This window comes from Streptococcus sp. SK140, assembly GCF_000259525.1.
Taxonomy (GTDB): domain Bacteria; phylum Bacillota; class Bacilli; order Lactobacillales; family Streptococcaceae; genus Streptococcus.
The window spans coordinates 1-52,597 of record NZ_AJML01000038.1; the positions used below are offsets into that span (position 1 = coordinate 1).

Genomic DNA, 52,597 nt, shown 5'->3' on the forward strand with positions numbered 1-52,597 from the left:
GCCATTGAACCTGAGTCTTTTAGGTAATACCAAGAGCCATTATCATATAACCAATCAGCTGAAATCATAGCTCCTGATGATTTAAAGGCATACCAGCTACCACCTTGGTATAGCCATGTTTGATTAAACATAACCCCTTCATCATCCATAAAGTACCATGTTCCCTGATCATTGATCCAAGCATCTTTAACTAGTTGACCTTGTTTTTGATAGTACCAGGTTTCACCGTGATTATTTTTTACCTTTAGCCAGCTTTCTGCTTTTACAATCGGATAAAGTTCTCGGAAAGCTCCCTCACCCTTATAGGAATGACTGATAGAACCTGGTTTTACAAGTTTCATACCACCATATTCGTCTGCCCAAGCATAGACTTTTTGACCATTGACAGTTTCTGGTAAGGTAGCAGTGTAAGTCTTGGTTTGATAGTCCCATTTGGTATCAAGATAGGTGTATTGATCATTTGATTCTTTAATATGGTAGTAGCCTCTCTTTCCACCGTCATGATATACATCATCAACCACTTTAGTGGACCAGGTCTTTACTTCATTTCCGCTCTTGGCCTCTACCTTGATATCTCCTCTATAGCCATATGGAACATAGAAATTCAGATAACGTCCTTCTTCACCAATATTGGATCTATCCACTTCTTGAGCTAGGAAATTGACAGTCTGGTCTTGACCATCTAAAGTAACTTTCCACTCGATTTTCTCAGTTGTTGGCAAATCCAATGCTTTGATATCTATGTCATGTCCATTGTCAAATCGAAGAATTTTGCCATCTTGATATTGAACACCACCCTTAATACGCCATACCTCTTGTAGTTCAAAAGCTTTGGCAGATTGAGGGAGAGCCAGCATAGCTAAACCTGCTAAAGACAAACTAAATAGTGTGATTTTTTGTGATATTTTCATTTTATGAACTCCTTATTTTTTGAATAAAACAAATTGACTGTTTTCTGGATAAACTGATACATGTTGCTCTTCGTGAATTTGTGATGCAGCTTGAAGGACTAGAGGATAAGAGTATTGATACAGTTCCTCTAAAGTGATTTTTCCGTTAGTATTCGTGTCTGCCATAGGCGAAATAATTCTATTTTGAAGTGGATCCCAACCTGTACCCATTGCCCAGTATCTGGTGGCAAGACTACCTACTCCGACTAAACTATACGATTCTTCACCCATACAAGAGGCACATAGTACGAGGAATTTAGTATCAAGCATTTCGCCATTCTTGCTTGCTATATCTCCTGTTGAAAATCCTGCCAAAAATGCTTGTTCATCAAATCTTTTTTCAGACTTGGAGGCAACCTTTTTGTTTGGCTTATCTGCATCTATAATTGTTCCTGAATAGCAACAATCCAACATAACAACAAACTTACCTTTGTATTGTTTTAGTATAGATGCCAATTCCCAACCTGAAAATGATGTTTTACCGCTACCAATGGATATCGTCCCATCTTCTCCTCCATGACAGGTAAAGTAAAGATAGTTCACATCACTTTCGCGAGAAGATTCAAACAGTTCTTGCATTTTTGCAATAATCTCGGACTTGGTTCTATCTGGAAAACGAACAACTTCACTAAAGTTTTGGTTACTAAATACCTTTTCCATAGCATTAACATCTTCGATAGGTACTGCTCTCGTTGATGTTTCACCAAGAACTAAAGCCCGACGATTGATATTTTGATTTTCCCCACTATTAGCAAAGAAATAGGTATCATCTCCGATATTGTGCCAACCAACTTGCATATCACCACTACTAGATAAGTAATATTGTTTACCTTCGATAGTCTGTAGACCTGTTTGCATGACACCACTAGTATTTAAATAATACCAGCTACCAGAAACCCAACACCATCCAGTTTTCATAGCACCACTATCATCTAGATAATACCAGTTTCCAGATTCATTAATCCAGTCTGTCTTCATCCAACCTTCACTATCAAAATAGTACCAGGTGCCACCTATTTTTTCCCATCCATTTTTAGTATATGAACCATCAGAATGCTTATACCACCAACGGCTATCAGATTTTATCCAATTTCCACTTGACTTACTATAAGTCGTTTGAGAGGAGGATTCTTGAGCAGAAACTTGATTATTTGCTGGCAAGGAGGCTGCTAAGCTTAGTAAAGCAACTGTTGACAATAAAATTTTTTTCATAATATTATTGTCCTTTCATTTTTAATTTTGTATAATAATATCAAAAATGAAAAAAAGTGTTTTATTTTTTGCAAAAATGGAAGAGGATGAATATGGAAAATTTTGGAGCAGTTTTAAAGGATATTCGTATTTCAAAAAACTTTCGTCTTAAAGATTTATCATGTAATGAAATTAGTGAATCAACTATTTCTCGTTTCGAAAATGGTGTTACAAAATTATCCATTAACCATTTTTATATTCTGTTAAATCGTCTTGGAATATCATTTTCAGAATTTGAAGAATTGGTTCATTGTTATTATTCCAAAAAAGAATGTCTTTTTGATGAATTAGAACATGCTGTAGAGTCTTCAGATATATTTTTACTTCAAGAATTAGTGGAGAAAATAGAGTTAAAAGAAAAGCATGAAAAAAGCATATGCAATTATCACATAAAATTGATTGCTGAGCAACAGATCAACCGTCTTGCAAGCCTTCCTTATAATTCATCTAAATGCAATGAATTAATAAAATATCTTCTTTCTGTAGATACTTGGATGGAGTATGAACTTAAGATTTTCTATAATTCGGTGTTTTTTATGAATACAAAGACCATAAGCTTACTATATAGAATAGTAATCAAGAAAACACGACATTTTTTAAAAACGGATACCGGAACACATAAAGTAATTCCTCTATATTTATTTAACTTAGAAATGTTATTAAAAAATAATTTGTTAGATAGCGCTCAATTTTTTATAGATGATTTAGAAAATTTACTTACTAGACAAAGATATTATTTTGAAAAGAATTATTTGCTCTTTCTAAGAGGTATTTATCTTATAAAAACTAATCAAATAGAGTTAGGTAAAAAAGAATGTTCTAAAGCTATGAGAATATTTAAGGAATATAATGATAGTGACACAATAAATAAATTAAACCAGAGATTTAAGCTCGATCTAACAATTTAATTGTTAAATGATATCGTTTAGAGATATAATTCCTAAAAAATTAGACAAATAATTTATCCATAAGATTTGGTTCTGCATTTCAATGAGCTAAGTCTTTTTTTAATACATTTGTCATTATATAGGTTTTTGTTGATTATTTTTTGTTTTTATTCAGAGGAATAGTAACGATTCTTCCCTTTTTTAACGCTCTCTGTTCCATAACGATCAATTCACCTTGTCACATACCTTAGCCAGAAATATCCATACCAAATCTTTTTGAAAGCTGATTAAAGCTTTGTGCTTGTTTTCTTAATTCATAGAACTAAACTTTAACCTCATTTGTCAATTCCATAATAAAAATAAGGACATTCCAATAAAGGAAGTCCTTTTTAACACTACTATAAACAAAGACATTTTCATGATCCATTTTATTCTATAATCATTGACCAAAATATAATTTTTGGTCAAAATTTGGTCAAAATTTGGTCAAAAAAACAAAAAATACTAATTTATTTTTAAAAATGAATTTGTGATGATTGCCTTTAAATAAACACTTTGAATTTTCTTTGTCTTTCTTTACATTACAAAAAATGCCCCCTGCAGGAATCGAACCTGCAACTACTCCTTAGGAGGGAGTTGTTATATCCATTGAACTAAGGGAGCTAGAGAAAAACTCTGCCGAATGAGCAGAGTTTTTTGGTCGAATTAACGACGGATTTCTTTGATACGAGCTGCTTTACCTTGAAGAGCACGCAAATAGTACAATTTCGCACGACGTACTTTACCGTAACGAACAACTTCGATTTTTTCAACACGTGGAGTGTGGATTGGGAAGATACGTTCAACACCTACACCGTTAGAGATTTTACGAACTGTGTAGTTTTCTGAGATGCCAGCACCTTTACGTGCAATAACGACACCTTCAAAGATCTGAACACGTTCACGGTTACCTTCGACAACTTTCGCGTGTACACGAACAGTGTCACCAGGACGGAATGATGGGATATCAGTACGAAGTTGACCTTCTGTCAAGCTTTGGATTAATGGATTCATTTTATTCTCCTATCTTTGTCAATCTTGAGGAAACTTCCTCAGCGGATAAACTGTATTTTTGTGCGTCCATTACACACAAGATACAGTTTACCAAATTTCCTAGAAAAAGTAAAGAAATTTACAGTAAAATTCCTAAAAAAATAGCAAGCAAACCACCTAAGTAGGTCAAGAGAAAATAACTGTAAAAGACCTTCTTATCAGCCAAGAGTTTTTGGAGTTCATCATTCAAGGTTGAAAAAGTGGTTAGACCTCCACAAAATCCTGTGGCAAGGATAAGATAGACTTCTTTAGACTCCACATGATTGTAAAATAAGCCAATCAAAAAACAGCCTAGTAGATTAGCTATGAGAGTTCCTAGTGGCAGTACTGAACCCTGATTATAACGTGAAAGGAAATAACGAACAAGCGCTCCAACGCCACAAGCAAGTGCTAAATACATGATTACCATTTCTTCCTCCCTAAACAATAAGCCAATAAAAGCCCTCCACCAATGCTCAGAACTAGATAAATTATCAGACTTGGATAAGAACCTGTATCCAGCAATTTTACGGCATCTAACACGAGGCTAGAAAAAGTGGTCAAACCGCCACAAAAGCCAGTACCAAGTGCTAAAATCAGACCCTTACTGCTCCCCTTATAAACCAAATAACCTTTGACTAGATAGACTAAACAGAAAATTCCTAGATAGTTGACGACTAGTGTTCCCCATGGAAAAGCTGGACTGGTTGGCAACCATTTGGAAATCAAATAACGGACAAGACCTCCTAGCATGGCAGCTAGAAAGATTCCTAGTGGGTAAAATTGTTCTTTTTTCATTTGATGTTTTTATCCTGATAATCGCGCGAACGTTTGAGAATGTCTGAAAAAGTCTCAACGATTGTCTCTTCGTATTTTTTATTGCTTACGTGATTTCTGACTTTTTCAAAGATAACTTCTTCTCTTTTAATATCTAGAATAGCTTTTCCTGAAGCTTTTTTATAAGCCACTACACCCTCAACTAGATGCATTCTTTCTTCTAAGAGTTTTACAATTTGGTCATCAATTTGATCGATTTCTTGTCTAATAATATCTAAATCCATAGAGTCTCCTTTTATATTTGAATGATTTTAGCAAAAATCTTCTAGATGGAATGGTACATTTTTAGGAACAACTAACAAAAACTGCACTGACAACTTTCATCAGTGCAACTTCATGCTTATCCTACTTTAGCAGCCAATTCTTCTGCAAATTGTTCCAAGCGTTCGATATCTTCTTCTTCTGCAGAGAGATCCACTTTGACGCACTCTGATCCCTTTTCAGCTCCTGTTGCCACAAATACACGATCAAAGTCATCAACAGCTTTACAGAACTCATCGTAGAAAGTATCGCCTGATCCTACCACACCGTAGATCTTGCCACTCAAATTAAGATCTGCTAGGTCTTCGTAGAAGTCCATCATCTCATCTGGTAACTCTCCATCACCATATGTGTAGGTCGCAACGATTGCGATATCTGCTTCAAGAAAGTCAGATGCGTCAACAGTTGTACATTCATCAACATCTACCTCTAAGCCCAACTCACGCAATTTATCTGCTACAATATCTGCAATTTCTTCGGTATTACCGGTCATACTGGCAAATACAATTTTTGCTAATGCCATATCGTCCTCCTCAATTTATCTTCCTCCATTATATCACATCTTTTTCATTTTAAAAATAAAAACTCTTGTGCTACAATGAAATAAGAAAGAATTGAGGTTACTTATGGAAATTTGCCATCAAATTTTAGAAAAAATTAAAGCATACGATACCATTATCATTCACCGTCATATGAAACCAGACCCTGATGCCTTGGGAAGTCAGGTCGGACTAAAGGCTCTCTTGGAACATCACTTCCCAGAAAAGACCATCAAAGTAGTTGGCTATGATGAACCAACACTAACATGGCTTGCAAAGATGGATCAGGTTGCAGATAGTGACTACCACGGTGCTCTTGCAATTATCTGTGATACAGCCAATACAGCTCGTATTGATGATAAGCGTTACCAACAGGCTGAAACTGTTATCAAGATTGATCACCATCCAAATGATGAAGTTTATGGGGACTTGGTCTGGGTAGACACCAACTCTAGTAGTGCTAGTGAGATGATTGCCCTCTTTGCAGAAGAAACAAAGCTTGAGCTTTCGGATTATGCTGCTAAACTATTGTGTGCGGGTATTATTGGTGATACAGGTCGCTTCTTATATCCTTCTACTTCTAGTCGTACTCTTCGTATCGCAAGCCATCTACGCGAACATAATTTTGACTATACAGAATTAACTCGTAAGATGGACACGATTAGTTTCAAAATTGCCAAACTCCAAGGTTATGTCTATGATCACCTAGAAGTTGATGAAAACGGTGTTGCGCGTGTCATTCTGACTCAAGAAATTCTAAAAACATATCAAGTAACAGACGCAGAAACAGCAGCCATTGTTGGTGCTCCAGGTCGTATTGATACTGTTAACCTTTGGGGAATATTTGTGGAACAAGCAGATGGCCACTATCGCGTTCGACTTCGCAGTAAATTCGTTCCAATCAATGGTGTTGCAAAAGAACATGATGGTGGAGGTCACCCACTTGCAAGTGGTGCTAACTCCTATAGCCTAGAGGAAAATGAAGTCATCTACCAAAAATTAAAAAACTTACTGAAAAAATAGATAAAAAGCTTGCCAAACTTAGCATAATCTGTTAGACTAGTATGGTAACAATCTATGGCTCGCAAAGAGACCATGGCAGAAAGGAAATATTGCAAAATGAAAAAAGATATCCATCCAGAATATCGCCCAGTTGTCTTCATGGACACAACTACTGGTTACCAATTCCTTAGCGGTTCAACAAAACGCTCTAACGAAACTGTTGAGTTCGAAGGCGAAACTTACCCATTGATCCGTGTGGAAATTTCATCAGACTCACACCCATTCTACACTGGACGTCAAAAGTTCACTCAAGCAGATGGACGCGTGGATCGTTTCAACAAAAAGTACGGTCTCAAATAATCATAAAAAGAACAGCTCTAGCTGTTCTTTTTTTGTTTCTTCAAATCAGGAGTCAACGACTACTGCTGTTCCACTACAAGTGACCATCAGCATACCATTTTCAGCACCTAAAGTTTCATAGTCCATTTTTATACCTATAATAGCATTTGCTCCACGTTCACTTGCACGCTCCATCATTTCTGCTATAGCTTCTTCTCTTGCTTGAGTCAATTCACCTTCATAACTACTCGCTCGACCTCCAAAAACATTACGGAAGCCAGCAGCCATATCTTTGAACATATTAACTCCAGCAACTACTTCACCAAAGACAATTCCTTTGTAGGCTAGGATTTTTTTCCCTTCAATTCCCGTAGTTGAAATAATCATCTTCCTTTCCTCCTAACTTCTTTTATATAATTGTAAACCCTTTCACTAACTCTGTCAAGAAATACTATAAGGGGCTCAATACTTGAAAGGAAACTCTTCTCACCATCCTTGTTTGCTATCCATTTAGTGCCAATTGTACTGATAAATGTTTGAATGTATCCTTTGCGAACCCTAGCTTGGGATATATTTTTCAACCTCACCTATTTTACCAACTTGTTGAATTTTCCTCCAAAATGACAAATAGAGGCTGTTGTACCCTGCCCAAAAAATGCCCCCTATACACAAAAAAAAGCCTATCGACCAAGCTAAAAAGCTTGATACAATAGGCTTTTTCTAAATTCATTATTTAACAGCGTCTTTAAGAGCTTTACCAGCTTTGAATGCTGGAACTTTTGATGCTGCGATAGTGATTTCTTTACCAGTTTGTGGGTTACGACCTTTACGTGCTGCACGCTCACGAACTTCGAAATTACCAAAACCGATCAATTGAACTTTTTCACCAGCTGCAAGGTAATCAGCTACTGCTGCAAATACAGCATCAACTGCTGCTGCTGAGTCTTTCTTTGTCAATTCTGTAGCTTCTGCTACTTTAGCGATCAAATCTTGTTTGTTTGCCATGTTAATAATTCCTCCAAATAATTTCTAATTAACAATTACAATCATATCCTAAATTCTCTTGTAGGTCAAGTCAAAAACGCTATTTCTTGCTATTTTCTTTATTTTTTTAGAGCTCATATCTGATCAAAATAGCCCAAGCATTTTCACCTGTATGGGTCTGAATAATCGACCCTGTTTCTAAGACAGAGATTGGTTTTTCTACGAATGGTTGTAGGATTTCTTTCATCTCTTCTGCCCAATCTCTAGTTCCAGAATAGGAAATACCAATTTCGGCAACAGAACGTTCTGACAATTTTGAAACTAGTTCATCCAACCATTTCTTAAAGGTCTTAGCTCCACGTCCTTTAACAATTGGTTGCAATTCGTCATCCTTCATCTCCATAACTACACGGATATTTAATAGAGAGCTTAGAAGACCTGTCACACGGCCAATACGTCCACCTTTAACAAGATTTTCCAAGGTAGAAACACCGATGTAGAGTTCTGTGTTCTTCTTCACCTCTTCAACATGAGCCACAATTGTTTCTATGTCTTGCCCTTCTTGAGCCAATTTAGCTGCTTCAACCACTTGAAATTTCAGGGCTTGGTCTGTAAAAGAACTATCTACTACAGTTACTTTAGCAGTCGATAGGCTGGCACCCTGACGAGCTGCTTCGACAGTTCCTGATAAGGCATGAGACATATGAATAGCTAAAATTTGACTACCGTCTTTACTCAACTCATCAAAGATTTCAGCAAAGAGTCCAACAGGAGGTTGACTTGTTTTAGGCAGATTTTTACTCCCTTGCATCAAGCGAAGAAATTCCCCTTCTTCAAGATCAGCATCCGAATAAAGAACACTATCAATCATTACAGAGAGCGGAACGACGGTAATATTTAATTCTTTGACCACTTCTGGTTCAATGGTAACAGAAGAATCTGTTACGATTTTTACTTGTGTCATAATTCAAATCTTTCTATGTTTCACTTTTTAAGTGAATTTTTCAATTTAACTATAACAATTATATCAAAAAATAACTAAAAATTCATACTGTATCTATTCATTTTTATGTTGGAATTTATAAATTTTTAATTATATAAAAATAGTCGCCTGCTAAGACGACTATTTTAGTATCATAATAAACGTTCATACAAATCTTGCATCTGTATGTCATCGGGAACCAACTTGAGATAGTGTTGAATCTGCTCTTTTGCTTCTTCAAATTTTCCAAGCTCGCGTAGTAGATGAATGTATTGTTCTAAAAACTCTGGGTTTTCCTTGAGTTCTGGAACCAACACCTGATAAGATTCATAGGCAGAATCCAAATCTTCAGTTTCTTGGTAACTCCGTGCAATCATCCACTTAGTTAAGAGATTTTCTGGCTCATAAACTTCTAGGTCTAAAATATCCTCATACCGTTCTTGCTCCTGATACAGGGTTGCTAGTCGCAAGAGGATTTCCTCTTGGTCCTCTGCATCTTCTTGAGCTTGAAGAAGATAAGATTCCGCCTGCTCAGGTTGATGCAATTCGTAAGATAATTGTGAAGCCAGGAGTAGCAAACGTGTTTCGAAAGGATTTTTTTCCAAACCTTGTTGAGCTATCTGTAAAGCTTGCTCAGTTTGATGTTCCTTATGTAGAGCCTGGCTATAGCCATATTCATAACCTTCAAAATCTGGAGAAATAGTATCTAACTGTTTAAAATATAAAACTGCCTTTTGATATTCCTCTTGGTCAAAGTAGAGACTCGCTAATTCAAAAGCAGTTTGATCTTCATACTCTAACTCTAAAGCTTTTTCTAAAAACTCTATGGCTGATTCAAACTTTCCAAGTCGAGCATAGGCAGTTCCAATCCGCTGATAAGTCGAAATCCCTGTCTGCTCATATATGTCACGGTTATCCAGTTGAGCATAGCCTTTAATCGCTTCTAAATCGTTTCCTAGTTCACTATCTAGCTCTGCTAACCCGAACGTCAGTAGCGGATCATCAGAGTAATGAAGAGCTTCTAAGAGCTTCTCTCGAGCGACATCCGTCAAGCCTTCCATTTGATAGAAATCAGCCTTTAAAACAAGCGCAGATACATAAGAATCGCTATTGGGTTGAATTTCTTCTAGATAGGCAAACGCTTCTTCAATTTGTCCGTCTTCGCTTGCGATACTAGCTAGATTGAGATTTACTTCTGGAAATATTGGAGCTAGTTTTTCATAGATTTGACGAGCTTGTGGATAAAAACCAATACCTTCTAGATAATAAGCCAGTTCCAGAAGAAGATCATCCGAGTCTTCTACCAATGCTTTTTGAAAATAATGATCAGCTCTTATTAAATCTTGCTGATCCAAAGCTTCAAGCATTTCTTGACTATTGCTCACCTTCGACCTCCTCTTCTAACTCATACAGACCACTAACTTTTTTATACCATTCAAAAATCGCTGAAATAACAACTTTTGCTGAAGCATAAACAGGAATTCCTAATAGGACTCCCCAAACACCAAACATAGAACCAGAAGTCAACAGAACAAATAGAATCGTGATTGGATGAATATTGAGTTGACTACCTAAAATCAATGGAGATACAAATCGACCTTCAATTGTCTGCTCTACGATAAAAACAATAATAACTTTCAAGAGCATAACTGGTCCAGCAATTAAGCCTAGTACCAGAGCTGGTATCATGGCAAGGAAACTTCCAAGATAAGGGATAAGATTTAAAACCCCAGCAGTAATACCAAGGGTCACCGCATATCTCAAACCAATAATTTTAAAGAAGATGATAAACATAATCGCCACGATAACAGCAACAGTAATTTGTCCTCTAACGTAGTTAGCTAGTTGTTGGTTTACTTCTGATAGAACCTTACCTACTGGTTCTCTCAATTTATTTGGTAAGAATTGAGTGACATGATCTCTTAAACCTTTTCCGTCTCTAAGGAGATAAAAGAGCATAAACGGCATAATAATTAGAGCGACAATGACTTGTGACGTTCCACTAATAAGAGCACTAACCCAGTTCACAGCTTTTGAAGAAATATTACTTGCCCAAGCAGTTGCTTGTGTTGAGAATTGAGCTAGAACCTGTTCCAGTTGAGGTCTAAAGTCATCTGGTAGACGTTTGGTTACAAGATCATCAATAACTCTGTCAGCATCTTCGAGATAATTTGGTACATTTTGCGCAAAAATAACCACTTGACGTTGAAGATTTGGAATCGCAACGGCCAGACCAATAATCAAGAGTATGCCAATAATGACAAAGATAATACTAATGGATAAGACACGATTTATCTTGTACTTCTCCATCAAATCTACCAGTGGATTTAACAAATAAAAAAGCAATCCTGATAAAATAACAGGCAACATGACCACTGATAAAAAATCAACGACAGGGATAAATAAAAAACTAATCTTACTTAAAATAAAAATATTCAGACCTAGTAATAAGGTTACCAAAAAAACTGTAACAGCCTTATTATCTAAAAACCATTTAAAAAACCAGGATAAATTAAAATGTTTCTCTTTTTGTTCCATATCTACTTCCTTTCCTTTGTCTTTTCATTATACCATTTTTACAAGGAATAAACTGTTTTAAAAGTGTGGAGTAACGATTGAAAACTATAAAAAATCCATCTTGTATTTTACTGATTTCATACTTAGAAGTTTCATACTTTTTTATCTATTTTCTTCAGGTCTCCTAATTTATGATATAATAGAAACATCTTTATTTAGAGGTATAGATATGATTGAAACAATTTATTTTGGAACCTACACACGTCGTTTATCCCAAGGGATTTATCAAGCTGATTTTGATACAGAAACTGGGCAATTATCCAATCTTAAACTCTTTGCTGCTGAACCAAGTCCTACCTATCTTGCATTTGATCAAGAAAATCACCTCTACACTGTCGGTAGCAAAGAGGGACAAGGGGGAATTGCTGCCTATCAAACTGATGGTACTTTACTAAACCATGTTGTAGCTGAAGGTGCACCTCACTGTTATGTGGCTGTCGATGAGAAACGTGGTCTAGTATATGGTGCTAACTATCACAAGGGACAAGTTCTGGTTTATAAACGTAAAGAAGATGGCAGTCTTGAATTAACTGACGTTGTTCAACATAGCGGTCATGGTCCTCATGAAAATCAAGCTTCTCCACATGTACACTTTACAGATTTAACCCCAGACCAATATTTAGTCACATGTGACTTAGGTACTGATGAAGTTACTACCTATGATGTTAATCCAGAAGGTAAGCTAAATAAGCTAGCTACCTACAACTGCAGTCCTGGTGCAGGGGCACGTCACCTTGTTTTTCATAATCACTACAAAATTGCTTATCTCATCTGTGAGCTCAATAGTACGATTGAAGTATTGATTTATGATGGCGTCGGTGCATTTGAAAAAATGCAAGTTGTTTCCACACTCCCAGATGGATTTAATGACTTTAATGGAACTGCAGCTATTCGTCTTTCAAAAGACGGAAAATATCTGTACGCATCAAACCGAGGTCATGATTCTATTGTAGTTTACACTATTCTCGCTGATGGTAGTTTAGAATTATTGGAATTCGTTCCTACAAACGGGAAAACTCCTCGAGACTTTATTATCTCACCTGACCAAGAATTCCTTATCGCTGTTCATCAGGATTCTGATAACGCGACTGTCTTTAAACGCAATTCTGAAACTGGTCGTCTTGCAGAACTTTCCAATGATTTCCACGTTCCCGAAGCGGTTTGCGTCACATTTTAAACATAAAAAATGAACTTGATTCTCAAATCAAGTTCATTTTTTTATAATTTATTTCCGACATTGATTCGGTTAATAGCACGTTGTAATGCAATCTTAGCACGTCGCTCTTGGTCAATCAAGTGTTTGTCTTGTGCTTCTTCGATTTCACGTTCTGCACGAAGTTTGGCACGTTCTGCACGGCTAATATCGATATCACGAGCACGCTCAGCTGAGTCTGCAATAATGGTAATGACATCATTAGCAATCTCAATGATTCCTCCGTTTACTGCTATCCAGTTGACATGAGAATCATCATCAACTCGTTTAACTTTAACTTCATCAACTGCTAATACCGCAATCATATTTTGATGTCGTGGCAAGATCCCCATCTCACCATCCAGAGTTCGAACCGATACAAAGCTGGCATGATGATCATAGACGAGGCCATCTGGTGTCACGATCTGGACAGTTAACTGAGCCATAGATCACCTCTTAAAATCCCATTTTTTCAGCCTTAGCAATAACATCTTCGATTGAACCTACTCCACGGAAGGCATCTTCTGGGAGATGATCGTGTTTTCCGTCAAGAATTTCCTTAAATCCACGAACTGTTTCAGCTACTGGAACATAAGAACCTGGTTGACCAGTAAATTGTTCCGCAACGTTGAAGTTTTGTGAAAGGAAGAACTGGATACGACGGGCACGAGCAACCAAAGTCTTTTCTTCATCAGAAAGTTCATCCATACCAAGGATGGCGATGATATCTTGCAACTCATGGTAACGTTGAAGAACACGTTTAACCTCAGCCGCAACTGCGTAGTGCTCTTCTCCAACAATTTCAGGTGCCAAAGCACGAGAGCTTGAAGCAAGTGGATCAACGGCTGGGTAGATACCCAATTGAACCAATTTACGTTCCAAGTTGGTAGTTGAATCCAAGTGAGCGAAGGCTGTTGCTGGCGCTGGGTCAGTATAGTCATCCGCTGGCACGTAGATAGCCTGGATAGAGGTTACAGAACCTTTCTTAGTTGAAGTGATACGTTCTTGCAATTGACCCATTTCTGTTGCGAGTGTTGGTTGGTAACCAACGGCTGATGGCATACGACCCAAAAGGGCAGATACTTCTGAACCAGCTTGTGTGAAACGGAAAATGTTGTCAATAAAGAGAAGAACGTCTTGACCTTCTACATCACGGAAGTATTCAGCGATTGTCAAACCAGTAAGAGCAACACGCATACGTGCTCCTGGTGGCTCATTCATCTGACCAAATACCATGGCTGTTTTCTCGATAACGCCTGATTCTTTCATTTCCCAGTAGAGGTCATTCCCTTCACGAGTACGTTCCCCAACACCTGTAAATACTGAGATACCACCGTGTTCTTGGGCAATATTGTGAATCAATTCTTGGATCAAGACAGTTTTACCGACTCCGGCACCACCGAAGAGTCCGACTTTACCACCTTTAAGATAAGGGGCAAGAAGGTCGATAACCTTAATCCCTGTTTCGAGGATTTCTGAAGAGGTAGACAACTCATCAAAAGTAGGTGCTTTTTTATGAATTGGCTGGCGTTCTGCGTCTTCTCCAAAAGGAGCTTCCAAGTCAATGGTATCTCCCAAAACGTTGAAGACACGTCCCAAGGTTTCTTTACCTACTGGTACAGAGATTGGACGACCTGTGTCCAATACTTCCATTCCACGAGTCAAACCATCTGTTGATTCCATGGCGATGGTACGAATCATACCATCCCCCAACTCTAAGGCTACTTCAAGGACGATTTTTGTTTTCTTTTCGTCATTTTTGTAGACGACAAGTGCATTGTTAATCTCAGGTAGTTTTTCACCTGCTGCAAACAAAACGTCTACAACGGGTCCTATAACCTGAGCAATTTTACCTGAACTCATCTCCTTCTCCTATTCTATATAAGATACTGTCGGTTCCTAGTTTTGCTAGGTCCTAAGTTCATTGATATGAGCAGGATGGCTTTATTCTAAAGCACTAGCTCCTGCCACGATTTCTGTGATTTCTTGTGTAATCGCCGCCTGTCTGGCACGGTTATACTGGATTGTCAAATCATTAATGACTTTTTTTGCATTATCAGTCGCTGTTTGCATGGCTGTCATACCTGCAGCATTTTCAGCTGTCTTAGCATCAATAATAGCACCATAAATCATACTTTCTGCAAACTGTGGTAGCAATTGATCCAAGATTTCTTCACGACTTGTTTCAAGGTCAAAGGTCAAGCTATAGTTATCATCTGCTTCATTTGGATCCAAGTCCACGATTGGAAGCATCTGTTCTACACGCATTTGACTTGTCAATGTATTCACGTGGTGGTTGTAGCAAACGTAGAGCTCATCGAAAAGTTCGTTTTGATACATTTCAATCGTTTTTGTGATAATCTTACGAACTTCATCAAAACTTGGTTGGCTTGCAAGTCCACGCAATTCATAGATAGGTTGAATACCGCGTGATTTGAAGAAATCGGCTCCCATACCACCAATACAGATGACTTCAAAATCATCACCTGAAGGATGGTATTCTTGCTGAAGTTCCATGACAGCTTTTAAGATTGAAGAATTATATCCTCCAACAAGACCACGGTCAGATGTAATGACGATATAGCCTGTTTTTTTGACGGGGCGACTGATCAACATAGGGTTAGTTGATCCGCCAGCGCCATCTCCGTGAAGGATATCTGTAACCAGTTTACGTACTTTTTGTGCATACACTTGGAAGTTACGAGCTGCTTCTTCAGAACGACCTAACTTAGCTGCAGAAACCATCTGCATCGCGTTAGTAATTTGACTAGTATTTTTTGTTGAGGCGATTTTTGTTTTAATATCATTTAGAGATACTGCCATCTGACACCTCTATTCTTATTGGAAGCTTGATTGATTGAGAAACTCAGTAATCGCAGCATCCAAGACTGCTTCATCTGGCAAGTCTTTTGTTTCACGAATGGTTTCCAAAATCTCAGGATGTTGAGCATCAAAGAACATATGGAACTCTTCTTCGAAACGAACGATATCGTCTACAGGAATTGTATCCAAGAAACCATGTGTTAAAGCATAGAGAATAGTAACTTGTTTCTCAACAGGTAATGGTTTGTGAACAGGTTGTTTCAATACTTCTACAGTACGACGACCACGGTTCAATTTAGCCTGAGTAGCCGCATCCAAGTCAGAACCAAATTTAGTGAAGGCTTCCAACTCACGGTATGAAGCAAGGTCGATACGAAGTGTACCAGCAACTTTCTTCATGGCTTTAATCTGTGCAGAACCACCAACACGCGATACAGAAGAACCCGCATCAATAGCCGGACGGATACCCGCATTAAAGAGTCCATCGCCAAGGAAGATTTGTCCATCTGTAATAGAGATTACGTTTGTAGCGATATAGGCTGAGATATCTCCGGCTTGTGTCTCGATAAACGGAAGGGCTGTGATAGATCCTCCACCCAATTCATCCGAAACTTTAGCTGAACGTTCAAGTAGACGGCTATGAAGGTAGAAGACATCCCCTGGGAAGGCTTCACGACCTGGTGGACGACGGAGCAAGAGAGAAAGTTCACGATAAGCTACCGCTTGTTTAGATAAGTCATCATAAACGATCAAGACGTGCTTACCTTGGTACATAAATTCTTCCGCCATAGCAACCCCTGCATAAGGTGCAAGGAAAAGCAATGGAGAAGGTTGTGAAGCTGACGCTGTCACAACGATTGTGTAATCTAAGGCTCCGTACTGACGAAGTGTTTCTACTTGTGTACGAACTGTTGATTCTTTTTGACCAATCGCTACATAGATACAGATCATATCTTGACCTTTTTGGTTCAAGATTGCATCGATAGCGATGGTTGTTTTCCCTGTTTGACGGTCACCGATAATCAACTCACGTTGACCACGACCGATTGGAACAAGGGCATCAATAGCTTTCAAACCAGTTTGCAATGGTTCTGATACTGATTTACGTTGCATAACCCCAGGAGCTGGTGCTTCAACTGGACGAGTTTTGTTTGTGTCGATTGGACCAAGTCCATCTACTGGACGACCAAGTGGATCCACGACACGTCCAATCAAGCTATCACCAACTGGAACTTCCATGATTTTTCCTGTACGACGAATGGTGTCGCCTTCGCGGATATCTGTAAAGTCTCCAAGGATGATGATACCAACATCTGTTGATTCTAAGTTTTGCGCCATACCATAAGAGCCGTTTTCAAAAATCAACAACTCTCCACTCATGGCATTTTCAAGGCCATGAGCACGCGCAATTCCGTCACCGATGTAGGTTACAACACCAGTTTCAGTCACATCAAAATTGGGTTTGAAATTTTCAATTTGTTGCTTAATTAAAGCGCTGATTTCTTGTGCGTTAATTGCCAAAAGAACACCACTTTCTATTTCAAATTTTCCTTAACAACTTTAAGTTGTTGTTTAATACTAACATCAATTGTCTTGTGATTGGCGATAATAACAAAACCACCGATTAAACTATCGTCGATTTCTTCTTTAATGCTACGCACTTTTAAAGACATCTTTTTCTCTATAATTGGAAGCAAACGTTCTTTTTGTTCATCCGTTAGAGGATGAGCAGACACAATCGTTACTTCAAAACGATTCGTTTCTCTCTCAAGACGGTTTAAACAATCTACAATCACATCATAAAAAAGATTTGAACGATGATTGTACAACAGAACTTGAATGAAGTTTTGTAATAATGGCGATGCAGAATCTTGGAAATAACTGACTGTTTTTTCCTTGTCAGACTCATCAACATCTACCTGAGCCAAAAAAGAAGGCAAGTCTGTTTCTTCAGCGACTTGCTTAATCTGGGTCAAGTCTGAGAAGATAGAATCTTCTTCTCCTTTTTCAATCACCAATTGGACAAAAGGCATGCTGTATTTTTCAATTACCTTTACTGTCTTTTTGTCCATTAAGCTTCTCCTAGCTGATCAATATACTGATCAATGAGTTCTTTATGGGCATGACCGTCAAGGTTTTGTGAGATGATTTTTCCAGCTAGACTAACTGTCAAATCTGCTACCTCACCTTTAACGCTTTGTAAAGCCTCAGCTTTATTTTGCGCAATTTCTTGGTTAGCTTTTTCTTTCAAGCGACCAGCTTCTAGCTTAGCTTCAGCCAGAATATCTGATTTGCTCTTTTCAGCTGTTTCCTTTGCATTCTCGATAATCGTTTTAGCTTCGGTACGGCTACCTGCTAGCTCAGCCTCTCGCTTACTTGCTAGTTCCTCAGCCTTTTTACGAGCTTCCTCAGCACCATCAATATCTGAAGAAATCTTTTCAGCACGTTGATCCAAAATACTGGTAATATTTCCCCAAGCATATTTCTTAACTAAAAAAATTAATAAAAGGAAGGAACCAGCGATAAGAATAAAGTCACCGATAATGGTACTAATAGTTAAATCCATCTTCTAATCCTCCTCTACTTACTCTTCCTCACCATTTACCTTTTTACCAATGTACATAGAAGACAACATGGTAAATACATACGCTTGAATACATGAAATGAAAATTGAAAAGGCTGTCCATAACATGTTTGCAATAAAGGCAAAAGGATACCAATAAAAGGCATATTGTGACAAGGCTAATAACAATCCTGCCAAGACCTCACCGGCGAAAATATTTCCGTAAATCCGAATCGCCAAGGAGGCAAAATTGGTGAACTCTTCTAAAACGTTCATCGGAGTCATAAAGCCAGGAGTAACAAATGCTCTCAAATATTCTTTAACGCCTCTACGACGAATTCCTTCTACATGGGCGATCAAAGTGATCAATAAGGAGAGGGATAAATCGTATCCAAGGTTGGCTGTTGGGGAAGTCCACAAGTTATAACCGTTTGTTGTTTGTACTTTTGCCATTAAGCCAATATTGTTGGCAACCAAGATAAACAGAAATAGAGAGAACAAGAACAAGGAATAATCCTTGATATATGAATCTCCAATGTTTGGTTTTGTAAAACCAATCACAAAGTCATAAATCATCTCAAGAGCATTCTGTTTGCCCTTTGGACGGATGGCCATTTTACGACTTGCCCAGTAGACAAAGGCAAAAACCATCAAAACAGTTACAAGAGACATGGCAAGCAGGGTCAAATCAAAGGATATTGGTCCAATATTAACGGTTGGATTCAAACTTTCTTCCATGGTTTGACACCTCCATTTCTAAATAGAGTTGTCTATTTGATAACGAATGACATCGCCAAGGTTACAAAGAAAGTTCCTTCGATAAAGGCAATCCCCATGATCATCAAACTACGCAATTGAGGGATGATATCTGGTTGGCGTGCTGCAGATTTGAACAAACCGTTCATCAAAAATCCTTCTGCAAGAGATACACCCATACAGGCAAGACATAGACCGAAAAATGTTAAATTCATGACGAATTCTCCTTTTTTAAATTAAATTTACTTCCCTAGTTTAGTCCTAAAATTTGCTTTTGTCAACTCTTTACTAGCATTGAAAGCGTTTCTAATCATTTATTTCTATTTTTATGATTTTCAAGACAATTATATAGAAAATTTTAATGTCTTTTCAGGTTATTTTTCTTATCTTTCCTATTTTTCTGAAAAGAAAAATCCAAGTTTCAAAACCTGGATTTATCGTTTCTTATTTAAAATAATAGGAATGGTGGCTCTGGCAAGCTAGATTAAAGAGTGCTGCACAATAAGGACAGCTCCCCTTTTCTCTATACTCCTCATAAGTTAGGTTCTTCTTACAGGAACCACATAAGATAGGTTTATCCTCTTTTAGATTTAAAGGATAAGGAGAAAATGTGTGCGACTCTAGTTCATTGTGACACTGATAACAGGCATAGTATTTCTGACACTCATAACACTGGAGCGCTACGATATCTTTATCACTATGGTAATGAACACATCTGCTTTCATTATCTACTAGTAATCCATGAGCTTGAACCATTGACTTTCCTTATCTATGCACGAACTGTGACGCTGGTTCCATCTTCTTTGTAAAGATTGATCAAGCCTTCTTTCAAAGCACGGACCATATCACCTGCTTGTACTGGTTGTGGAACCTTGATGGTTAAAAGTTCCATTGGGTTTGGTGCACGGTCAATTTTATTTCCTTTAGCATCATGAAGGTCTTCGATATAAGTTTCAAAATGACGGAAACCTGGACCGTAAAACTCAACTTGGTCACCTTCGTTGATAACGTTACGTTGGCGAATAGTTGCTGTTTGTGTCGCATCATCATAAGCTACTACTTCAGCAACAAACTTGTATTCTGGAATCTTACGGCGTGCTCCGAATAGTTGTTCGTTTTCGGATGGTGTTCCGTAGTAGAAACCTGTAGCCAATTCACGTTGGGCAACCTTCCACATTTCATCAATCAAGTCTTGTTTAATAGCTTCAAACTTTTCAGGACTTTCAAGGTAGGCATCAACGGCAGCCTTGTAGCAGTTTGTCACTGTTGAAACATAGTGAATAGACTTCATACGACCTTCAATCTTCAAACTATCCACACCATTTTCAATCATATCTGGGATATGGTCAATCATAGACATATCAACAGCTGACATTGAAAATTCTTCAGGAATTTCTCCCTTGAGACTCTTACGTTCTTTACCAAATGGCATATCGTAAAGGTCATATTTCCAACGGCAAGATTGTGAACATCCACCACGGTTGGCGTCACGCATACTCATATGGTTAGAAAGGGTACAACGACCAGAGTAGGAAATACACATAGCTCCATGTACGAAGGCTTCAATTTCTACATCTGTACGTTTGCGAATTTCTGCTAACTCTTCCATAGAAACCTCACGCGCCAAAACGACACGCGTCAATCCAAGTTCTTTCCAGAATTCAAGAGTTTCATAGTTGGTCGCACTAGCTTGTGTTGAAAGGTGGATTTCAAGTCCTGGTGCTTCTGTTGCTGCAATCATGATTAAGGCAGGGTCAGAAACGATAACAGCTGCAATTCCAATATCACGTAACTTACGGAACCATTCTCCGGCACCTTCTTCATTTCCTTCGTGCATAACCATATTAGCAGCCACATAAACTTTAGCGCCATACTTAGCCGCGAACTGAACTCCTTCTTCCATTTGTTCGAAAGTGAAGTTTCCCGCACGACTACGTAGACCATAGGCCTGACCACCAATAAAGACAGCATCTGCTCCGTATTGAACAGCTACTTTTAGTTTTTCTAGTGTTCCTGCAGGTGATAGAACCTCAGGACGTTTCAAAGTTTTTGTCATTTTTTCTCCTATTTGCAATATAAAAGTTTGACACCAATCTTAACTATTTTATAGTAAACAGGATTCAAAATCAAGCCTTGAATGATTGTTTAGACAATTTTAATGTTTAGTTTTCTCTGAAAACGTTATTGAACAGTTTCAACATTCCAAGTAGTCCATCCCTTGAAACGAATGGCGCCCTTTTGATTCGTTTGGTATATCGAATTTCCAAGTTCTTGGTTACTTTCCCCATTTTTTTCTTTGAATTTTTTCTTCTTGTCTACCGAAATGACCGTGATTTTAGGGTGTACATTTTTGAAGATTTCGATATCTGTCTTTTTCTTCGATGCTTGCTGATGAGTTAGCACTACATCTGCTTGGAGTTTCGGATAAGACTTGGTTAAGAACTTCTCCTCTATATTTCCAGTAACTAGAAAGGTTTGATTTAGTAACTTTCCATACATTGTAATTGAATCATTTTTATCCTTATTTTGAGTTTCGATTACTTCCAAACTACTCCCAAAAACAAATAAGCTGTCTCCTTTTTTAATTGAACGTAGGTTGACTTTGCTTTCCTTCAACTTATCTATGAATTCTCTCTGTGATAGAGTTTCTTCAGTTACTAGAATCTCTCTAAGCTGGAAGGCTTTACTGATTTCTAACACATGATCTAACTGCTTAGTATCACTAGTCGTCAGAACCAACTGATCAATCTTGGCCACTCCTCGACTTTTCAGATAAGGAATTAAACTACGTTTGGCATTGCTGGTAATAGCTTTCTCCTGCCAGACTTCTTTCTTTTCAACTGCTAGCTTTTCACCAACATCCAGTAGTATGGTCTTCCCTGTCATGTCTCTTAGGAAAATACTTCGTCCCTGTTCCATATCTAGGACTGTGATTTCATTTTCTAGTGGATGCTTGGTTACTAAAAAGAATGAGATGGCAACTATGACAAGCATAGATATTTTTTTCAAATTCTTTCGATAGTCATAGATGAGAGCTAAAGTAATCAAAAGAAGGATTAAAATCCAAAGACTCGGCTGTCCAAAAACAAGTGGCCTCGTAGATAGCTGAGAAATATAGCGAATGATGTTTTCAAGCCATTCAAAGAGAAAGTTGAACTGGGTGATGGGATATATAAATGACAGACAGAAGATAATCGATAAAAGTGGCAATAGGACCATGTCAAACAAGAATGAAAAGACAAATGTCAAGAGAATGGACCACGGTTGAAATTCTGAAAAATAAAATGATAGAATTGGCAGAATTCCCAAGGAAATAATGCAACTCTCTCTAACCAGACCTTTTATCCCTGCTACTTCCTCACCAGTCATGATCAGGATAAAGGCATAAGCACAGGAAAGAACTCCCCCAGCAGTTAAGAAAAAATTCGGCATGATTAAAAATAGAATAAGAATCGTCAAAGCAAAATTATCCAGTGACTTAAAGCCATGCTGAGCCAATAACTTTTGTAGAAGACTACGAATAACTGAAGCTGAAAATCCTGTCAAGCCTGCATAAAACAAAGAAAAGGGATAAGCTAGCCATTTGAACTTCTCTTGTGTCAAGCCCAATCGCAAGAGTGACTTTTTAAAAGCATCCATGAAAAATCCGACTTGCATTCCAGATAAAGCAAACAGGTGAATAATCCCTAGACTGGAATAAAGTTCGTTCATTTCCTCAAAGTCTGTATCTAAGTGTCCCAATAAAAGACCTGTCATATAGTTACGCATGGGGTCAGGAAAATTCCGTTTAATCCAGACAACTGCTTTTCTTCGCAAACTAGATAGATTTTCTCCGATATCCCAACTGGTAATTTGCTTTAATTCCACAATTTCGGATATGGTTAAGGTCTGATAAATTCCTTGGGTTTTGAGATAGTTTCGATAATCAAAACCCGCAAAATTACTGGCACCTTGAGGACTAGCTAACTTACCTTTTACAACCATTTCATGCAGATCAGACAACTGTTGAAATTTTTCCTTTTCAACTTCTGATTGGAGTTTATAATAAACCTGAAAAAGTCTGCCCTCAGCCTTGCCACGAAAAGATAAGCTATCACCATTTACCTTGATGGTATCCGGTAATATTCGCACTGTATCAACCGTGTCTACAAGATTCCGATTGGCTTCTTCTTGCTGCCATTTTTGAAAAATAAACCAACTCCCAAATATGCTGCAAATCAAGAGGACCTTGGTCACAGTTTTCCATGGAAATTGGAAAAAGAGGCAGACTAGTAAAAAGACAAAGCCCAAAAGTGCTAAGACACTTGCTGAAAAGATTGCATAGTAGAGCCATAGCAAAAGAAAACTGAGATAGATTTTGGGAATGGGAATGCGACTAATCCACTGTAACATACTCTTTTAACTTTTCTATCGTTTTTGCACCAATACCAGAAACCTTTTTGAGTTCATCAACTGACTTGAACTTACCGTTAGACTCACGATGGTCAATAATATCTTGAGCACGTTTAGCACCTAAGCCTTTGACTTGTTTCAGTTCCTCTAAACTGGCTTTATTGAGATTGACTTTCTTATTTTCCTTGCTGTTAGAAGCATTTGATTGTGTTGCTTGACTGGTAGCTTCTTCCTTAGTTGGAACATAGACAAGTGCTTCGTCACTAATTTTCTGAGCAAGATTGATAGATTTACTGTCTGCATTATCTGTCAGTCCACCAGCTTTTTGAACAGCATCATTGATACGACTTCCAACTGGCAAATCATAAATCCCTGGTGTTTTGACAGCCCCTTTGACATCGACAGTAATCAGATCTTGCTCCACCACTTCTTCCTTCTGATTTCCATCTTCCTTTTCATCCGTCGAATCCTTAGAAATAACTGCAACTTCTGTTTGCAAATTACTTTCCTTGGCAGGTGTTTGAGCGACTGGCTTTAGGAGGAAAAATCCACCCAAGACTAAACCCAAAATAGCACAGATAACAATGATTTTATATTCTTTGATTTTCTCAATAAGTTCTTCCATATTTTCTCCTCTCTTAGCTTATTCGTAAGAGAAAGAAAAAACAGCTGAAAAATCTTTTCAACTGCTTACTTATTTGCAAAATAATCTTCCTTGGTTAAAATGTAATGTACACGTGTTACAATTCGTCCTGGTTCTTTATAGTCCATTCTAGCATATGGTTCTTCGTGGGAGAAGTGCATACCTGATTTCTCCATGACTTTTCCTGATGCAGGATTGTCCTTATCATGAAAAGCCGTCAACTTATTCATTCCTACCTTTTCAAAAGCCAGTTCAATTACGGCTCGATTGGCTTCAGTTGTCAAACCTTGATTCCAATATTTTTTATGGATAATATAGCCAATGGCTGCCTTCTTAAGAAGAGTATCGATCTTGTGCAGATCAATGGTTCCGATAAACTCTCCAGTACTTTTTAGTTCAATTCCCCATCGGCCCAAGGGATTGGCTAGATAAAACTGGGCAATATTATTCTTAGTTTCCTCTAAACTTTGATTGGTTTGAAAAGTATAGCGTGTATTTTCTTTATTTGAAGCATACTCAAACATGGCTTCTGCATCATCGAGCGTTACTGGTCTAAGTACTAAGCGTTCAGTTTCGATGATTGGATGCTTAGCTAGTTTGATAAATAGTGATTCCATGATTTCACCTCCCAAAATAGATTGCTAAAAGAATAACATAAAAGAAATAGGTTTACAAGTTTTTCTTGCAATTTAAAGCGGTTTCATATACAATAAAGTCATCACAAAAACTCTGAAGAATGATGTGATACATAAATTGAAACAGCTTAATAGAAAGTGAGTTATCCTATGTTAATTGGAATTCCAAAGGAAATTAAAAATAATGAAAATCGTGTTGCTTTGACACCTGCTGGTGTACAAAGTCTCGTTGGTCGTGGCCACCGTGTCCTTATCGAAACGAATGCTGGACTTGGATCTGGTTTTACTGATGCTGACTATGAAAAGCAAGGAGCTGAGATTGTAGCAACAGCTGCTGAAGCCTGGGCTGCAGAATTGGTTGTTAAAGTCAAGGAACCGCTTGCTAGTGAATATCAATTCTTGCGTGAAGACTTACTTCTCTTCACCTACTTGCACATGGCGGCTGCTCCAGAATTGGCTGATGCTATGCTTGCAGCTAAAACAACGGGTGTTGCTTATGAGACAGTCCGTGATACTCAAGGACAACTTCCTTTATTAGTTCCAATGAGTGAGGTTGCAGGTCGTATGGCTGTCCAAATCGGAGCCCACTTCTTGACGAAACAAGCTGGTGGTTCAGGAGTTCTACTCGGTGGTGTTCCTGGTGTTCCAAAAGGAAAAGTAACCATTATCGGTGGTGGTGTCGTTGGTACACACGCAGCTCGCATTGCGCTAGGTTTGGGAGCTCAAGTAACCATTCTTGATATCAGCGCTAAACGCCTCTCAGTCCTTGAAGACGTCTTTGGTCACCAAATCCAAACCCTTATGTCTAACCCATTTAATATCGAAGCAAGTGTACGTGAAGCAGACGTTGTGATCGGTGCAGTATTGATTCCTGGTGCCAAAGCACCAAAATTGGTAACAGATGACATGGTTCAACAAATGCGTCCTGGTTCTGTCATCGTTGACGTTGCTGTTGACCAAGGTGGCGTTATCGCTACAGCTGACCGTGTAACAACTCACGATGAACCTGTCTATGAAAAACACGGTGTTCTTCACTATGCCGTGGCTAACATTCCTGGAGCAGTTGCTCGCACATCTACGATTGCCCTTACAAATGTGACTCTTCCATATATCGAAGCCTTGGCAGGAAAAGGATTTAAGAAAGCTATTTCTGATGATGCTGGTTTACGAGAAGGAGTTACAACTTATCAAGGTATCCTCACTAGCCAACCAGTTGCCGAAGGTTTGGAACGTGACTTCACTTCAATCAGTGAACTTGTTTAAAATGATTTATAAATTTAAACTACAAAAATAAGAGCAGCTTTTGACTGCTCTTTTTCCTTATTCTGTTTCTTCTTGGTTTTCTTCAGCTTTGACAGGTAGGGGTTCATAGGCTCTGATAATTTGAGCTACAACTGGATGGCGAACCACATCCTTAGCTGAGAAATGAACAAAGTCAATCTGGTGAATATTCTTGAGTTTTTCCTGAGCATCAATCAAACCTGACTTGACATTACGTGGCAGGTCAATCTGACTAATATCCCCATTGACAATCATTTTCGAGTTAAATCCAAGACGGGTCAAGAACATCTTCATCTGCATGATGGTTGTATTTTGCGCTTCATCCAAGATGACAAAGGCATCATCCAAGGTACGCCCACGCATATAGGCCAAAGGTGCAATTTCAATAATTTCACGTTCCATAAGACGGGTTGTTTGATCTTTCCCAAGAATCTGGTACAAGGCGTCATAAACTGGTCGTAAATAAGGATCGACCTTTTCCTTGAGATCACCTGGAAGAAATCCTAAGCTCTCTCCTGCTTCTACTGCTGGACGTGTCAATATGATTCGCTTGACTTGTCCACGCTTGAGGGCTGTTACGGCCAAAGTCACTGCTAAGAAGGTCTTACCTGTTCCTGCCGGCCCAATCCCAAAGGTCACATCGTGTTGCTTGACACTATCCACATAAAGCTTTTGCCCCAAAGTTTTAACACGGATGGGCTTACCTGTATTATCCTTAATAATCTCTTCTTCATAGAGGGCGACAAACTTATCGATTTCATTATTCTTAACCATGGTAATGGCTGTCACCACATCCGGAGTTCCAACAGTCATTCCACGATTAACCAAGACCATTAAGGCTTGGATAACTTGGCGGGCTTCCTCACAAGCATTCTCTGCTCCCAAGACTTGTACAATCTCTGTACGGGCATGGATGATAACACCCAACTCATCCTCCATCAATCGAAGGTGGCGCTCATTGGACCCAAAAAGATGAAATAGGTCATCTGGATGACTCAGTTGAATATCTATTGAATGTTCCTTCAAACAAAGAACCTCTCTAATTCTCTTATTTCGTTTTATCATTTTTGTTTTCTTTTAAGTATGAAATAACTTTCAAAAATCCTATCACTCTGACAATTCGTAATGGTAAACGAAACTTGTCAAAATAAGGAAAATCCTCATAAAAGATAAACTGAATGACTATATTATAGCAAAGAGGCTGAGAAATTACTATCCCCAACCTCATCTAGTAGCCTTAATGTTCTAAATATTCCTGCCAGATACGATCGAAGTCTCCCATATTAAAGGAAAAGCTAGCATGTTCCTCTAAAAAACGACTCACTTGATCGAAATCATCTGTATGTTTCGGAAAGGCGGACTCCTCAAAAGCCAGATCCGCTAAAATTGCTTTGGGACTATTGCTTTTAGGGTTGCGCTCGGTCATCAGCCAAGTATAAAATGATTTTCTCATAAGCCTCCTAAATCAACTCTGTGCCGAACTGATCTTGCTTGATTTTGCCAGCCTTCATCAAACCACCGAGTGCTTTTTTAAATTGACCTTTTGAAATACCGAAAGTAGCCTTGATATCTTCTGGTGATGACTTATCATTCAAGGTCATGAAGCCACCATTGCTTTCCAAATAAGTCAAGATCATCTGCGCATCATTTTCCAACATCTCAAAAGAGCGTGGTTTTAAAGAGAGATTAAGCGTTCGGTCAACCTCACGGAAACCAATGACACGCGCATCTAGCACTTGCCCCAAACGTGGTTCTGCATAGCGCTCACTTGGATGGATAAATCCAAGCATGTTGTTCTCTGGTAAATAGACGAAGGTTCCTGATAATTTGAGACGGTATACAATGGCAGGCCAATTTTGATTCTGCATGTTATTGTAGGCAGGACGTGCCAATCGTTGGAAATCTTCCTGATAAGCTAAGATTCCCCAGATACGGTCCTTCTTGTCCACTTCTAGACGAATATAAAGTCGATCACCTTTCTTTGGCCAGAGTTCTTTAAGTTCAGGGAGAATATCTAGTGACACAACGATTTCCTTGTCTGGTAATCCTGTATCAACAAAAACCCCAAGGTCCTTACGAACCTCTGTTACTGTTCCCCAACCAAATTGTTCCTGAGTTGCAGTCACTTCTGTAGTAGTGAGGCGCAATTTTTGCTTCATATCTGTGTAAGCAAAACCTTTGACCGTATCACCAACTGTATGCTGACCTTCTTCTTTAGCTAGGGCATATGTTTGACCATCCTTTTGAACAAAGTAAAAACGGTCATTTTCATCGATGATGAGTCCAACGATAAAACTTGCAAGATTTGTATTCATATTTCCTTCTTTCGAATAAAACTCAGCCAGCAATGCCAACTGAGTTTTTCTGTTTATTTCTTAGACTTCCAAGATTTCTTTTTCTTTGTTGGCAGTCATTTCGTCGATGTGTTTAACAGCATCGTCTGTTGCTTTTTGAATATCTTTTTCAAGAGTCTTCAATTCGTCTTCAGTGATTTCTTTCGCTTTTTCTTGTTTCTTAGCCTCGTCCATAGCATCACGACGGATATTACGGATAGCAACTTTAGCATTTTCACCCACTTTTTTCACTTCTTTAGCAAGGTCGCGACGAGTTTCTTCTGTAAGAGCTGGGATTACCAAGCGAATAACAGAGCCATCGTTAGCTGGTGTGATACCTAGGTCTGAAGCATTCAAAGCACGTTCGATGTCTTTCAAAGATGATTTGTCAAATGGTGTTACCAACAAGACACGCGCTTCTGGGATTGTGATAGAAGCAATTTGGTTAAGTGGTGTTTCAACACCATAGTACTCAACGTGGATACGGTCAAGCAAGCTAGCATTAGCACGGCCAGCACGAATACTTCCAAACTCACGAGCAAGTGAGTGGTGAGATTGGGTCATTCTCTCTTTTGCTTTTTCTACGATTGCGTTTGCCATAATGATTTCTTATTCCTTTTCTTCGATATTATTTGAAACTGTAGTTCCGATATTTTCACCAAATACAACACGTTTAATATTTCCTGGTTGGTTCATGTTAAAAACTACCAAGTCAATATCATTGTCCATTGAAAGTGTTGAAGCTGTTGAGTCCATGATACGGAGACCTTTATTGATCACGTCACGGTGAGTCAATTCTTCAAATTTAACAGCTGTCTTATCCTTTTTAGGATCAGCATTGTAGACACCATCAACCCCATTTTTAGCCATCAAGATAGCGTCCGCTTCAATCTCAGCTGCACGAAGAGCCGCTGTTGTATCTGTTGAGAAGTATGGCGAACCAATTCCCGCACCAAAGATAACAATGCGTCCTTTTTCAAGATGACGAAGGGCACGACCACGAACGTAAGGTTCTGCTACTTGTTGCATAGCAATGGCTGTTTGAACACGTGTATCCACACCAACTTGTTGCAATGAATCTGCCATTACAAGAGCATTCATGACGGTTCCAAGCATTCCTGTATAATCTGCTTGTACACGATCCATTCCAGCTTCTGCAGCAGGTTCTCCACGCCAGAGATTTCCTCCACCAATAACGAGGGCAATCTCAATACCTAAGTTATGTACTTCTTGAATTTCTTGAGCCATTGCTTGAACTGTTTTGATATCAATTCCGACACCACGTTCGCCAGCAAGGGCCTCACCTGATAACTTAATCAAAATACGTTTATATTTGGGTTCCACCTGACTTCGCTCCTTTATTTTATTCAAACTATTTTATCACATTTTTTGAGATTTTTATAGTCTCATGAGTTATTCTTTGGAAAATTTTAAACGGATAAATAGTTTTCCAAATCAGCCAAAGCACGCTCTGCAATTTTTTCATAACGAGCCTTCTTATCACGAATGCGGTCGCCTTCCAATTCCTTGATAATTCCGAAATTGACGTTCATTGGTTGGAAGTGTTTACTGTCAGCATGGGTGATGTAATGAGCTAGACTTCCAATTGCTGTTGTCTCTGGGAAAATAGCCTCGCTTTCGCCCTTGAAAAGACGAGCTGCGTTAATACCAGCTACTAGACCTGATGCCGCTGACTCAACATATCCTTCCACACCCGTGATTTGACCAGCAAAGAATAGATTTGGCTGTTTCTTAGAACGATAAGTTTGCTCAAGAAGATTTGGTGAATCCATATAAGAATTACGGTGCATAACTCCATAGCGAACAAACTCAGTGTTTTCAAGACCTGGAATCATTTGGAAGACACGCTTTTGTTCTCCCCATTTAAGGTGAGTTTGGAAACCAACAATATTGTAAAGACTACCTGCCGCATTATCCTGACGAAGCTGAACTACAGCGTATGGTGTCTTAAATTCTCCGTCACGAGGACCAGTGTAATCGTCTGGATACTCCAAACCAACTGGTTTCATAGGACCATAGAGCATGGTTTTGATCCCCCGTTTAGCCATGACTTCGATTGGCATGCATCCTTCAAAATATTTTTCTTTTTCAAAAGAATTTAACGGAGCTTCTTCCGCATTGACCAAGGCTTCATGGAAATCCATAAACTCTTGTTTGGTCATAGGAGCATTGAGATAGGCTGCTTCTCCCTTATCATAACGAGATTTGAGATAAACCTTGTTCATATCAATCGTATTAACATCCACAATAGGCGCTGCAGCATCATAAAAATAAAAACCGTCACCGCCATTAAGAGCGTGAATTTTCTCAGCAAGGGCATCACTAGTCAAAGGACCAGTCGCAACAACTGTAATAGCATCCGTTGGCAATTCTGTAATTTCGTCACGAACGACCTCAATCAAGGGATGATTGGCAATCTTTTCAGTAACCATTTGCGAGAAACCATCGCGGTCAACCGCAAGGGCACCACCTGCAGGAACACGGGTTGCTTCAGCAGATTCCAAGATAAGAGAACCTAGGCGACGCATTTCTTCCTTGAGGAGGCCGACAGCATTTGTAAGAGCATCCCCTCGCAAGGAATTAGAACACACTAATTCTGCAAAATTGTCAGTTTTGTGTTGCGGTGTTGACTTGACACCACGCATTTCATAAAGCTTAACTGGAATACCACGCTCTGCAATTTGGTAGGCTGCTTCAGAACCTGCCAAACCAGCACCGATAACATTGATATAAGATTGAGACACGACACTAATACCTCTTTGGGAGTGTGAAGTAAAGATTCACATAAAAAAAGCCAACCGAACTTTTCTCGCTTTCGAGTTTTCAGGCTCAGGCTGAAAAAGTATCCAGGATTTTTCACTCCCACAAATCTTTCTATTTTTTTCTTCTTCTAGTATAACAAAAAAAGGGAAGAAGGAAAACTTCCCTGTTTAGTCATTGGATTGATTGTCTTCCCATTCGTGATAAGCTGCGTATAGCTGGCTTTTATTCCACTGATAAATCTTAGCGACTTCTTTAATGGCTTGATTTTTCTTAACACCTTGTTGAATACGTTCTTGGATTTCTGAGAACAAATCCTCTTCATCCTTATCTTCTACTTCTTGACTAGCACCTTCCACAATCAGAAGACACTCGCCCTTAAGCGGTGTTTGAGAAATATTTTCTAATAATTCAGTAATACTTCCACGTTGGTATTCTTCATAAATCTTAGTCAATTCTCTAACCAGAACCACTGAACGATTACCATAAACTGCTAACATATTTTCCAACGTATCAGACACACGGTGAGGCGATTCATAGAAAATCTGAGTTTCTGGATAAGCTTTTTTTGCTTCGAAAAATTGCTTTTGCTGGCCTGATTTTCGTGGTAAGAAACCATAAAAAATGTGAGGTTGTGGTGCTAAGCCACTGGCAATCAAGGCAGAAATCCCTGCACTAGCTCCTGGAACTGTGACAACTGCGATATCTTCTTCAATGGCAGCCTTGACCAAATCATGCCCCGGGTCAGAAATACTAGGCATCCCTGCATCAGATACTTGGGCAAGATTTTGACCTTGTTTCAACAAACCAATCAAATCAGGAATTTTTTCCTTGGCATTGTGTTCGTGAAAACTGATTTGCTTGGTTGAAATCTCAAAATGCTTGAGCAAAAGTCCCGTATTACGAGTATCTTCTGCCGCGATCCAGTCAACCTCTTTCAAGGTCTGAATAGCGCGAAAAGTCATATCATCTAGATTACCGATTGGCGTTGCGACTAGATAAAGCTTGCCATAGGGAGTTTGTCCCTTAAAACTCTTTTGAATCTGCATACTTACTCCCTAAATAACAACTCATCACAAAACATGCATTCTGCATCTTGCTCCCGACGTTGGCCATAAAAGTCACGGCAAACATGAAAACCGTCCTCATAAATGCGACGGACATTTTCCCTTACATGTTTCGTTTTGGCTGGAGCTGTCTCCTCAACCTCTCCCAAACGTTCTCTCAGTTTATCATTTTCTAAACGAAGAGCTGTATTTTCCTCTACCAGACTCTTGAGATTTTTCTTGATAGCTTCGACGTCTGCCAAGGTTACCAACAATTGCTGTGAAAAGTCATCTAAAGCATCAAATAATTCTTTTTTATTCATTACAGCCCTTTCTATAATCTATCTTTACTTTAAATTTTTTTGTAAAACCAGGTATTCCAAAGCGTTTTGAAAGCTAACATTGGCCCGCCACATTTTACGAGTTTGGACGAGATTTTGCAAAATATTACGAGCTGAAACATTGAGAATCTCTTGACCAGCTAGTACCTCTAAAATTCTGAGCACTTGATCTTGCTTTTCTTTATCATCAGACAAACTCGTTAATTTTGCAACTTGCAAATAGGATTCTTTTTTATGGGCCAAAAGCCAAGCAAAGAGGCGTTCACTTTCATCTACTAGTGTCCAAAATCCTGCTTGATGGACAAGCTTATCAGCCTCCGCCTGAGATTGACTAAACTGAGCCAATAGCTTAGCTTTATTTTTTACTAAACCAGCCTCTTCAAGCTGTGACATTAAAGTAGAGACTTGTTTCTTAAATTGGAAAATCTGTGTCCGACTTCGAATCGTTGGTAACATCTGTTCCTCATCATCGGTCAAAAAGAAAATATAAATCTCACTTTGTGGCTCTTCAATAACCTTCAAGAGTGAATTTGCAGCATTCACATGCATTTTTTCCGCTTGTTCGATAATAAAAACCTGACGTTGATTTTCAATACCAGACTGTGAAAATTGACCGACTAATTCCCGAATACGCTCCGTCTTAATAACTTGATTCTGAGGTTTGATCATGGTCACATCAGGAAATTCTTCTTGTTCAATCAATTTACAATTCCGACATTTTTCACAAGGAAAAATACCAGTTTTCTCACTACAAAAGAGACTTTTAGACAAGAAAAGAGCCATCTCTAAACTTCCAAAATTACCTGAAAAGAGATAGGCATGATTAAGTTGCCCTTGCTCCAAAATATGAACAAAACGTTCAAATTGTAAAGGTTGACAAGCTCTTAATTGCTCTTGTTTCATCTCCGTAGTCCCATCCTGTCAAAAAGTAGCTGTTGCGTTTTCTCAATCACCTGATCAAGTGGTAGGCTAGCATCGATTTTTACAATGCGGTTTGCTTCCTTTTCCAAAAGAGATAGATACCCCTGACGGACTTTTCGGTGTAGGTCCAGACTTTCCATGTCCAAACGATTGACTTCCCGATCACTATTGGCAGCAATACGTGCCAACCCCTCTTCGACCTCAATGTCAAAATAAAGAGTCAAATCAGGTTTCAGCCCATCTGTCGCAAACTGATTAAGCCAATCAATGGCATCGATATCTAAACCACGCCCAAAGCCCTGATAAGCAACCGAACTATCGATAAAGCGATCCATGATAACCAGTTTTCCAGCTACAAGTGCTGGTAAGACCTTTTCCACCAAGTGTTGTCGACGACTGGCAATATAGAGGAGAAGCTCCGTCTTAGGATCCATTTCAGTATGACTAGGATCTAGAATCACTTCACGAATCTTCTCTCCAATCAAAACCCCGCCTGGTTCACGGGTGCTTAAAACTTCTATTCCCCTATCCTCTAATATAGGGATTATGGCTTCAAGAACGCTTGTTTTTCCCGCTCCCTCTGGTCCCTCAAGAGAGACTAAAAATCCTTTTGACATGTCTGACTCATTTCTATTTTTCTCTCTTCTATTCTATCAAAAAAATGGGGATTTGTGAAAAGCTTTTTTCATTTCGCTCTTTGTAATAAAAAAGAGGTTGAGTTTTAACTCTCACCTCTTATTTGCCTAATTCTTGAGTTCTTTTGTAGGCTTGGTTGACAGCGTCCATAACGGTTCCTCTAAAAGCATGTTCTTCTAGGCTTGCTACGCCAGCAATGGTCGAACCACCTGGGCTACAAACTTGATCTTTCAAGACTCCAGGATGTTGCTGACTTTCTAGTACCATTTGACCTGCACCAACTACTGTTTGAGCCGCCATTTTCAGAGCCGTTTTTCTTGGTAATCCTGTTTGAACTCCTGCATCTGCCAAAGCTTCGATAAATAGATAGACAAAGGCAGGACCACAACCTGCAAGCCCTGTTGCCGCATCTATTAAACCATCGCTTAATTCAACCAACTGCCCTGCATTGGCTAAAAGTTGACAGAAAAGTTCACTGTCTTCTGGATGACAATTTGCAGACAAAGCATAGCTAATCACTCCTTGCCCAATAGCAACAGGTGTATTAGGCATGATGCGAATAATCCTATGGTGACTTGGAAGAAGACTAGCGAGTTTTTCCAAGGTCAAACCAGCTGCCATGGAAATCAAAAGAAGACTTTCTCGTTTCTCAAGGATTGACTGATATTGAGTAAGCAGTTCAGAAAATTGAGCTGGCTTTACTCCTAGAAAAATCACATCTGCTTCTGCAAAGATTTCGTCATTACTAGAAGCCAGACCACCATAATTGGAAATAAAAGCATCTACTTTTGCTTGACTACGATTAGCAAGGAGAATCTGATGACTCGTTTTTGCCTGCAAGACAGCCTTAGCCAAACAAGCTCCCATATTCCCCAAGCCGATAAATCCAATCTTCATCTCTTTACTCCCTTATCTGTCCATCACCAGTAACCACATATTTGTAGCTGGTCAATTCCTTCAAGCCCATTGGACCACGCGCATGTAATTTCTGAGTAGAAATCCCCATTTCACATCCTAGACCGAATTGGCCACCATCTGTGAAACGAGTCGACGCATTGACATAAACCGCTGCCGAGTCCACTTGACCTGTAAAGTAAGCTATAGCATCAGCATTTTCAGTCACAATCGCATCCGAATGATGGGTGCTGTGGGCTTCGATATGCTCTACAGCTTCCTCAAGACTAGAAACTACTTTAACAGCTAAGACATAGTCTAAAAACTCGGTATCAAAGTCTTGTGCTTCAGCAGTTTGGCCTGAAACAAACTGACTTGCTTTGCTATCCAGTCGGAGTTGAATTGCTTCCAGTCCAGCTTCTTTTCTATCTGCAACCAACACTTGCTCCAAGCGAGGAAGGAAGCTTGCCGCCTTGTCTTGATGAACAAGCAGCACTTCCATGGCATTACAGACTGAAGGACGACTAGTTTTAGCGTTATTGATAATAGACAGTGCCTTGTCTTCATCTGCATTCTTGTCAACGTAGACATGAACAATCCCTGTACCTGTTTCGATAACTGGCACAATAGCATTCTCAACGACAGCATTGATCAAACCGGCCCCCCCACGGGGAATGAGAAGATCTAGATAACCTTTAGCCTTCATCATGGCATAGCTACTTTCACGACTGGTATCTTCTACTAATTGAATGACGTCTGGATGAATGGTGGTAGTCTCCAAGCCCTTCTTCAAGGCTGTAACAATAGCATGAGCTGTTTGGTAGGCATCCTTACCGCTACGAAGAACAACCGCATTTCCACTCTTGAGAGCAAGGGCAGCTGCATCAGAAGTCACATTTGGACGACTTTCATAGATAATGCCAATAACACCCATAGCCACACGCTTCTTAGTAATGGCCAAACCATTTTCAAGCTGACTTCTTTCTAGGACTTCACCAATTGGATCTGGTAAAGCAACCACATCACGAATGCCTGTTGCCATCGCTTCTATACGACTTGCATCCAAATAAAGACGATCGAGCATAACATCTGATATTTTACCCTTTGCTGCTTCCATATCAAGGACATTGGCCACTAAAATCTCCTCAGTAGCTGCCAATAAGTGATCAGCCATGGCTAGCAAGGCTTGGTTTTTTACTGTTTCACTAGCAGTATTGATGGTTTTTTTAACTGCCTGTACCAGTTCAAATTGTTCTTGTGTACTTACCATAGTTTACCTCTAAAATTCTGTAAAGAGTAGTTGGATTTCAGGAGTGATAGAAATCCAGTCATCACGATGAATCAGGACTCCCTTGACTTTTTGAGAACGAAGGACATCTTTAAGTCCCGATGCACCTAGTTGCACTCTACCTTTCCCAAGTGATTTTCCAGTTTCCTTATCAAATACCGTTACAATATCACCATAAGAAAAATTGCTCTCAACATCTACAACCCCTGATAAAAGGAGACTCTTTTCATGTTGAGAGAGGGCTTCTGCCGCCCCTTTATCAACCCAAATAGCCCCCTGACTTTTGGCATAAAAGGCCAGCCATTGTTTCTGGGTACGAAGTCCCTTTTCCTGTGCAACAAAGAAAGAACCATCAAGAGTTTCTTCAGCTGCTTCAATTAAAGCATCAGGTTTCAAGGAAGAACAGATATATACGGGAACGCCTGACTCTGTCGCAATGGTCGCTGCCTTTATCTTAGTCAGCATACCTCCAGTTCCATTTGAAGATCCAGCACCACCAGCCATATCGATAATTTCTCGATTGATGGTCTCGATTCGCTCCAGACGTTTAGCTCTTGGATCCGAGTTAGGATTACCAGTATAAAGACCGTCTACATCTGTTAAGAGGACCAAAAGATCTGCCTGCACCATTGCAGCTACCTGAGCACTGAGCGTATCATTATCTCCGACCTTTAGTTCATCAATAACGACACTGTCATTTTCATTGATAATAGGAATCGCGCCACGATTGAGAAGGACAGATAAAGCTTGATGGGCATTTTTATAACGTCGCTTATCGACAAAATCATCCTGGGTCAGCAGGATTTGCGCTGAAACAATCTGCCTTAAGAGCAAATTTGTTGTATATTCTTCCAGAAGCAATCCTTGACCAACTGCAGCTGAAGCCTGCTTATCCGCAATCTTTGTCGGTCGTTTCTTAAATCCCAAGGCTCCAAACCCTGCCGCAACAGCCCCCGAAGATACTAAAATCAGCTCATGACCAGCTTCATGTAGCATTGCAAGCTGCTGTGTGATTGCTTTTACTTTACTGCGAGATAAACTTCCATCTTTATGAGTCAAGGACGAAGTTCCCACTTTAAATACGATACGCTTGTACTTCATATTTTTCTCCAAATTTAATATTTAACCATTTTACCATGATTTTATGAAATTGTAAAAAAGGAACTCTCTCACTTTTGATCGCAAAAAAAGAACCTTGCATAGCAAGATTCTTTTAGTGTCTGACTTAAATAATTGTTCTTCTGGGAACTAAATCGAATTAAGCTTCGATTTCTGTAACCATACCTGAACCAACAGTACGTCCACCCTCACGGATAGAGAATGTAGTACCTTGTTCTACGGCGATTGGGTGGATCAACTCAACGTCGATTGTCACGTTATCACCTGGCATTACCATTTCAGTACCTGCTGGAAGTTCGATTGAACCTGTAACGTCAGTAGTACGGAAGTAGAATTGTGGACGGTAGTTGTTGAAGAATGGAGTGTGACGTCCACCTTCTTCTTTAGTAAGGATGTAAACTTCACCTTTGAATTTAGTGTGTGGGTTGATTGAACCTGGTTTAGCGATAACTTGTCCACGTTCGATTTCGTCACGTTGAACACCACGAAGAAGGACACCTACGTTATCTCCTGCAAGACCTTCGTCAAGTTGTTTACGGAACATTTCAACACCAGTAACAACTGCTTTTTTAGTTTCTTCTTTGATACCAACGATTTCGATTTCGTCGTTGACACGAACAGTACCACGGTCGATACGTCCTGAAGCAACTGTACCACGTCCAGTGATTGAGAATACGTCTTCGACTGGAAGAAGCAATGGTTTGTCAGTGTCACGTTCTGGTTCTGGAATGTACTCATCAACAGTGTTCATCAATTCCATGATGATGTCTTCGTATTTAGAGTCACCTTCAAGAGCTTTAAGAGCTGAACCTTGGATAACTGGAAGATCGTCACCTGGGAAGTCGTATTCTGAAAGAAGGTCACGGATTTCCATTTCAACCAATTCAAGCAATTCTTCGTCGTCAACCAAGTCGATCTTGTTCATGAAGACGATAAGGTGTTTAACACCAACCTGACGTGAAAGAAGGATGTGCTCACGAGTTTGTGGCATTGGTCCGTCAGTTGAAGCTACTACAAGGATAGCTCCGTCCATTTGAGCGGCACCAGTGATCATGTTTTTAACGTAGTCCGCGTGTCCTGGAGCGTCGATGTGAGCGTAGTGACGTTTTTCAGTTTCGTACTCAACGTGCGCAGTGTTGATTGTGATACCGCGTTCGCGTTCTTCTGGAGCAGCATCGATAGACGCATAGTCTTTAGGTTGGTTAACTGCTGAAGGCAAGCGACGTGCCAAAACAGTTGTGATAGCTGCAGTTAGGGTAGTTTTACCGTGGTCAACGTGTCCGATAGTACCAATGTTAACGTGTGGTTTACTACGATCGTATTTTTCTTTTGCCATTTGAGTAAAAGCCTCCAATAAAATATATTTTATAGATAGACAGTAGGCAATACAGTCTAACTTTCCTTACTATTTTATCAAATTTCAGCTAAATTGCAAGTGTTTTACAAAGTTTTTGTGAATTATTCTTATTCTTGCTCAACTTCCTCTACCAATTTATTTAAAATATCTATAAATAGGCTTATTTTAGCAAAAGGCGATAGACCATAATTCGATAACCCAAGTCTTAATTTCCTATTTCCAGCCCCGAAAGACTTCAATCATTCAGTTGTTTGTAAAAATTATGTATAGAAAAATTAAAGTTTCATCATAAGAGATTAGAGAGTTTAAAACCATTAAAAAGTTTGATCAACTACAGTTCCCAAGATACAATGATCAAAAAAGGTCGGGAGCTTTTATCCCGACATCTTTATTCTGATAAATGTTTTTCAACTTCTTGTGCTTCCTTATGATTTTCATACAGTCGCGCTAAGAATTTTGCAATCTCTTTTAAAATGGAATAGGTTGGAACAGCAACAATCATCCCAATCACACCGTAAATATTACTTGATAATAAAAGCAAGACTAAAATAGTAATCGGGTGAACCTTCATAACTCCACCCACGATACGTGGATATAAAATATTTCCATCAACTTGCTGAATAATCAACATATAAATGACAGCAATAATCATTTTATGAGGATCGGTGAAGAGATTTGAAATAATCATTGGAATCAAGCCAATGCTTGGTCCTACATAGGGAATCAAATTAGCCAATCCAGAAAAAATGGCGAAGACCAAGGCATATCTTAGACCAATCACACTATAACCGATAAAAGCTAAACATCCAATAATAACTGCATCTATAGACACTCCACTAATGTAACGAGAAATAGTTGTATTTAGGTTTGTCAATAAACCAGATATGTTCAATTTATCTCGTTTTAATATAGTTCTTTCTAGCATGGGTAAAAATTTATGTCCATCAAGTAGGAAGTAAATCAAGAAGACTGGTGTCATGATGATAATCAATACAGTGCTTACGAGTGCAGAGAGAACACTGCCAACACTATTTGTCACACTGTTCAAGATATTTTGCAAAATATCAACATATGACAGATTCAGTTGCTGAATAGTTTGTTGAATATCTAGATTTTGCAGGGCTGGATGTTTTGATAACTCAATGACTAAATCTTGAAGACGACCATAAATGTTTTGACTCGAGTAGATTAGGCTACTCAACTGATTAATCAAAATCGGTAGCAGATAGACAAAACTAAGTACGATTGCACAAATTAAGGCACAAAGGGTTAACAAAATCCCAATGATGCGATTGATTTTGCATTCCTTCTCTAAAAAGATAACAATTGGGTTGGTTAGGTAATACAAAAATCCTCCCAATAAAAAAGGAATCATGATTGTATTTGCAACACTGACAAAGGGTGTAATAATAGCACCCATTTCTCTCCAGAGATAAAAAATTAAGGTTATTAGTAGAATTTCAGTTGTCCAGAAGAATAGTTTATTTCTCCGAAACATAGGCCACCTCCTCTTTTTCCTATTTTACCATATTTCAAAAAAGATTGATAACCTACATTATAAAAACAAGAATATTTTTTGTCTTTGTGATAGAATAAAGTTACTATGAAGAAATTATTTTTAACACTATTAACACTTATTTCGTTTGGTTCCGCTACTACGGTTTTTGCCCAGGATTTTGATGTAGCAGCAAAACATGCCATTGCTGTTGAAGCTAATAGCGGTAAGATATTATACGAAAAGGATGCTACTCAACCTGTTGAAATTGCTTCTATTAGCAAATTGCTTACCGTATATCTCGTTTACGAAGCCTTGGAACAGGGGAAAATCTCTCTTTCTACTCCTGTAGAAATTTCTGATTACCCCTACCAGTTGACAACTAATTCTGCGGCAAGTAATGTTCCTATGGAAGCTAGAAATTACACTGTCGAAGAGTTACTAGAAGCGACTTTGGTATCTAGCGCTAACAGTGCTGCTATCGCTTTAGCTGAAAAAATTGCCGGTTCTGAGAAGGACTTTGTAGATATGATGAAGGCCAAACTAGAAGAATGGGGAATTCAAGATGCTACACTCGTCAATACAACCGGGCTCAACAATGAAACTCTTGGCACTAATATCTATCCTGGTTCAAAGAAAGATGATGAAAACAAATTGAGCGCTTATGATGTTGCTGTCGTTGCTCGCAATCTCATCCTCAAGTATCCTCAAGTTTTAGAAATCACAAAGAAACCTTCTTCTACTTTTGCAGGGATGACCATTCATTCTACCAACTATATGTTGGAGGGAATGCCTGCTTATCGTGGTGGTGTTGATGGACTTAAAACTGGTACGACTGATAAAGCTGGAGCATCCTTTGTAGGTACGACTGTAGAAAAAGGAATGCGTATTATCACTGTTGTCTTAAACGCTGACAACCAAGATACCAATCCATATGCACGCTTTACTGCTACTTCTTCTATTTTAGATTACATCTCATCAAACTTTGCTCTTCAGACAATTGTCAAACAAGGAGAGAGTTATGAAGATAGTAAATCGCCTGTATTAGATGGGAAGGAAGATACAGTTACAGCTGTCGCCAAAGAAGATATCAAAATCGTACAACGTCTGGGTAGTCGTACACAATCAACTATTACTTACACAGCGGACACGACTGAACACACTGCTCCACTAGAGGCAGGAACTGTCGTTGGACATTTGACTTATGAAGACAAGGATCTAGTTGGTCAAGGATACATTACAACTGACAAACCTAGTTTTGAGATGGTTGCAGAAAAAAATGTCGAAAAAGCCTTCTTCTTAAAAGTTTGGTGGAATCGTTTCGTTCGTTTTGTTAATGAGAAATTATAAAAATCGCGAAATTCGCGATTTTTTTCTTTATTCATTTTTAGCTACAGTCGAATGGTTATATCCATAAACAAAGTAAATAATAACGCCTATTAATAAAGCTAGTCCAAATGCCATCCATGTTTCAAGGGTATATTGAAGCATAAATGAAAGGCAGATTAGAATAGACAAGATTGGTAAAAAAGGTACCAGGGGAGTTTTAAATTCTCCCTCTTTGGGCATACCCTTATCTTTTCTCAGTTTGATAATGCCGTAGGCTAGGAGAATAAGATAGGCTAAGGTGCAGATATTGAGAAAGGCTGCGATACTTGCCAGTGGGAAAATTCCCGCTGCAATCGCTGAAACAACACCTGTTAAAATGGTCGCATTCTTAGGGACACGACTGATCTTAGTCACTTGTTTGAAACTCTGAGGCATGAGCCCATCACGTGCCAAACTATAAATCATTCGAGACAAGGCGTAAGTCATGGAAATACATACCGTAATCAAAGTAAAAATTGCAACGAGTGAAACATAATTAGCTGCCCAACCAATACCGATACTTCTCAGAGCAAAAGCCACTGCATCATCAACATTGAGCTTGCTATAGTGAATGATACCTGTCAATATCAAGGTAACCAAGGCATACAGAATGGTTACAATGGTTAAGGATAAAACAATCCCACGTGGAATATTCTTTTGTGGACTTTGAATTTCATCAACTGCCATCGAAATGGACTCAAACCCTAAGAATCCAAAGAACATGAGTGAAGCACCTGCCATAATTCCAGTGCTTCCACCGTAAATTTGACCAAAACCAAATGGTGCAAAATCTGACCAATTTTCAGGTTTAATGTACCAAATACCAACTAGAATAAATAAGGCAAGAGCAGAAAATTTTAAAACAACAAGAATAGAATTAAAACGAAGAGCTGCTTTCGAATTTAAAAGTACAACGCCTGTAACAAGTAGAATTACTAAAATTGGTAAAAAATCAATATAAGTACCATGTTCAGGATTAAAAGTTCCATTTAAGGCTTGTGGCAAGGAAATTCCATAATGGCTAAGCAAACCCTTAAAATAGGCCGCCCAACCTGAAGCGACGCCAGAAACAGCTGTCATAAATTCCATGATAGTCAGCCAACCTGCAATCCAGGCTGGAAATTCTCCTAAAATTGCATATAAATAACTATATGCTCCACCCGTTGCAGGAACACGAGAAGCAAATTCTGCAAAAAATAGTGCAGATAAGGACACGCAGATAGCAGAAATTACAATCGATACCACAAGGGCAGGTCCTGCTAATGTTGCTGCAGCAGTTCCTGTAATCGTAAAAATACCTGTTCCCACCATAGCACCAATTCCCAAGAGAATTAAATCCCATAGTTTTAAATGGCGATGCATTTCTGTCTTACCTAGACTAACGTCTTTGGTTCTAAAAATATTCATCATTCATCTCCCAATTTATAAGATTGTATTATTTTATCATATATAAGGATTTTTGTGAATATTTATTAGCATTTTTCATCAAAAAAACTGAGAGTTGGACAGAAATCGGTAATTCGTTAGAATACGATTTCGTCGTCCCACCTCCGCACAGTTGAGTAGGGCTGTAAAAGCTTATGAAATCAGCGTAGTAGAGCCCACTCAACCACTGCGTCTTGCTCGACAATCCAAAGACAATTGAGAGGCTAGGACTTTTGTCCCAGCCTCAGTTTCTGTTCATAAAGTTTATCCGACTGATCCTTCCATTTCGTAGCTAATCAAGCGGTTGAGCTCAACTGCGTATTCCATTGGAAGTTCTTTGGTGAAGGGTTCGACAAATCCCATGACGATCATTTCAGTTGCTTCAGATTCTGAGAGACCACGACTCATGAGATAATAGAGTTGTTCTTCAGAAATCTTAGATACCTTGGCTTCGTGCTCCAAAGCAACTTGTGAGTTGTGGATTTCATTAAATGGAATGGTATCTGATGCTGACAAGTCATCCATGATAATGGTATCACACTCGATGTGAGAAACAGATTTCTTAGAGTTTTTGTTAAAGGTTACCTGTCCACGGTAGTCAACCTTACCTCCGCCTTTGGCAATAGACTTAGACACGATAGATGAACTAGTATGTGGAGCATTGTGGATCATCTTAGCACCAGTGTCTTGGTGTTGCCCTGCATTAGCAAAGGCGATAGAAAGCATGGTACCACGCGCTCCTTCTCCATCTAAGTATACAGATGGATATTTCATAGTCGTTTTAGCACCCAAGTTTCCATCAATCCACTCAACTGTCGCATCTTTTTGAGCCTTAGCACGTTTTGTTACCAAGTTATAAACGTTATCTGACCAGTTTTGGATGGTTGTATAACGCATATAAGCTCCGTCCAAAGCAAAGATTTCTACAATGGCCGCATGCAAGCTGTTGCTTGAATAAGTTGGCGCTGTACATCCTTCTACGTAGTGGACACTTGCTCCCTCATCAACGATGATCAAGGTACGTTCAAACTGACCTGTATTTTCGTTATTGATACGGAAGTAAGTTTGAAGTGGAATATCTACCTTGACACCTTTTGGTACATAGATAAAGGTTCCACCTGACCACACTGCTGAATTGAGGGCAGCTAACTTGTTATCTGTCGGCGGTACCAATTTCGCAAAGTATTGTTTAAATAAGTCTGGGTACTCCTTGAGGGCCGAATCTGTATCTGTAAAGATAATTCCTAACTTCTCAAATTCTTCCTTCATGTTGTGGTAAACCACTTCTGACTCATACTGGGCAGAAGCTCCAGCTAGATAGGCACGCTCAGCTTCTGGAATCCCAATACGTTCAAAGGTTTCTTTAATCTTTTCAGGTACATCATCCCAAGAACGTGCTGGTTTGTCAGATGGTTTTTGGTAGTAGATCAAATCATCAAAATCAATCTCTGACAAGTCTGCTCCCCAGGTTTGCATGGGCATTTTTTTGAAGGTTTCATAAGATTTCAAACGGAATTCTAACATCCACTCAGGCTCTCCCTTAGCAGCTGATAGTTCACGAATGACATCTTCATTCAATCCTTTTCCTGTCGATAGGACAGGCTCTACATCGTCATGAAAACCAAATTTATATTCACCAAGGTCAATTGGTTTTGGTTCTACTCTTTCTTCAGCCATAATATCCTTTCTTTCATTCTTTATTTCTGATGATTTATAAGACAAAGAAAGCTTGTCTTACTTGTTATCTTGATTTTCAATTGTTTTTTTAAGGGCGTTCCAAGCTAGGGTTGCACATTTGATTCGTTGCGGAAATTTGGCAACTCCTGACAAGAAACCTGCATCTCCAAGTTGATCTTGACGCTCATCCTTTTGACCTTGAACCATGTCAGAAAAGATAGTTGCAAGCTCTAGGATTTCTTGCTTGGTCTTTCCTAAGACTGCATCTGTCATCATACTAGCAGAGGCGGTTGAAATCGTACAACCAGAGTTTAGAAAAGCGATATCTTCCAAACGATCATCTGCATTAAACTTAACAGAGAGATTAATCACATCACCACAGGTTGGATTGTTAAGACTGATTTGTTCAGCATCATCCAGCTTCCCCTGATGGTGTGGATTTTTCGAATGGTCCGCTACCACTGCCATATAAAGGCTATCTAGTTTAGAAAGTGCCATTGAAAAACTCCTTTGTCTTTAGTAAGGCATCGACTAGTTTATCGCAATCTGCCTTGGTATTATAGATATAAAAACTTGCACGAGCTGTTGCTGGGACGTCCAAATATTGAAGCAGAGGTTGCGCACAATGGTGACCCGCACGAACTGCCACTCCTTCATAATCCAGAGCAGTCGCGAGGTCGTGAGGATGAAGGTCCCCTAGATTAAAGGAAATAACACCTGAACGCTGAGCCAAATCTTGCAAACCGTAAATGGTCAAACCTTCAATTTCCTGCAATTTTGGAAAGACATATGCAATCAGTTCTTGTTCATGAGCTTCAATGGCATCCATACCAATGTTTTCAAGATAATCCACGGCAGCTGCAAGTCCAATAGCTCCTGCCATATTGGGAGTTCCAGCCTCGAATTTCCAAGGTAACTCCTTCCAGCTAGCAGATTGCTCATAGACGAAATCAATCATTTCGCCACCAAATTCTACTGGTGACATTTGTTCCAGATACTTTTCTTTACCGTAAAGGACGCCAATACCAGTTGGACCAGCCATCTTGTGACCTGAAAAGGCAAAGAAGTCCACATCCAAGTCCTGGACATCAATCTTCATATGAGGCGTAGATTGAGCACCATCTACCACCATGATGGCTCCAATTTCGTGAGCCCTTTGTGTGATTTCTTTGATAGGATTGACCACTCCAAGAACATTGGAAGCATGAGCTAACGAGACAAACTTAACCTTGTCAGTCAATTTAGAACGCAAGTCATCCATATCCAGAGCTCCATCTTTGAGATAGACATAAACAAGCTCTGCCCCAGTCTTTCGGCAAGCTTCCTGCCATGGAATAATATTGGAATGGTGTTCCATGACAGAAATCAAAACTTGATCTCCCTCAGTTAAAATTTCTTCAGCAAAACGCGCCACCCAGTTGAGACTAGTCGTAGTTCCTCTAGTGAAGAGTACTTCCTTTGTCGAACCTGCGTTGATGAACTTGCGAATGGTTTCGCGAGCAGCTTCATAAGATGCTGTCGCACGCTCTGCCAAGGTGTGAACACCTCGGTGAACATTGGCATTGTCCTGTTCATAGTAGCGGTTAATGGCTTCCAGAACAGCTAGTGGTTTTTGTGTCGTCGCAGCATTATCTAAATAAACCAGAGGTTCGTCATTGACAATCTGGTCTAAAATCGGAAAATCCTTGCGAATCACTTCTACATCTAACATAGGCTTCCTCTTAGCGTTTTGACAATTTTTCTTCGATCGTCGCAATCATTTCATCACGAACTTCTTTGACTGGTATCTCAACAATAACAGATCCAAGGAAACCGCGGACAACCAAACGCTCTGCAGTTGCCTTGTCCAAGCCACGACTCATGAGGTAATACATGTCTTCTGGATCAACTTGACCAATAGAAGCCGCGTGACCTGCAGTGACATCATTTTCATCAATCAAAAGAATTGGGTTGGCATCGGAACGCGCTTGGTCAGAAAGCATAAGAACACGGCTTTCTTGTTGGGCATCTGCTCCCTTAGCACCCTTGATGATGTGGCCAATACCATTGAAGGTCAAAGTTGCTTTTTCAAGAATTACTCCATGTTGAAGGATATTACCGATAGAGTTGCAACCATAGTTAGTTACTCGAGTATCAATCCCTTGCACCTGACGACCGCTTGAAAGAGCTACGACCTTGAGGTCTGCATGGCTACCATTTCCAAATAGGTCACTATCAAAGTCAGCAACGACGTTTCCTTCGTTCATGACACCGATAGCCCAGTCAATATTTGCATCGTTGCCCAATTTACCACGGCGGCTAATGTAGGCTGTAACATTTTCGCCTAGACGGTCAATCGCTGCAAACTTCACTTGCGCGCCAGAACGAGCGATGACTTCTACTGTGATATTGGCAGTTGCCTTAGCACTACCTTGGCCACGTGACTCAAGACGTTCAAGGTAGCTAATCTTACTATTCTTACCCGCGATAATAAGGATATGCTTGTTAAACGGCACATCGCTATCGCTGTCTTGGTAGAAAATACCTTCGATTGGTTCTGTGATTTCTACGTTATCAGGAATGTAGAGAACAGCACCACTGTTAAAGTATGCTGTATGGTAGGCCGCCAACTTGTCATCATCATATTTAACAGATGACATGAAGAATTCCTCAATAAGCTCTGGAATTTCTTCTAAAGCTGAATGGAAGTCTGTAAAGACCACCCCTTGCTCAGCCAATTCAACTGGAATTTGCTCAAAAACTGTTTGTGTTCCTACTTGAACCAATTTTAAGTGATTATCTAGAGCTGTGAAATCCGGAACATTTGCTGATGGCTCATTTTCTGTAATCGTTCCATCACCCAGATTCCAACGGTGGAATTTGACACGCTCAATAACTGGTAATTCCAAAGTCTCAATCTTGTCAAAAGCTTTTTGACGGAGATCAGCCAACCAACTTGGTTCAGCGTGCATTTCTGAAAAAAGTTTAATAGTTTCTTTAGTCATTTACTTCTCCTAAAAGATACGAGGGAATTACAATTCTTCCTTGTAGTCATAGCCAAGTTCTTCAGCTAATTTTGCGTATCCTTCACGTTCCAAACGTGCCGCCAATTCTGGACCACCAGAAAGAACAACACGACCTTCCATCATCACGTGTACCACGTCTGGCGTAATGTAGTTCAAGAGACGTTGGTAATGAGTAATAATCATGGCACCGAAGCCTTCACCACGCATGGCATTAACACCTTTAGAGACAACTTTAAGAGCGTCAATATCAAGACCTGAGTCAATCTCATCAAGAAGTGCGAAAGTTGGTTCCAACATCAAGAGTTGTAGAATTTCATTGCGTTTTTTCTCACCACCAGAGAATCCTTCGTTAAGATAACGCTCTGCCATTTCTTCTTTCATGTTGAGCAATTCCATTTTTTCGTCTAGCTTAGTGATAAACTCACGCACTGAAATTTTCTCATCATCTTCTTTACCAGCATTCATAGCTGCACGAAGGAATTCTGCATTGGTAATTCCTGGAATTTCTGATGGGTATTGCATTGCAAGGAAAAGTCCCATACGCGCACGCTCGTCCACTTCCAACTCAAGGATGTTTACGCCATCAAACAAGACTTCACCTTTAGTGACTTCATAGTTTGGGTTTCCCATAATAGCAGCTGAGAGAGTAGACTTACCGGTACCATTTGGGCCCATGATAGCTGCAATTTCTCCTGTTTTAAGAGTCAGGTTAACCCCTTTTAAAATTTCTTTTCCTTCGATTTCAACGTGAAGATCTTTGATCTCTAATACTGACATGATAATTCCTTTCTTTTCAATCCGTTTTATCATTTTCGCTAGAAAATTGTCCTTAGTTTTCTAGTAAAAAACGATAAAATATCAATAAATATACTTTAATAGTATAACAAAAAAAAGCCTAAAAGGCTTTAATTTTGTCTAGAAGCTGAGGGTTATTTCTTTCCTCGAAAATGGTCATCTATAGCGTTCACAATTTTACCCATAATATAGCTAACTCTAAAATTTCTTAGGATTAAAATAGCCCAAAGCAAGGCCACGATATACCGTTGCTCCATGATGGATTCATTAAAAAAATAAGTCTCAGCAGCAGTAAATAAGGCCATAATTATAAATTGTTGTCTGTTCATCGTATTATGTCACAAAATCCTTTTAATCTTCTGCAATGGTCACTTTATCCGCTAAGAATTCAAATCCCTGAGGAAGGACAGATTCTTCAACTTCTTCCTTAACCGGTTGACCTTGAGATGATTTAGCTTTAGCTGAGAAGTCTGCTCTGACTTCTTTCCACTCTTCCATGGAAATAGCAAGAATTTCTGGTGAAAATCCCGCTGCTTGACTGAGTATATTGCCAAACATGGTGTTGAGATTATCACGTTTCATGGTCTGGCCAGCATTGAAGTTAGACTCAAATGCAAGAATGGCATGATGTTCATTAGCCGCAACAGGTTGAGAACCAACTAAAAGTGCCTTATCAGGACCTGACAAGCTTTCAATAACTTCTCCCCAAGCATTTTGAAGACGTATTAGATTTTGACGGGCTAAATCAGGATTTTCAACCGCTTCTTGAAGAATAGACTGAACCTTATTGCGATCTACGCGATAAATTGACTTGCTGTTAACTGGACGACTCGGTGTTGGTGTAGTCTGCTTAGGACTTGTATTAACATTTGCTAGGGCCTGTTTCAATCGTGCAACTTCTTCTCGAAGTGAGGCTAATTCTCCACTTGTATCATCTGATAATGTTGGTTTTGAATCTATCTCTGCCAAACGAATGGTCATCATTTCAGCATAAATCTTAGGCTGTAAGCTAGCCTTGATATCAGCTAAACTACTAGTCGCAATTCCGATCATCTCAAACAAAACAGCCTGTGAAAGATCTAGGTTATCCTTAAAGAGATCACTATGGTGAGTATTCTCCCCACCAGTTTGGACAATCAAAATATCCCTTAGATACTGCAACAAATCCGTTACAAATCGTGTCATGCTTTTTCCGTTATCAAAAATCAAATTAAGATTTTCCAAAGCACGAGTCACATCTTTTTGTGCCAAGGCAGCCACATAATTATCCAAAGCACTTAGACTAATAGTTCCAGTAATTTCCTCAGAAACAGCTGTTGTTAATCTAGAATCTTGAGTCAAGCTCAATGCTTGGTCTAAAATGGACAAGGCATCCCGCATACCACCTTCAGCTCGACGAGCAATAATCTCAACAGCCTCAGAATCATAATCAATCCCTTCCTTTTCTAAAATATGGAAGATATGATCTCGAATATCCTGAGTTCTAATAGATTTGAACTCGAAGCGTTGAACACGAGACAAAATGGTTGCAGGAATCTTATGAAGCTCTGTCGTTGCTAGGATAAAAACAACATTAGGAGTGGGTTCTTCGAGAGTTTTCAAAAGGGCGTTGAAGGCTCCAGTTGAAAGCATATGAACCTCATCAATGATATAGACCTTATACTGAGCTATACTTGGAGCATAAGTTGATTTATCACGGATATCACGAATTTCATCCACCCCATTGTTAGAGGCCGCGTCCATTTCGATAACGTCTTCCAAGCTACCGTCTGTCACCGCCTGACAGATATAACAGTTATTACAAGGTTCTCCTCCCTCTTGATTAGGGCAGTTCATAGCCTTGGCAAAAATTTTGGCTACACTGGTTTTTCCAGTTCCACGAGGCCCTGAAAAAAGATAGGCATGGCTGATCTTTTCCTGCTCTACAGCTTGTTTCAGAGTTTTTGCAACAATTTCTTGGCCTACTAACTGTGAAAATGTTTGACTTCTATATTTTCGATAAAGGGCCTGATACATTATGCTTTCTCCTCAAACATTGAAAAATTCCATTCGGTTTTCTCTAACAAAATAGCAACATACTCTTCTAGATATTTCTGATCCAAGTCATCATAATCATCAACAAGAGATGAATCTAAATCTAGAACGCCCAAAAGACGTCCCTCTTTAACCATCGGCACAACAATCTCACTAAGAGCACTACTATCACAAGAAATATAGTTTGGATAGGTTTTTACATCACCAACAATCACTGTTTGACGGCTAGCTGCAGACTCTCCACAAACACCTTTTCCAAGAGCGATTCGTACACATGAGACCCCACCTTGAAAGGGGCCCAAAATCAGTTCATTCCCATCAAATAGATAGAAACCTGCAAAAACAGTATTGGGAAAGCTTGTTTTTAACAAAGCACTGGCATTTGATAGATTAGCCAACACATTGGGCTCTCCATCTAAAAGATAAGAGAGCTGTTCATTTATTGTTTGATAAAGTGATTCTTTTTCTGAATATAACATAAAACCATTATATCAAAAAAAACTAGTAGAAAAAAGAAAAATCCCTTGTTTTAAAAACAAAGGATTTTATTAAAATTCGAATGGATTAAAGTTCGATGTCTCCGAACAAGTCAGCCATTGAGAATCCTGTTTGAGTTTCAGGAAGTTCAAAATCACGTTTTTCTTGACGTTTTGGACGACGTGGACGTGGAGCACGTTTTTCTTCTTTTTGTCCTTCTTCTTGAGCTGGACGTTCTTCAAGAGCTTTGATAGAAAGTGAAACGCGTTCTGCATCAGCGTTAACTTCAAGAACTTTAACAGTAACTTCTTGACCAACTTTAAGAGCTTCTTTGGGATTTTCAATACGTTTGTGTGAAATTTGTGATACGTGAACAAGTCCATCGATACCTGGCAATACTTCAACAAATGCACCGAAGTCAGTCAAACGTTTAACTGTACCTTCTACAACATCACCTTTAGCCAATTTTTGCTCAACGCCATCCCATGGTCCAGGTGTTGTAGCTTTAAGTGAAAGTGATACACGTCCTTCTTCTTCGTTAAGATCAAGGATTTTCACTTCAACTTCTTCACCAACAGTTACAACTGATTTTGGTGAAACGTTACGTTCGTGTGACAATTCAGTCAAGTGAACCAATCCGTCAACACCACCAAGGTCGATGAAAGCACCGAAGCTTGTGATACGTGCAACTTTACCAGTTACAACATCACCAACAGCCAATTTACCAAATACTTCAGCACGAGCTGCTGCTGTAGCTGCTTCTACAACTTCACGACGTGAAAGGATGAAGCGGTTTTCTTTAGGATCAACTTCTTTGATTTTAGCATCAAACTCTTGACCTACAAAACGCTCAGTGTTACGTACAAAACGAGTATCCAACATTGAAGCTGGGATAAATCCACGTACACCTTCAAATTCTACTGAAAGTCCACCCTTAACAGCGCGAGTTCCTTTAACTGTAACAACTTCTTCTTCGCGTCCTACAAGTTTGTCCCATGCTTTGCGAGCTTCAAGGCGTTTTTTAGATACAAGGTATGTTACTGTATCAGTATCTTTACCAACTACTTGACGAAGTACAAGAACATCCAATACTTCACCTACTTTTACAAAGTCATTGATATCTGCATCGCGATCGTTTGTCAATTCGCGAAGAGTCAAGACACCTTCAACACCAGTTCCAGAGATTGCAACGTTAGCTTGAGTAGCATCAACTGTCAATACTTCAGCACTAACAACATCACCTGGCTCAACTTGGCTAACGCTATTTAGCAAATCTTCAAATTCGTTCATCTAAAAAATCCTCCAACAATCAAGTTTTTCTTAAACTTGACATACTTATAATTTTTTCCTAAGCACCCGCAAAGACATGTTATATCGTTCACGTCCTTCAATTATAAAAATAAAATACCCTAAGATATTTTTCTTTTTATCCTTGAATTTATTACCTAAGAACTGGGGTAGCTGGATTCGAACCAACGCATGAGGGAGTCAAAGTCCCTTGCCTTACCGCTTGGCTATACCCCAAAAGTGAAATGGAGAGAGAGGGATTCGAACCCCCGAACCCGAAGGAGCGGATTTACAGTCCGCCGCGTTTAGCCTCTTCGCTATCTCTCCAATGTTCAACAAAAACTATTATATCA

56 protein-coding genes and 3 tRNA genes are annotated in these 52,597 nt (G+C 39.3%); 6 read left to right on the forward strand and 53 right to left on the reverse strand.

Annotated elements, in window-relative coordinates:
* Both HMPREF1116_RS09575 and HMPREF1116_RS09580 read right to left on the reverse strand, forming a co-directional pair.
* Window positions 1–911, reverse strand: a 911-nt coding sequence (locus HMPREF1116_RS09575; RefSeq protein ID WP_000703839.1) for a hypothetical protein, incomplete at its 3' end; no start/stop codon positions are given.
* A gap of 12 nt (window positions 912–923) precedes the next feature.
* Window positions 924–2,162 carry a caspase family protein gene (locus tag HMPREF1116_RS09580; RefSeq protein ID WP_000722390.1) on the reverse strand — a complete coding sequence of 413 codons (1,239 nt, stop codon included), beginning with the start codon at window positions 2,160–2,162 and terminating at the stop codon, window positions 924–926.
* A 92-nt stretch (window positions 2,163–2,254) separates the two neighbouring features.
* Between HMPREF1116_RS09580 and HMPREF1116_RS09585 the strand changes: the two genes are divergently transcribed.
* A complete protein-coding gene (locus HMPREF1116_RS09585; protein ID WP_000427011.1) occupies window positions 2,255–3,109 on the forward strand; it encodes a helix-turn-helix domain-containing protein in 855 nt (284 codons plus the stop codon).
* Between the two features lie 570 nt (window positions 3,110–3,679).
* Here HMPREF1116_RS09585 and HMPREF1116_RS09595 read toward each other — a convergent pair.
* From HMPREF1116_RS09595 to HMPREF1116_RS09620, 6 genes are all read right to left on the reverse strand, one after another.
* A tRNA-Arg gene (locus tag HMPREF1116_RS09595) sits at window positions 3,680–3,751 on the reverse strand.
* A 42-nt stretch (window positions 3,752–3,793) separates the two neighbouring features.
* Complete coding sequence (gene rplS / locus HMPREF1116_RS09600; protein WP_001068670.1) at window positions 3,794–4,141, reverse strand: 50S ribosomal protein L19; 348 nt, start codon at window positions 4,139–4,141, stop codon at window positions 3,794–3,796.
* Between the two features lie 118 nt (window positions 4,142–4,259).
* Window positions 4,260–4,589, reverse strand: coding sequence for a fluoride efflux transporter CrcB (gene crcB, locus HMPREF1116_RS09605; RefSeq protein WP_000236254.1), 330 nt, complete (start codon window positions 4,587–4,589; stop codon window positions 4,260–4,262).
* On the reverse strand, window positions 4,583–4,957 hold the full coding sequence (crcB, locus tag HMPREF1116_RS09610; RefSeq protein ID WP_000712088.1) for a fluoride efflux transporter CrcB: 375 nt from the start codon (window positions 4,955–4,957) through the stop codon (window positions 4,583–4,585). The genes crcB (HMPREF1116_RS09605) and crcB (HMPREF1116_RS09610) overlap by 7 nt, the downstream gene beginning before the upstream one ends.
* Window positions 4,954–5,220 carry a chorismate mutase gene (locus HMPREF1116_RS09615; protein WP_000362432.1) on the reverse strand — a complete coding sequence of 89 codons (267 nt, stop codon included), beginning with the start codon at window positions 5,218–5,220 and terminating at the stop codon, window positions 4,954–4,956. The genes crcB (HMPREF1116_RS09610) and HMPREF1116_RS09615 overlap by 4 nt, the downstream gene beginning before the upstream one ends.
* A gap of 116 nt (window positions 5,221–5,336) precedes the next feature.
* The gene (locus tag HMPREF1116_RS09620; protein WP_001162134.1) at window positions 5,337–5,780 is read right to left on the reverse strand and encodes a flavodoxin; all 444 of its coding nucleotides are present in this window, start codon (window positions 5,778–5,780) and stop codon (window positions 5,337–5,339) included.
* Window positions 5,781–5,883: 103 nt separating this feature from the next.
* Here HMPREF1116_RS09620 and HMPREF1116_RS09625 point away from each other — a divergent pair, with 103 nt between their 5' ends.
* Both HMPREF1116_RS09625 and HMPREF1116_RS09630 read left to right on the forward strand, forming a co-directional pair.
* Entirely contained in the window at window positions 5,884–6,819 is a 936-nt protein-coding gene (locus HMPREF1116_RS09625; RefSeq protein ID WP_000401747.1) for a DHH family phosphoesterase, read from the forward strand.
* 96 nt (window positions 6,820–6,915) lie between these two features.
* Window positions 6,916–7,158, forward strand: coding sequence for a type B 50S ribosomal protein L31 (locus tag HMPREF1116_RS09630; RefSeq protein WP_000710764.1), 243 nt, complete (start codon window positions 6,916–6,918; stop codon window positions 7,156–7,158).
* A gap of 45 nt (window positions 7,159–7,203) precedes the next feature.
* Here the strand turns inward: HMPREF1116_RS09630 and HMPREF1116_RS09635 are convergent, their stop codons facing one another.
* The 5 genes from HMPREF1116_RS09635 to HMPREF1116_RS09655 all read right to left on the reverse strand — a co-directional run bounded on the left by HMPREF1116_RS09635 (window position 7,204) and on the right by HMPREF1116_RS09655 (window position 11,641).
* A complete protein-coding gene (locus HMPREF1116_RS09635; protein WP_000587311.1) occupies window positions 7,204–7,524 on the reverse strand; it encodes a heavy metal-binding domain-containing protein in 321 nt (106 codons plus the stop codon).
* Window positions 7,525–7,866: 342 nt separating this feature from the next.
* Complete coding sequence (locus HMPREF1116_RS09640) at window positions 7,867–8,142, reverse strand: HU family DNA-binding protein (protein ID WP_001284633.1); 276 nt, start codon at window positions 8,140–8,142, stop codon at window positions 7,867–7,869.
* A gap of 106 nt (window positions 8,143–8,248) precedes the next feature.
* Window positions 8,249–9,085 (reverse strand): DegV family protein, encoded by an 837-nt coding sequence (locus HMPREF1116_RS09645; protein ID WP_000195454.1) that lies wholly within the window; start codon window positions 9,083–9,085, stop codon window positions 8,249–8,251.
* A gap of 170 nt (window positions 9,086–9,255) precedes the next feature.
* Window positions 9,256–10,488 carry a tetratricopeptide repeat protein gene (locus tag HMPREF1116_RS09650; RefSeq protein ID WP_000071915.1) on the reverse strand — a complete coding sequence of 411 codons (1,233 nt, stop codon included), beginning with the start codon at window positions 10,486–10,488 and terminating at the stop codon, window positions 9,256–9,258.
* Entirely contained in the window at window positions 10,478–11,641 is a 1,164-nt protein-coding gene (locus tag HMPREF1116_RS09655; RefSeq protein ID WP_000435438.1) for an AI-2E family transporter, read from the reverse strand. The genes HMPREF1116_RS09650 and HMPREF1116_RS09655 overlap by 11 nt, the downstream gene beginning before the upstream one ends.
* A gap of 208 nt (window positions 11,642–11,849) precedes the next feature.
* Here HMPREF1116_RS09655 and HMPREF1116_RS09660 point away from each other — a divergent pair, with 208 nt between their 5' ends.
* Window positions 11,850–12,857, forward strand: a complete 1,008-nt coding sequence (locus HMPREF1116_RS09660) for a lactonase family protein (protein WP_000573343.1) — start codon at window positions 11,850–11,852, stop codon at window positions 12,855–12,857.
* Between the two features lie 41 nt (window positions 12,858–12,898).
* Here the strand turns inward: HMPREF1116_RS09660 and HMPREF1116_RS09665 are convergent, their stop codons facing one another.
* The 13 genes from HMPREF1116_RS09665 to HMPREF1116_RS09720 all read right to left on the reverse strand — a co-directional run bounded on the left by HMPREF1116_RS09665 (window position 12,899) and on the right by HMPREF1116_RS09720 (window position 24,666).
* Window positions 12,899–13,318: a F0F1 ATP synthase subunit epsilon gene (locus HMPREF1116_RS09665; RefSeq protein ID WP_000068038.1), complete on the reverse strand. Its 420-nt coding sequence runs from the start codon at window positions 13,316–13,318 to the stop codon at window positions 12,899–12,901.
* Window positions 13,319–13,328: 10 nt separating this feature from the next.
* Entirely contained in the window at window positions 13,329–14,735 is a 1,407-nt protein-coding gene (atpD, locus tag HMPREF1116_RS09670) for a F0F1 ATP synthase subunit beta (RefSeq protein ID WP_000094353.1), read from the reverse strand.
* A gap of 81 nt (window positions 14,736–14,816) precedes the next feature.
* Window positions 14,817–15,695: a F0F1 ATP synthase subunit gamma gene (locus tag HMPREF1116_RS09675; protein ID WP_000301236.1), complete on the reverse strand. Its 879-nt coding sequence runs from the start codon at window positions 15,693–15,695 to the stop codon at window positions 14,817–14,819.
* Between the two features lie 15 nt (window positions 15,696–15,710).
* A complete protein-coding gene (gene atpA, locus HMPREF1116_RS09680) occupies window positions 15,711–17,216 on the reverse strand; it encodes a F0F1 ATP synthase subunit alpha (RefSeq protein WP_000996628.1) in 1,506 nt (501 codons plus the stop codon).
* Window positions 17,217–17,230: 14 nt separating this feature from the next.
* On the reverse strand, window positions 17,231–17,767 hold the full coding sequence (locus HMPREF1116_RS09685; RefSeq protein ID WP_000359024.1) for a F0F1 ATP synthase subunit delta: 537 nt from the start codon (window positions 17,765–17,767) through the stop codon (window positions 17,231–17,233).
* Entirely contained in the window at window positions 17,767–18,261 is a 495-nt protein-coding gene (atpF, locus tag HMPREF1116_RS09690) for a F0F1 ATP synthase subunit B (protein WP_000366310.1), read from the reverse strand. Before atpF ends, HMPREF1116_RS09685 begins: the two co-directional genes overlap by 1 nt.
* A gap of 18 nt (window positions 18,262–18,279) precedes the next feature.
* Window positions 18,280–18,996, reverse strand: coding sequence for a F0F1 ATP synthase subunit A (gene atpB, locus HMPREF1116_RS09695; RefSeq protein ID WP_000392935.1), 717 nt, complete (start codon window positions 18,994–18,996; stop codon window positions 18,280–18,282).
* Window positions 18,997–19,028: 32 nt separating this feature from the next.
* Window positions 19,029–19,229, reverse strand: a complete 201-nt coding sequence (locus HMPREF1116_RS09700; protein ID WP_001054551.1) for a F0F1 ATP synthase subunit C — start codon at window positions 19,227–19,229, stop codon at window positions 19,029–19,031.
* 229 nt (window positions 19,230–19,458) lie between these two features.
* Window positions 19,459–19,770, reverse strand: a complete 312-nt coding sequence (locus tag HMPREF1116_RS0102415; RefSeq protein ID WP_000249454.1) for a CHY zinc finger protein — start codon at window positions 19,768–19,770, stop codon at window positions 19,459–19,461.
* Between the two features lie 13 nt (window positions 19,771–19,783).
* Window positions 19,784–21,070, reverse strand: a complete 1,287-nt coding sequence (locus HMPREF1116_RS09705; protein ID WP_000169115.1) for a peptidase U32 family protein — start codon at window positions 21,068–21,070, stop codon at window positions 19,784–19,786.
* A 125-nt stretch (window positions 21,071–21,195) separates the two neighbouring features.
* On the reverse strand, window positions 21,196–23,406 hold the full coding sequence (locus HMPREF1116_RS09710; RefSeq protein WP_000942443.1) for a ComEC/Rec2 family competence protein: 2,211 nt from the start codon (window positions 23,404–23,406) through the stop codon (window positions 21,196–21,198).
* The gene (locus tag HMPREF1116_RS09715; RefSeq protein ID WP_000391802.1) at window positions 23,390–24,031 is read right to left on the reverse strand and encodes a helix-hairpin-helix domain-containing protein; all 642 of its coding nucleotides are present in this window, start codon (window positions 24,029–24,031) and stop codon (window positions 23,390–23,392) included. The genes HMPREF1116_RS09710 and HMPREF1116_RS09715 overlap by 17 nt, the downstream gene beginning before the upstream one ends.
* A 65-nt stretch (window positions 24,032–24,096) precedes the next feature.
* Window positions 24,097–24,666, reverse strand: coding sequence for a GNAT family N-acetyltransferase (locus HMPREF1116_RS09720; protein ID WP_000444603.1), 570 nt, complete (start codon window positions 24,664–24,666; stop codon window positions 24,097–24,099).
* A gap of 168 nt (window positions 24,667–24,834) precedes the next feature.
* Between HMPREF1116_RS09720 and ald the strand changes: the two genes are divergently transcribed.
* Window positions 24,835–25,947: an alanine dehydrogenase gene (ald, locus tag HMPREF1116_RS09725; RefSeq protein WP_000904721.1), complete on the forward strand. Its 1,113-nt coding sequence runs from the start codon at window positions 24,835–24,837 to the stop codon at window positions 25,945–25,947.
* 57 nt (window positions 25,948–26,004) lie between these two features.
* On the opposite strand, the gene HMPREF1116_RS09730 is transcribed toward ald, so the two are convergent.
* The 15 genes from HMPREF1116_RS09730 to HMPREF1116_RS09800 all read right to left on the reverse strand — a co-directional run bounded on the left by HMPREF1116_RS09730 (window position 26,005) and on the right by HMPREF1116_RS09800 (window position 40,179).
* Window positions 26,005–26,991, reverse strand: a complete 987-nt coding sequence (locus tag HMPREF1116_RS09730) for a PhoH family protein (protein ID WP_007555803.1) — start codon at window positions 26,989–26,991, stop codon at window positions 26,005–26,007.
* A 211-nt stretch (window positions 26,992–27,202) separates the two neighbouring features.
* Window positions 27,203–27,418 (reverse strand): YozE family protein, encoded by a 216-nt coding sequence (locus tag HMPREF1116_RS09735; RefSeq protein ID WP_001232087.1) that lies wholly within the window; start codon window positions 27,416–27,418, stop codon window positions 27,203–27,205.
* A gap of 7 nt (window positions 27,419–27,425) precedes the next feature.
* Window positions 27,426–28,280, reverse strand: coding sequence for an RNA-binding virulence regulatory protein CvfB (cvfB, locus tag HMPREF1116_RS09740; protein WP_001095465.1), 855 nt, complete (start codon window positions 28,278–28,280; stop codon window positions 27,426–27,428).
* Window positions 28,281–28,340: 60 nt separating this feature from the next.
* Entirely contained in the window at window positions 28,341–28,898 is a 558-nt protein-coding gene (frr, locus tag HMPREF1116_RS09745; protein WP_001262232.1) for a ribosome recycling factor, read from the reverse strand.
* A 9-nt stretch (window positions 28,899–28,907) separates the two neighbouring features.
* Complete coding sequence (pyrH, locus tag HMPREF1116_RS09750) at window positions 28,908–29,642, reverse strand: UMP kinase (RefSeq protein WP_000433488.1); 735 nt, start codon at window positions 29,640–29,642, stop codon at window positions 28,908–28,910.
* Between the two features lie 86 nt (window positions 29,643–29,728).
* Window positions 29,729–31,063, reverse strand: a complete 1,335-nt coding sequence (gene trmFO / locus HMPREF1116_RS09755) for a methylenetetrahydrofolate--tRNA-(uracil(54)-C(5))-methyltransferase (FADH(2)-oxidizing) TrmFO (protein WP_000083693.1) — start codon at window positions 31,061–31,063, stop codon at window positions 29,729–29,731.
* Window positions 31,064–31,249: 186 nt separating this feature from the next.
* Window positions 31,250–32,128 carry a 16S rRNA (cytidine(1402)-2'-O)-methyltransferase gene (gene rsmI / locus HMPREF1116_RS09760; RefSeq protein ID WP_001166907.1) on the reverse strand — a complete coding sequence of 293 codons (879 nt, stop codon included), beginning with the start codon at window positions 32,126–32,128 and terminating at the stop codon, window positions 31,250–31,252.
* Between the two features lie 2 nt (window positions 32,129–32,130).
* Window positions 32,131–32,448, reverse strand: a complete 318-nt coding sequence (yabA, locus tag HMPREF1116_RS09765; protein ID WP_001034369.1) for a DNA replication initiation control protein YabA — start codon at window positions 32,446–32,448, stop codon at window positions 32,131–32,133.
* Window positions 32,449–32,472: 24 nt separating this feature from the next.
* Complete coding sequence (locus HMPREF1116_RS09770; RefSeq protein ID WP_000808206.1) at window positions 32,473–33,369, reverse strand: DNA polymerase III subunit delta'; 897 nt, start codon at window positions 33,367–33,369, stop codon at window positions 32,473–32,475.
* Window positions 33,366–34,004, reverse strand: coding sequence for a dTMP kinase (gene tmk / locus HMPREF1116_RS09775; RefSeq protein WP_000033357.1), 639 nt, complete (start codon window positions 34,002–34,004; stop codon window positions 33,366–33,368). The genes HMPREF1116_RS09770 and tmk overlap by 4 nt, the downstream gene beginning before the upstream one ends.
* A 118-nt stretch (window positions 34,005–34,122) precedes the next feature.
* Window positions 34,123–34,920, reverse strand: coding sequence for a pyrroline-5-carboxylate reductase (gene proC, locus HMPREF1116_RS09780; protein ID WP_000689665.1), 798 nt, complete (start codon window positions 34,918–34,920; stop codon window positions 34,123–34,125).
* Window positions 34,921–34,924: 4 nt separating this feature from the next.
* Window positions 34,925–36,187, reverse strand: a complete 1,263-nt coding sequence (locus tag HMPREF1116_RS09785; RefSeq protein ID WP_000255265.1) for a glutamate-5-semialdehyde dehydrogenase — start codon at window positions 36,185–36,187, stop codon at window positions 34,925–34,927.
* Window positions 36,188–36,196: 9 nt separating this feature from the next.
* Entirely contained in the window at window positions 36,197–37,306 is a 1,110-nt protein-coding gene (proB, locus tag HMPREF1116_RS09790) for a glutamate 5-kinase (RefSeq protein WP_000875711.1), read from the reverse strand.
* Window positions 37,307–37,463: 157 nt separating this feature from the next.
* A complete protein-coding gene (gene tuf, locus HMPREF1116_RS09795) occupies window positions 37,464–38,660 on the reverse strand; it encodes an elongation factor Tu (protein WP_001040718.1) in 1,197 nt (398 codons plus the stop codon).
* A gap of 409 nt (window positions 38,661–39,069) precedes the next feature.
* Complete coding sequence (locus HMPREF1116_RS09800; RefSeq protein ID WP_000489835.1) at window positions 39,070–40,179, reverse strand: AI-2E family transporter; 1,110 nt, start codon at window positions 40,177–40,179, stop codon at window positions 39,070–39,072.
* Window positions 40,180–40,284: 105 nt separating this feature from the next.
* On the opposite strand from HMPREF1116_RS09800, the gene pbp3 reads away from it, so the two are divergent.
* The gene (gene pbp3 / locus HMPREF1116_RS09805; RefSeq protein ID WP_000732657.1) at window positions 40,285–41,526 is read left to right on the forward strand and encodes a D-alanyl-D-alanine carboxypeptidase PBP3; all 1,242 of its coding nucleotides are present in this window, start codon (window positions 40,285–40,287) and stop codon (window positions 41,524–41,526) included.
* A 27-nt stretch (window positions 41,527–41,553) separates the two neighbouring features.
* On the opposite strand, the gene HMPREF1116_RS09810 is transcribed toward pbp3, so the two are convergent.
* From HMPREF1116_RS09810 to HMPREF1116_RS09865, 12 genes are all read right to left on the reverse strand, one after another.
* Window positions 41,554–42,951 (reverse strand): APC family permease, encoded by a 1,398-nt coding sequence (locus HMPREF1116_RS09810; RefSeq protein WP_001020285.1) that lies wholly within the window; start codon window positions 42,949–42,951, stop codon window positions 41,554–41,556.
* 282 nt (window positions 42,952–43,233) lie between these two features.
* Window positions 43,234–44,646 carry a Fe-S cluster assembly protein SufB gene (sufB, locus tag HMPREF1116_RS09815; protein WP_000797047.1) on the reverse strand — a complete coding sequence of 471 codons (1,413 nt, stop codon included), beginning with the start codon at window positions 44,644–44,646 and terminating at the stop codon, window positions 43,234–43,236.
* Between the two features lie 57 nt (window positions 44,647–44,703).
* A complete protein-coding gene (gene sufU, locus HMPREF1116_RS09820) occupies window positions 44,704–45,144 on the reverse strand; it encodes a Fe-S cluster assembly sulfur transfer protein SufU (protein WP_001218462.1) in 441 nt (146 codons plus the stop codon).
* Window positions 45,131–46,357 (reverse strand): cysteine desulfurase, encoded by a 1,227-nt coding sequence (locus tag HMPREF1116_RS09825; RefSeq protein WP_000887742.1) that lies wholly within the window; start codon window positions 46,355–46,357, stop codon window positions 45,131–45,133. Before HMPREF1116_RS09825 ends, sufU begins: the two co-directional genes overlap by 14 nt.
* A gap of 10 nt (window positions 46,358–46,367) precedes the next feature.
* Window positions 46,368–47,630 carry a Fe-S cluster assembly protein SufD gene (gene sufD / locus HMPREF1116_RS09830; RefSeq protein WP_000159849.1) on the reverse strand — a complete coding sequence of 421 codons (1,263 nt, stop codon included), beginning with the start codon at window positions 47,628–47,630 and terminating at the stop codon, window positions 46,368–46,370.
* A gap of 27 nt (window positions 47,631–47,657) precedes the next feature.
* Window positions 47,658–48,428, reverse strand: coding sequence for a Fe-S cluster assembly ATPase SufC (gene sufC, locus HMPREF1116_RS09835; protein ID WP_000114489.1), 771 nt, complete (start codon window positions 48,426–48,428; stop codon window positions 47,658–47,660).
* Between the two features lie 152 nt (window positions 48,429–48,580).
* Window positions 48,581–48,775, reverse strand: coding sequence for a DUF3272 family protein (locus HMPREF1116_RS09840; protein ID WP_001081607.1), 195 nt, complete (start codon window positions 48,773–48,775; stop codon window positions 48,581–48,583).
* A gap of 22 nt (window positions 48,776–48,797) precedes the next feature.
* Complete coding sequence (dnaX, locus tag HMPREF1116_RS09845) at window positions 48,798–50,462, reverse strand: DNA polymerase III subunit gamma/tau (RefSeq protein ID WP_000283829.1); 1,665 nt, start codon at window positions 50,460–50,462, stop codon at window positions 48,798–48,800.
* Window positions 50,462–50,959: a GAF domain-containing protein gene (locus HMPREF1116_RS09850; RefSeq protein ID WP_007555801.1), complete on the reverse strand. Its 498-nt coding sequence runs from the start codon at window positions 50,957–50,959 to the stop codon at window positions 50,462–50,464. Before HMPREF1116_RS09850 ends, dnaX begins: the two co-directional genes overlap by 1 nt.
* An 85-nt stretch (window positions 50,960–51,044) precedes the next feature.
* Window positions 51,045–52,247 (reverse strand): 30S ribosomal protein S1, encoded by a 1,203-nt coding sequence (gene rpsA / locus HMPREF1116_RS09855; protein ID WP_001001618.1) that lies wholly within the window; start codon window positions 52,245–52,247, stop codon window positions 51,045–51,047.
* 162 nt (window positions 52,248–52,409) lie between these two features.
* A tRNA-Gln gene (locus HMPREF1116_RS09860) sits at window positions 52,410–52,481 on the reverse strand.
* Window positions 52,482–52,490: 9 nt separating this feature from the next.
* Window positions 52,491–52,571, reverse strand: a tRNA-Tyr gene (locus HMPREF1116_RS09865).
* Between the last annotated feature and the right edge of the window lie 26 nt (window positions 52,572–52,597).

Bases quoted from the DNA above. Each gene is read 5' to 3' on its own strand.
- HMPREF1116_RS09580 (WP_000722390.1), bottom strand. From the start codon at position 2,162: ATGAAAAAAATTTTATTGTCAACAGTTGCTTTACTAAGCTTAGCAGCC.
- HMPREF1116_RS09585 (WP_000427011.1), top strand. From the start codon at position 2,255: ATGGAAAATTTTGGAGCAGTTTTAAAGGATATTCGTATTTCAAAAAAC.
- rplS (WP_001068670.1), bottom strand. From the start codon at position 4,141: ATGAATCCATTAATCCAAAGCTTGACAGAAGGTCAACTTCGTACTGAT.
- crcB (WP_000236254.1), bottom strand. From the start codon at position 4,589: ATGGTAATCATGTATTTAGCACTTGCTTGTGGCGTTGGAGCGCTTGTT.
- crcB (WP_000712088.1), bottom strand. From the start codon at position 4,957: ATGAAAAAAGAACAATTTTACCCACTAGGAATCTTTCTAGCTGCCATG.
- HMPREF1116_RS09615 (WP_000362432.1), bottom strand. From the start codon at position 5,220: ATGGATTTAGATATTATTAGACAAGAAATCGATCAAATTGATGACCAA.
- HMPREF1116_RS09620 (WP_001162134.1), bottom strand. From the start codon at position 5,780: ATGGCATTAGCAAAAATTGTATTTGCCAGTATGACCGGTAATACCGAA.
- HMPREF1116_RS09625 (WP_000401747.1), top strand. From the start codon at position 5,884: ATGGAAATTTGCCATCAAATTTTAGAAAAAATTAAAGCATACGATACC.
- HMPREF1116_RS09630 (WP_000710764.1), top strand. From the start codon at position 6,916: ATGAAAAAAGATATCCATCCAGAATATCGCCCAGTTGTCTTCATGGAC.
- HMPREF1116_RS09635 (WP_000587311.1), bottom strand. From the start codon at position 7,524: ATGATTATTTCAACTACGGGAATTGAAGGGAAAAAAATCCTAGCCTAC.
- HMPREF1116_RS09640 (WP_001284633.1), bottom strand. From the start codon at position 8,142: ATGGCAAACAAACAAGATTTGATCGCTAAAGTAGCAGAAGCTACAGAA.
- HMPREF1116_RS09645 (WP_000195454.1), bottom strand. From the start codon at position 9,085: ATGACACAAGTAAAAATCGTAACAGATTCTTCTGTTACCATTGAACCA.
- HMPREF1116_RS09655 (WP_000435438.1), bottom strand. From the start codon at position 11,641: ATGGAACAAAAAGAGAAACATTTTAATTTATCCTGGTTTTTTAAATGG.
- HMPREF1116_RS09660 (WP_000573343.1), top strand. From the start codon at position 11,850: ATGATTGAAACAATTTATTTTGGAACCTACACACGTCGTTTATCCCAA.
- HMPREF1116_RS09665 (WP_000068038.1), bottom strand. From the start codon at position 13,318: ATGGCTCAGTTAACTGTCCAGATCGTGACACCAGATGGCCTCGTCTAT.
- atpD (WP_000094353.1), bottom strand. From the start codon at position 14,735: ATGAGTTCAGGTAAAATTGCTCAGGTTATAGGACCCGTTGTAGACGTT.
- HMPREF1116_RS09675 (WP_000301236.1), bottom strand. From the start codon at position 15,695: ATGGCAGTATCTCTAAATGATATTAAAACAAAAATCGCCTCAACAAAA.
- HMPREF1116_RS09685 (WP_000359024.1), bottom strand. From the start codon at position 17,767: ATGGACAAAAAGACAGTAAAGGTAATTGAAAAATACAGCATGCCTTTT.
- atpF (WP_000366310.1), bottom strand. From the start codon at position 18,261: ATGGATTTAACTATTAGTACCATTATCGGTGACTTTATTCTTATCGCT.
- atpB (WP_000392935.1), bottom strand. From the start codon at position 18,996: ATGGAAGAAAGTTTGAATCCAACCGTTAATATTGGACCAATATCCTTT.
- HMPREF1116_RS09700 (WP_001054551.1), bottom strand. From the start codon at position 19,229: ATGAATTTAACATTTTTCGGTCTATGTCTTGCCTGTATGGGTGTATCT.
- HMPREF1116_RS0102415 (WP_000249454.1), bottom strand. From the start codon at position 19,770: ATGGTTCAAGCTCATGGATTACTAGTAGATAATGAAAGCAGATGTGTT.
- HMPREF1116_RS09705 (WP_000169115.1), bottom strand. From the start codon at position 21,070: ATGACAAAAACTTTGAAACGTCCTGAGGTTCTATCACCTGCAGGAACA.
- HMPREF1116_RS09710 (WP_000942443.1), bottom strand. From the start codon at position 23,406: ATGTTACAGTGGATTAGTCGCATTCCCATTCCCAAAATCTATCTCAGT.
- HMPREF1116_RS09715 (WP_000391802.1), bottom strand. From the start codon at position 24,031: ATGGAAGAACTTATTGAGAAAATCAAAGAATATAAAATCATTGTTATC.
- HMPREF1116_RS09720 (WP_000444603.1), bottom strand. From the start codon at position 24,666: ATGGAATCACTATTTATCAAACTAGCTAAGCATCCAATCATCGAAACT.
- ald (WP_000904721.1), top strand. From the start codon at position 24,835: ATGTTAATTGGAATTCCAAAGGAAATTAAAAATAATGAAAATCGTGTT.
- HMPREF1116_RS09735 (WP_001232087.1), bottom strand. From the start codon at position 27,418: ATGAGAAAATCATTTTATACTTGGCTGATGACCGAGCGCAACCCTAAA.
- cvfB (WP_001095465.1), bottom strand. From the start codon at position 28,280: ATGAATACAAATCTTGCAAGTTTTATCGTTGGACTCATCATCGATGAA.
- frr (WP_001262232.1), bottom strand. From the start codon at position 28,898: ATGGCAAACGCAATCGTAGAAAAAGCAAAAGAGAGAATGACCCAATCT.
- rsmI (WP_001166907.1), bottom strand. From the start codon at position 32,128: ATGCAGATTCAAAAGAGTTTTAAGGGACAAACTCCCTATGGCAAGCTT.
- yabA (WP_001034369.1), bottom strand. From the start codon at position 32,448: ATGAATAAAAAAGAATTATTTGATGCTTTAGATGACTTTTCACAGCAA.
- HMPREF1116_RS09770 (WP_000808206.1), bottom strand. From the start codon at position 33,369: ATGAAACAAGAGCAATTAAGAGCTTGTCAACCTTTACAATTTGAACGT.
- tmk (WP_000033357.1), bottom strand. From the start codon at position 34,004: ATGTCAAAAGGATTTTTAGTCTCTCTTGAGGGACCAGAGGGAGCGGGA.
- proC (WP_000689665.1), bottom strand. From the start codon at position 34,920: ATGAAGATTGGATTTATCGGCTTGGGGAATATGGGAGCTTGTTTGGCT.
- HMPREF1116_RS09785 (WP_000255265.1), bottom strand. From the start codon at position 36,187: ATGGTAAGTACACAAGAACAATTTGAACTGGTACAGGCAGTTAAAAAA.
- proB (WP_000875711.1), bottom strand. From the start codon at position 37,306: ATGAAGTACAAGCGTATCGTATTTAAAGTGGGAACTTCGTCCTTGACT.
- tuf (WP_001040718.1), bottom strand. From the start codon at position 38,660: ATGGCAAAAGAAAAATACGATCGTAGTAAACCACACGTTAACATTGGT.
- HMPREF1116_RS09800 (WP_000489835.1), bottom strand. From the start codon at position 40,179: ATGTTTCGGAGAAATAAACTATTCTTCTGGACAACTGAAATTCTACTA.
- pbp3 (WP_000732657.1), top strand. From the start codon at position 40,285: ATGAAGAAATTATTTTTAACACTATTAACACTTATTTCGTTTGGTTCC.
- HMPREF1116_RS09810 (WP_001020285.1), bottom strand. From the start codon at position 42,951: ATGAATATTTTTAGAACCAAAGACGTTAGTCTAGGTAAGACAGAAATG.
- sufB (WP_000797047.1), bottom strand. From the start codon at position 44,646: ATGGCTGAAGAAAGAGTAGAACCAAAACCAATTGACCTTGGTGAATAT.
- sufU (WP_001218462.1), bottom strand. From the start codon at position 45,144: ATGGCACTTTCTAAACTAGATAGCCTTTATATGGCAGTGGTAGCGGAC.
- HMPREF1116_RS09825 (WP_000887742.1), bottom strand. From the start codon at position 46,357: ATGTTAGATGTAGAAGTGATTCGCAAGGATTTTCCGATTTTAGACCAG.
- sufD (WP_000159849.1), bottom strand. From the start codon at position 47,630: ATGACTAAAGAAACTATTAAACTTTTTTCAGAAATGCACGCTGAACCA.
- sufC (WP_000114489.1), bottom strand. From the start codon at position 48,428: ATGTCAGTATTAGAGATCAAAGATCTTCACGTTGAAATCGAAGGAAAA.
- HMPREF1116_RS09840 (WP_001081607.1), bottom strand. From the start codon at position 48,775: ATGAACAGACAACAATTTATAATTATGGCCTTATTTACTGCTGCTGAG.
- dnaX (WP_000283829.1), bottom strand. From the start codon at position 50,462: ATGTATCAGGCCCTTTATCGAAAATATAGAAGTCAAACATTTTCACAG.
- HMPREF1116_RS09850 (WP_007555801.1), bottom strand. From the start codon at position 50,959: ATGTTATATTCAGAAAAAGAATCACTTTATCAAACAATAAATGAACAG.
- rpsA (WP_001001618.1), bottom strand. From the start codon at position 52,247: ATGAACGAATTTGAAGATTTGCTAAATAGCGTTAGCCAAGTTGAGCCA.